This is a genomic window from Mesorhizobium sp. WSM4976 (genome assembly GCF_029625685.1).
In the GTDB taxonomy this organism is placed as follows: Bacteria; Pseudomonadota; Alphaproteobacteria; order Rhizobiales; family Rhizobiaceae; genus Mesorhizobium.
In genome coordinates, this window is record NZ_JARTVT010000041.1 from 1 (window position 1) to 41577 (window position 41577).

Consider the following 41577-nt stretch of genomic DNA (forward strand, 5'->3'; position numbering starts at 1 on the left):
TCGCTACAGCGCTGCTAACGGCGCGCTCGCGAGCGGCTTCATAACCCTCAGCTACACCACCTGATGGGACACGACCGGCCTGCGGCGCGCAAACGCGTCTGACATACGGGTTCAAGCTCGCCATCTTTGATGCGCACCTGCGACGCCACGGATGACGCTGAAAGACTTTCGCGACGAGTCGGCTTGAAGCCGGCAGGTGTCAGGAATAAATCCCTCATCGGTGCGGCGACCCTTTCAGCAACGAGGATCGTCATGGGCAAGGAATATCCGTTTTCAGAAGCCACGCTAGGTGGAAAACTGGCCGCGGGCACGGGCTTGTCGGTCCATTGCTTCGGTTGCCAGCGCCGCGCGGTTCTTGACGTCGCCGAGCTAGTCAAACGGTTCGGCCCGGACCAGCCATGCCTGCATTGGGATCTGCTGAAAATCATCTACTGCCACGAATGCCGTGCGGCCGGCCGAGACGACCGGAACCTTCAGTTCACGAACCACGCGATGACGCCGGAGCAGCGGAAGGGGTGGACACCTTGTCCATAAGCGGCCCGGCAGTCCTGCGCTCTGTTGGGATCGGCGCTAGGATGATTTGTCGCTTTCAGCTTTCTCGTGAGGGCCGAACTTCGCCTTGAACATCTCGGCCAGTTCCTCCGGCGTTTTCCCTGCCGCTCCGCGGCCAAGTATCTCCACGACCGCCTTCCGGGCGGCTTGTTTGGCCGCTTTCTGCCGAGGAGTTAAGTGCACTCTCTTCCGCATTAGTCCTTGGCCTCTGCCGGCGGTGACGATCGGAATCTCGGCTTACAACGGTGGATTGCGCACGCGGTCTTCCAGATCGCGCTGCTTTTCTTCGTTCGAGGCCAGCCGGTTGAAGGCGCGTTCGGCAAGTATGGAGCCGACGAATATGATCAGGAGCGGCGCGGCCCACGTCCAGAAGGAATGCAAGGCGAAAAAGGCCAGGCCGGCGAGAGCGGCCGAAACCGCAAAGATCGTGAACCGGACCGTCTGGGCCATGTTATTCCCTGTCCAACGGCGCAAGCTACTCTACCTGCGAACGAAGGATAAGTGGCGCCGTGCCGTGACTTGCCGATAAGCCGCGACTTATGCATCATCCGCGCGTCGCCATCAGGAGTCCGCGGGCATGACGGAGATCGAGGTCGAAGGCGTCGGCACCTATCGCCTGCCAAACGACTGGCAATATGGGCGGCTCGGCCGCATGAGGGGCGAGAAGCGGCATATCGCGGTCCTGGCCTTCGGCTGTGGCATGACGGTGCGCCAGTTCGCCAAGCTCCCCCTGGACAGGCAGCAGGCGGTGCACAGGGCCTATCTGGCGCTGATGTCGCCACCGGAGCCCGAGCCGGCCGACAACGACGCTATGGCGCTTCCTGGCGGCCGCTGGTCGACCGAGCTCAAGGTCAAGGTCGGGTGCTGGCTCATGCACATGAAATCGACGCTACCGCGCGGACATTTCGGGCCGTGGGTCGAGAGGCAGCCCGGGCTGTCGCGGTCGATGGCGATGCAATGCATGGCGCTGGCCCGGGCCTACCAGGATCGTCTGCAGGCGGCATAGAGCACGCCTAGAAACTGACGAAAATCAAAGCCGGCACACTAACAGGGCGCATAATCGCTCAATGTGGGAAGAGATCCTAACCGCGCCCTTTTTGCGGAGGCTGGAACTCGCCGTTCTGGACGAGGAAGGCATGCACCCGCTGGTTTTCCCTTGTGAAAGGACTTTGAAGGGGTGGAAGCACGCCATTACGGGAATGATTGTGGATGTCGACCCTACGCACTGGCGTGACTGGATCGAGCCAGAGCAGACCGACCCATGATGACGCCAGCGCAGCAGGCCACAAGATTGCGCCAGAGCGTTCCGGGCACCTCGGCGGTGCAGGACAGCGGCGGGCTGTTGATCCCGCGGCAGCATCACGCAGGGCTTAATCTGCCGGCGCCGACCTTCTGATCCCGGTTCCTTCGCAAGAGGTGCACCTGATCGTGCGCCCCCGGCAACTTTTCTGGTGAGTGCCGGACGGGCAACAGGTGCCACCCGTGACTTTCCAGCGGCTGCATGCAAACACCTTCCCGCCACCCTGGCACGCCGGGCATGTCAATTTCCTGAAGTCCGCCAATTTCCGCCCCACCCCAACGACGGTTTAGATCCGGTTTCCCTAGAGGCCGGTTACGTAAATGGATATGCTGGCGGCGATGGTAGCGAGGCCGATCATGAAAATCATGAACGCCTCAAATCCAGTGCCGCCGTTGCCGATCCTGTCCATCGAACTCTCTCCCCTTCAGCGCTCAGCCGGCTTTTAACGTGCATCGCGTCAGAAGGTTGCGCGGGTGACATCGCCTGCATGGCGCTGGCAAGGGAAGCCCGCCAGAGGGCGATCGAGGCAAGGGCGGCGTAGGACAGCGGCGGAGGCAAACGCGCGCTGGCGGAGCTTTTCAGTCGGTGCGGCCGGATGCTTTGCCGAAATAGAAGCCAAGGATCAGAAGCCATCCACTGGTGATATACTCTGGAACGGGGATCAGTGTCGCCGTCCGATACGACACGATGAAATTTGCCACGATAAACAAGGTGACGATCAGCGCGATTATACCGGAAACCACATCGCTGTTAGCGAAGACGTCATAGGCGCTTCTCGAATGCCTAGCACCAACGATCTGGAGAAGAGCTTCGTCGTGCCCGTACGTTTCGATAGCGTTTCTGGTTACGTAGACACGATTGGTGAAGGTGGGACGATTGCCAGCAGGATCCGGCACCCCTTCGAAGAGCACGGTGTAGAGAATGCCCTCTAGGAAGTGTTGCTGAACATTGACTATTCGATGATTTGCCGAGTCCGGCGTTCTGCGAACTACGGCAGCAATAACCTGCTCATCGAGATTGGTCGCTTTACGAAGGTCAGCCATGGTTTCTCCCCCGCCTTTATCGTGGAGCAACATGCGTTTTAGCGCAAGCAGGCTCCCTTTCGGGAGCGGCTTTGACGATTTCAGCGAATGAGAGCGTCAACCTGATCGCCGGATAGTGTCCGATGCTCCACCAGCGCCGCAGCAACGCGTTGAATCGCTGCCCGGTGTTGGATGACTGCCACGCGCGCCTTTGCCCTCAGGCGAGCCTCGTTGCGGTCAAAGACCTCGTCACCGACATAAGAGGCACCGGGCAATCCCAGCCAAGCGAGGCAATTCGTCGCCCTATCGCAGTCGACCCCGTCGCCGATGTCGACGCTGCCAAGGAAAAACTTCTCGGCTTCTGCGCCAGCGAAGAGGGCCATGCAGAAGGCCTCAACGATCGGCCGCTTTGGCCCGTCGCCTCGCTGCCAGGAGAAGCGCGGATCATCCATGACCGAATATCCGAGGTGATCGTCGCCGTCCGGCTCGATCGTCACCTTGTCGCACGGAACGCCGAGCGCTCGGCCTATTACGGCATGTCCGGCCTCATGCACTGCAGTTTGCCAGTCGCGGCCCCTGCTCATGGCTTCCTCAGTCTCACCCCGGCGCCGCCGCCGTTCTGGGGGATGAACTCGACGCCGGCCGCTTCGAGAGCGGTCTGCATCCGGTTGATCGCGTCTTCGGACACTTTAGCCCCGGTTCCCGTCTCGTGGCGCTTTACGGTTGGGAGCGACAGAGAAGCCGCCTCGGCCAGTCTCGTCTGCGACCAGCCGATAAGCCCGCGAGCGGCTCTGCTTTGTGCCGGAGAAATCATTCTTGACCAATTTTGGATCATTCGTGTATGATCCATTTTGTATCACACTCTGCGCTGCAAGCAAGCATGTGGATATCGGGCACGACCAAGGTTGTGATTTTGCCCGCTCTCCCGAGTGAGTGAAGATTTCCATTGGCGGGGGCCTGGGCGCCAAGGGGGTAAGCCGGCGAGACCGGCAATCAACATATCAGGCAATGAGGAAAGTGAAATGCCGAACAATACCGTTCCGGCCGCCGGCGAAGCTATGCCCGCAGCCAAGATGAACCGCCGGCTGATCCTTGCCGGCATAGCCTCTATTCCGGCCATAGGAGGCGCTGTAGCGGCGCCGACCGCTCTGGACACAGTATCGCCTGTCGACCGGTTCCAGGCGGCGCTGGCGGAACTGAAAGCAGCGGCGGTAGCGCTGGATAATAACATCTACAATTGGACGGTGGAATCCAACGGGGGCCGGCACTGCGGCTTGCTCATTAGGGCTTGGCGCAAGACCACCGAGTATGAAGGCGATGGCTGGTATGCAACCGTTTATGACGGCGACCCCGACGAGGAGCGAGTCTTCGTACAGTTTGATCCCGAAAAGACCGATGGCGGGGAGCGCTGGTTTCGCCTCACATCCTACTATCGGGGGCGAAAGGCCACTGCCTGGACGCCAGAGAGCGATTTTGAGACCAACTACGGTAGGAAGTTCTAATGATCAGGCTCATCCCCACAGGTCGCGGCAGCTACGTGCGCACTGGCTCGATCGCCCTTGCCGAACTGCTGCGCCGCTATGACTTGGCGAAACAGGCAGGCCCCGAATTTGTGTCGATGTCTAGGAATGCCCTGATCCTCAGCTATGTATCGGAAAGAGGGGATGAGGCATGAAAACATTGGGCGAGTTGGACCGTCCGCCGCTGGGCTGGCATGTGGTCGACGTCATGCGTGTGAAGTCGCGCAGTTGGGATTGGACCGCGCTTATGAGCGAAGTGCATCCCGACGATGACGACGTTCATGCGAGGATCTTCGCCCGCAATTGCTGGGTGCGCATTCCGGGCAAGCATCGGAACCGGGATGCAGCTTGGGATATGCTGGACGCGATGTCGGCCACGCGGCACTGATCATTCCGCACGCGAAACGATGGCCCGGCTGCGAGTGGCCGGGCCTTTCATTCGGTGCTTATGACAGGTTCAATACCACCCCCGACAGGTCGATTTTCCGATCGGCAGTGTCCTTCTTTTTGTTTTCGTCGTTGGTGCCCTGACGAAACGAGGGGGTATAAGGCTGGTACGCGTACTCCGGCATAGGCGCCGCGGTCAGGGGCTGGCTGAGGCCAGCAACCTTCTTCGGTTCATGCGCCATGGTTAGTCTCCACGTTTAGCCCCATAGGATAGTAATGCTTTCGAGAAATCCAACGAAAACCTTCGAACTTTGTGACCGTAGCGACGTCGAGGTCGCCGCCGACCGTATTCGCACCAGGTAGAAAACGAACGAACGAGACAGTGGTTTCCGCTAGAAACCGGGCCAGGTCAATTGCATCCTGAACCGGCATAGATGGTTCCAGCAACTGCGCTTGAGACGCCTGTGCGATCTGTTGCGTCAAGGCGGCCGCATCCTGGGCACTGATTCCTGCTTGCGTCAGTATGGCTGTAGTTTGCGGCGAAATTCCTAAGACAAGACGAACGCAGGCGTCCGGTTGACCATCCCACTCGATTCTGCAGTCCTGCTCGCCAGCAATCAATTGCGGAGCGATCACCGTGGCACCGGTCAGTTGCATCTTCCAAAGTTCGCTACCGGCGGCCCCGGCAGAGTACCCGCCAACGAAGAATGTAAATGACGAGGCGTTTCGAACGGGGTCAGGAAGCGCAGCAAAAAGCGCGCTGAACCTCCCAAACGCGTAGTCGGCGACTTGTTTGATCGTATAGACCTGCAGATCGATGCCGGCTGCACCAGAAGCAATCTCGTGGCGTATCTCCTTGGCGATGGTAGAGATCGATGAATTGCCAAAGTTTCCAAGCCCGCAAGTCATCGCGGCGACGGGCTTCCCTCGGATTAGGTTGAACAACTTGTGTCCGTTGTCATAGACCCGCATCACGATTTGGTTGCCAGCTGCATCTGTGGTGACCATAGAAGACGCGCTGTCCGCGACGAAAACCAAGCAGTCGTGAACTTTAACTGCGATGCAGATAGTCATTTTGCCCCTCACCCCTGGCCGGCAGAAAGCTCCCGATTCCGGTCCGTTGTCAACAGAAAGTGCCAGTTTTCCGGCCTTTTCCTGGCGGTGCGGCTACCCGTTCGGCTACCCACCGCAAATTTCTCTGGGTAGCCAAAAACAATTGTAGAAACAGAATAGTTTAATGATTTCAACGTGGTGCGGACGACGGGAATCGAACCCGTACGATCAGAGATCGAGGGATTTTAAGTCCCTTGCGTCTACCAATTCCGCCACGTCCGCAGGCGTGCCCTTTTCAGACGCCTGATATGAGCCGTCAAGCGATGTTTCCGATCGTCCGCAGTTCGCGCGGGCGATCCGTCGCGCAGATTTAATATTAGTAATGTTTAAAATGCCAGCTTCCGCAAACCGATCTCATTAGCCTTTGTGTGCGAGCATGGGGTCGGTTTTGATGGTGGAACCATGCGTGGGGCAGGCTGGATCAGGGGGCTGCGGGAGGAGGAGGCGCGGCAGCTGCGTAGCGAGATCGATCGGCTCGAGCGGGGCCTGATCGATGCCGCCAACTCGAAGGCCAAATGGAACCTGCACGAGGTCGCGCACACGCTGCGCTGGCAAAAGGCTCGCCTTCGGCGGCTTGAGGAGTGTCTGGCCGCGATGCCGGCTGGAAAGACAGGTTCGGGCCGATCCTGACCGCCGGTTGGAAACCTTTCAGCCAAATGTATCCGCCTGTTCGGCCCTCATGAGGTAAAGCATTTGGGTTGGTTAGCGCGACTGAAAAGTGGCGCGATCGCGGAATTACGGTCCGCCGTCGGATCGCTAGGGTTCTCACGCAGCGGGTTGACCCGCCGAGGCCGGCGTCTTTCAGGCCCCTACCCATTCCCCCGCCCCCTGCGGGCGCCGGCCACCTGACTCCCAAGAGCACCTGATTTCAAGAGACAATGAGAAACGGAGCCGCCACCATGGCGGCAAGCCTCAGAATTTATAGCTGAAATTCACGCCCAGCGTCTGCAGCTTCACGTCCTGGTCGCGCTCGGTGAAGGTGTTCGAAGCGTCGAAATGCTCCTTGCCGAAATCATAATAGCGGTATTGCGCGCCGACGACGACATTGTTGGTCAAGGCATAGTCGACGCCGGCGCCGAGCGTCCAGCCGGTGCCGGTACGGGTCCGGGCAAAGCTTGTGCCGGCCGTCTGCGAGGTTTCGATGCCGGCGAACGCGATGCCGCCAATGCCATAGATCAGCAGCCGATCCATGGCGTAGCCGGCTGTGGCATTGACCGATCCGAACCACTTGACGTCGGTCCCGAATGTGTTGGCCGGGCCTGCACCGGCGGTGCCGTTGATCGAGGCGTAGTTGAGGTCGGCCTCGGCGCCGAGCACTGCCTGATCGAACTGCCAGAGCCCCGCGACGTGGCCGCCAACGAAACCGCCATCGATGTCGGGCTTAACCGAACCGCCATCGACGGTGATGTCGGACCGGCCCCAGCCATAGCCGGCCTGCATGCCGGCATAATAACCGGTCCAGTCGAAGCCAGGCGCGGTCATCGGCAGATCAGCGCCAAGATCCGCTGCCCAGGCAGACCCGGACAGCAGGGCAAGAAAGCCGGCACTGGCGAGCGTCAGTCGACGCATCGAGCACTCCGAAATGGCGGTTCCGAAAGACTCCTTCGGAGAGACTAGCCGCTTTTGCCGCTGAACGGAATTGCATCTCTGCAACAGTGGTTTACGACCTGATCCTCTGGCTCCAAGCGCCTACATTTGCCAAAGTGCCACATGCAGAGGACTCACCAATGACGAACGCCAAGCCGACAAGCGCCGTAAAACCGAAGCCGTGGACGGAGGCGGCGACACATCTGGTCGATGTCGCGATGGGCCGAAAGCCCGCGGATCTGGTCATCCGCAACGGCCGCTGGGTGAATGTCCACTCGGGCGAGATCATCCCACATACCGATATCGCGATCGCTGCCGGCCGCTTCGCCTATTGCGGGGCGAATGTCGGCCATGCCATTGGGCCGGGGACCAAGGTCGTCGATGCCGGCGGGCGCTATCTGGTGCCCGGCCTTTGCGACGCGCATATGCATGTCGAAAGCGGCATGGTGACAGTGACGGAGTTCTGCCGCGCGGTCATCCCGTATGGCACAACCTCGATGTTCATCGATCCGCACGAGATCGCCAACGTGCTCGGACTGCCGGGCGTCAGGCTGATGCATGATGAGGCGGTCGCGATGCCGATCAATGTGCATGTGCAGATGCCGTCCTGCGTGCCGTCCGCGCCGGGGCTGGAGCACGCCGGCGCCGAATTGACGGTCGCCGACGTGGCCGAGGCCATGACCTGGGAGAACATCATCGGGCTCGGCGAGGTGATGAATTTTCCCGGCGTCGCCGCCAACGATCCGGTTATGTCGGGCGAGATCGCAGAGACGGTCAAGGCCGGCAAGACGGTCGGCGGCCATTATGCGTCGCCCGATCTGGGCCTGCCGTTCCATGGATATGTCGCGGGCGGGGCCGAGGACGACCACGAAGGCACGCGCGCCGAGGATGCGATCGCGCGGGTGCGCCAGGGTATGAAGGCCATGCTGCGGCTGGGGTCGGCCTGGTATGATGTCGCGGCGCAGATCAAGGCGGTGACCGAAGGCGGCATCGACCCGCGCAACTTCATCCTGTGCACCGACGACAGCCACTCCGGCACGCTGGTGCATGAAGGCCATATGGACCGCGTGGTGCGGCATGCCATCCAACAGGGCCTGAAGCCGGTGACGGCGATCCAGATGGCCACGCTTAACACCGCACAGCATTTCCGGCTGGAGCGCGAGATCGGCTCTATAGCGCCGGGGCGACTGGCCGACCTGCTGATCGTTTCGGATCTCGCCCAGATGACCATCGACGAGGTCTATGGCCGCGGCGTCAGGTTGGCCAGGGCCGGCAAGCTGGAGGTCGACATCCCCGCCTATGACTATCCGCAATCCGCGAAGAACACGGTCAAGCTCGGCAAGAAGCTCGCGGCGAAGGATTTCGACATTGCGGCGCCGCAGGGCGCCAACGAGGTACGGGCGCGGGTGATCGGCGTGATCGAGAACCAGGCGCCGACGCGGGCGCTGGAGGCCGATCTGCCCGTCGAGGACGGGCTGGTCGCCATGGATCGGCGCAATGACATCTGCCAGATCGCCCTGGTCGAGCGCCATCGCGGCACGGGCGGCGTCACCAACGCTTTCGTTTCCGGTTTCGGCTATGTGGAAGACTGCGCGATGGCGTCGAGCGTGGCGCATGACGCGCACCACATAATCGTCGTGGGCACCAACAAGCAAGACATGGCGCTTGCGGTCAACCGGCTGGGCGAGGTGGGCGGCGGCGTCGTGCTCTATTCCAAAGGCAAGGAATTGGCGCTTGTCGAGATGCCGATAGCCGGCCTGATGTCGGACGAGCGCGCCGAGATCGTCGCGGCGAAGGCCGAGCAACTGACCGAGGCCATGCGCAAGGTCGGCTGTTCGCTCAACAACGCCTACATGCAGCACTCGCTGCTGGCGCTGGTGGTCATCCCGGAGCTCAGGATCTCGGATGTGGGCTTGGTCGATGTGACGACGTTCCAGAAAGTGGATCTTTTTATCTGAGGCGTTCGCCGCCTAGCCACCGGTAGCGATAGTCAGCACCTTGAACGGGGTGGTGATGACGACCTCGGCGACCGAGCCGACCGCCTTGCCCAGGCCCTGGCCGATATTGTTGAGCTGCGTCGGGTCGGGCTCATCCGAAGCAAGGCCGGCCGGCGTGCGCAGCCGGTTGCCCAGCAGTTGCACCAGGATCGGGTTGTCCGCGAATTTGGCGTGGTTCAGGCCGCCGTCACCGCCCTTGGTCCGGGTTAGGTCAACGACCGTCACGCCGTAATTCGCGAGATCCGCAGCGTTGCCGTAGTCGCCGACGCGCGGCTTGTCGCCGGAAATGAAGCTCGACAGCTTCAGCGCCCTGTCGTCGCCCGAAAGCAGGATGGCGAAGGGCTTATCGGGCTTGCCGTAGCGGATCATCTGCTTCTTGAAGACGTCGACGTCGATGTCGGGCGAGGCGAGGATGACGTAGCCGAGCTTGCCGTTGAGATCGCGGTCGCCGGTGATGGCGAGCTGGCGCAGCGCTTCCATAGTCAGCCAGGTGCCCATCGAATGGGCAATGATGTCGATGCTCTTGACCCGTGTCTTGGCGAGCATCCTCAGCGTCGCCTCGAGATCGTCGCGTGCGGCGGTTGAGCTGTCTTTGTCATAGATATAGCCGGTCGTCTTGGCGCTCGATGCCCATGAGAACAGCACCGGCGTGCCCGGATAGTTCATATCATGCGCGATCTGGGTCAGCCGGTAGACGCCGTCGTCGAAACCATTGTTGAAGCCGTGAACGAACACCAAAGCGCGGTCGCCGCGCATGGAGATGTCGGTGCCGACGGCCTTGGCGAATTGCTGCGCGTCGCCATAGTGGACGATGTCGGTAGCCGTGAACTGCTTGGCGGGGTTGGAGTCGGCGGAGCCCTTGACGCGCTCGATCGCGCCGACCTGGTGGATCTTCGGCACGGTGACGTCGACGCGGGCGTAGCTGGTGGTCAGCGAACGGTCGCCGTCGAACACCTGGCGTGGGTCCTTGATCGCCTGCTGGCGGGTGGTGGCGACGAAGATCTCATGCCTGGCGGCAATATCGGAGGCCGGCGCGGGGACAGGTTTGCGGTTGAGCAGATCGTGCGTGGGGCCGGCACAGCCGGCGAGGGCGAGCGCGAAGGCAAGGCCGACAACAATCTTCACATGCACAGTCACCCGGGGTCCCCCAAGGGTGGCAAACCTCTCCATTACTCCGATAAAGGCGGGGAGCGGTCGGGTCCAGTTCAAAATCAAGGCGACGCGGAAACCGGCGAATGCTGTTACTGCGCAGCCAGCTGGCGGATGCGGTCGGTCACGTCGCGGTCGCTGGCGAAGCCGTCATCCTCGCGCAGCCGCTGTCCGATCATCTGCACCATCATCGGGTTGTCGGCGAATTTGGTGTGGTTGAAACTGTCTGCGCCCTTGACCTTGGAAAGGTCGACCACCGTGACGCCATAGGAGGCGAGGTCGGCGGCGTCCCGATAGTCGCCGACGCGCGGCCGCGAGCCGGCGATCAGCCCGGAGAGCCGCAGCGCCCGGTCGTCATCCGACAAGAGCAGGATGAAGGGCTTGTCCGGCTTGCCGTAACGGCGCATCTGGCTCTTGAAGACGTCAACATCGATATCGGGCGAGGCGAGCACCACGTCGCCCAGCTTGCCGCTCAGATCGCGGTCGCCGGTGATGGCGAGCTGGCGCAGTGTCTCCATCGTCACCCAGGTTCCCATCGAATGGGCGACAATGTCGATGCGCCGCGCGCCGGTCTGCGCCAGCATCCTGAGCGTCACTTCCAACTGATCGCGGGCGGCGGCGGCACTTTCCTTGTCATAGACATAGTCGGTTGTCTTGGCGCCGGAAGCCCATGAAAACAGCACCGGCGTGCCCGGATAGCCGGAGTCGTGGACGATCTGGGTGAGCCGGTAGACGGCATCGTCGAAGCCGGTGTTGTAGCCATGGACGAAGACCATCACACGTCCGCCGCGGGCGTCGATGTCTGCGTTGAGGGCGCTGGTGAATTTCGGCTGCGTGTCGTAGCCGACGACTTCCGAGGCCATGAAATACTTCGTCGGGTCGTCCGATTTGCCGCGCGAGCGGCGCTCGATCTGGCCGGTCTGGTGGATCGGCGGCACGGTGACGTTGACGCGGGCGTAATTGAGTGTCGCCGAACGCTCGCCGTCGAAGACCTTGTTCGGGTCGTCGGACCGCTTGCGCGTGGTGGCGATGAAGATCGAGTGGTTGCCGGCGATCTCGGTAGCCTGGGTCGGCACGACCACGCTACCCAGGATTTCCTGCGCCGGGTGGCTCGCACAGCCTGCCGTCAGCAGGGCAAGGGCAATGATGAGAATTGTCTTCAACCGCACGTCGACACTTCCACTGCAATTCCACTTCCGGCCGCGATTGGCCGTCCACCTCCGCGGAAATCTCCCGGACAGCCGAAGTGCGGCTAAAGTAAGTCGTGTCCAGGGGAAATTGGCTCAGCGCCGGGCGAGGACCGTCATGGTGTTGCGCGAAAGCCAAAAGGACGGCAGGAAGGTTAGCGGCATCGGCTGCGTGTTGGCACGTGCTGGCGAGACCGAAAATGAGGAGATTGTGGTGAACACCTTTTCGGTTCGCGTTGCCGTGGCCGCCGAAGCGATCCGCGGGATCTTTCCGGAAACGCCGCTGCAGGAGAACGACTATCTGTCGAAGAAGACCGGCGCCCGCGTGCTTTTGAAGCGCGAAGACCTGACGCCGGTGCGTTCCTATAAGATCAGGGGCGCTTTCAACTTCTTCCGCAAGGCGCTCGGCGCAGGCAACAATGCCGAGCTGTTCGTCTGCGCCTCCGCCGGCAACCACGCGCAAGGCTTTGCCTTCGTCTGCCGCCATTTCGGCAAAAGGGGCATCGTGTTCATGCCGGTGACGACGCCGCAGCAGAAGATCGACAAGACGCGGCTGTTCGGCGGCGATTTCGTCGAGATCAGGCTGGTCGGCGACTTCTTCGACGATTGCTACCGCGCCGCCTTCGAGTTCACCGAAAGCGCCGGCGCGCATATGGTGCCGCCCTTCGACCACAAGGACATCATCGAGGGCCAAGCCACCGTGGCCTACGAGATCGCGGCGCAGATGCCGGGCGGGCGCATGCCCGACATTGTCATGCTGCCGGTGGGCGGCGGCGGCCTTGCCGCCGGCGTGACCCATTATTTCGCCGACCAGCATCGCGACCCGCGCTTCGTGTTCTGCGAGCCGGCGGGCGCGCCGAGCCTGCGTGAGAGCCTGGCCAGCGGCAAGCGGGTGAAGCTCGCCACGGTCGACAATTTCGTCGACGGCGCCGCGGTGGCCGAGATCGGCCGCGAGCCGCTGCGCCACCTCAAGGACTTCACCGCCGATGCCGTCCGGCTGGTTCCGGAGAACCGGCTCTGCGCCACGATGATCGAGATGCTCAATGTCGAGGGCGTCGTGCTGGAGCCGGCCGGCGCGCTGGCGATCGACGCGCTCAAGGATTTTTCGCGCAAGGAGATCAGGGGCAAGACCATCGTCGCGGTCGTCTCCGGCGGCAATTTCGATTTCGAGCGACTGCCGGACGTGAAGGAGCGAGCGTTGCGCTTCGAGGGGCTGAAGAAGTATTTCATCATACGCTTTCCGCAGCGGCCGGGCGCGCTGCGCGATTTCCTCGAAATGCTCGGTCCTGACGACGATATCGCCCGCTTCGAGTACCTGAAGAAGTCCGCGCGCAATTTCGGTTCGGTGCTGATCGGCATCGAAACCAAGGACCGGCGCAATTTCGATCTGCTGAAGGCCAATTTCGATGCCGAGGGCGTGCAATATCAGGACATCACCGACAACGAGACGCTGGCGGGATTCATCATATGAGCGCAAGACAAAGCATGGTCTTCGTCGCGTTGTTTTCCGGCATCAATGTCGGCGGCAACCGCATCGTCAAGATGGCGGAGCTCAAAGCCTTCTTCGAGGAACTCGGCTTTAGCGATGTGGCGACCTATGTGCAGAGCGGCAACGTCGTGTTCGGGGCGATGAAGGGGGACGCGGCGGCGCTGACCAAGGAACTCGAAGCGGCCTTCGAGAAGAAGTGGGGTTTCAATTCGCGCATCATGGTGCGCGATGCCGGCTGGTTTGAGCAACTGGTGAAGGACAATCCCTATCCCGAGGTCGCCGGCGAGCCGACCAAGCTGCACGCCTATGCGCTGGAGCGGGAACCGACAGCCGAGGAGGCGAAGCGGCTCGCCGACAAGTGCACAGGTCCGGAACGCTTTGAGATCAAAGGTGACGTGCTCTATCTTCACGCCCCGGACGGGCTCGGCAAATCGGTTTTCGCCAATTTGATCCCGCGTACGTTGAAGGTGCCGGGCACGGCGCGCAACTGGCGCAGCATCCTGGCGTTGCTCAGTATGGCCGGAAAAGCCGGCGCCTGATCGCCGATTGTCAGGCGGCCTTCTGCCAATCGAAGGTCAATTCCTCGCGGAAGGCGAAGCGCTTGATATGGTCTGCGACCGCTGCCTCCAACCGGTCCAGCGAAGCTTCATCGTCGGCGGCCAAAGCGATATGCAGCGCCTGATCATCGGCGTCCATCACGGTGCGGCCGATCGAAAGCTGGATGGCGCCGTGCCGTGGGTCGAACTCGACCGGGAATTTGTGTGACCAGTGCTTGCAAAGCTGCTGCAGATAGCGGCTGGCATGTTCGGTAGCGACATCGGCGCGGCTGGTCGGCATGAAATTCTCCTGGCGAATGAAGAAACGCCAGCCTGGATAAGGCTGGCGCCAACTCCTGGTAGATAGGCGGCATCTGGGGGAACGCCAGCGGCTGCCGGTCAAATCGGCGCGGGATCGCCGGCCTTTACCAGACGCCCGTGTTCGGCATCGAGGCCCACGGTTCGGCCTTTGCCTTGGCCGGACCTTTCTGCAGGAGCTCGATCGAGATGCCGTCCGGTGAGCGGATGAAGGCCATGTTGCCGTCGCGCGGCGGGCGGTTGATGGTCACGCCGCTGTCCATCAGCTTCTGGCAGGTGGCGTAGATGTCGTCGACTTCATAGGCGAGGTGGCCGAAATTGCGGCCGCCCTTGTAATCTTCCGGGTCCCAGTTGTAGGTCAGCTCGACCAGCGGCGCCTTCTCATTGATGCCGCTCTGCTCGTCTTCCGGAGCTGCGAGGAAGATCAGCGTGTAGCGGCCCTGCTCGTTCTCGTAGCGGCGCACCTCCTTCAGGCCGAGCTTGTTGCAGTAGAAATCGAGCGATTGGTCGATATCGGCGACGCGGACCATTGTGTGCAGATAGCGCATGGCGGCTTCCTCGGGCTGTTGGGGTTGCAGGCACCATAGGAGCCGCCCGGCAAAAGGGCAATCGTTCGACAATTGCAGCGGCAGGGTCGGTTTTGGGGCCTCGCCGTTCGCTTCGGGATGCGCCGCCAAACCACATTTCAGCCTTTCCGGTGGTGAACGGTGAAAAAAGGCACGTCAGCCCTTGCACACCCCGGAAGCCGCAGTGTTAATCTCTTGGCAAGAATCAGTTGCAGTTCAGTTTGAAAAAGGGGGCATTCTTATGGGGGAAAAGGCCTCTTTTACGAGGCGGGACGGAAGCCTTGACGACGCCTTGAGACGGGACAATGGCGGCGACTCCGCCGAGCTTGTCGAAATCGCCGGCGCTATCAAATGGTTCGACGTAGCCAAGGGCTACGGCTTTATCCTTCCGGACGACGGCGTCTCGGGTGACATCCTCCTCCATGTGACTTGTCTTCGAAAGGACGGCTTCCAGACCGCACTCGAAGGCGCGCGGGTCGTCTGCCTGGTGAAGCAGGGCGAGCGCGGGCTGCAGGCTTTCCGCGTCCTATCGATGGATGCCTCGACGGCGGTGCACCCGGCAGAGCAGGAACAGCGCACCCACGTTACCGTCAGCCCGGAGAGCGGCCTCGAGCGGGCACTGGTCAAGTGGTTCAACCGCACCAAGGGTTTCGGCTTCCTGACGCGGGGCGAGGGAACCGAAGATATCTTCGTCCATATGGAAACCTTGCGACGCTACGGCATAACCGAGCTCCGGCCCGGACAGGTTGTTCTCGTCCGCTTCGGACGCGGCGACAAAGGCCTTATGGCCGCCGAAATCCACCCCGATATGGGAACCTTGTCGGTCTCGCATTAAGGGCTTCTCGACGCGGTCGAGAAGCGCTTTGCGGCGACGTGACCATCTTGTCCGAAACCGGTTCCACTTCCGCGGATCATGGTTTAGGACGAGCTTCTGGACGAGGTACCCCATGGCTCATCGCAATTGGCTGACTGCGGGCGCGCTCTGCGCCGCGATCGTTTTCGCCGCCTGTTTCATGGCCGCGAAGCCGAGTTCGGCGGATGCGATGCTGCTGCCCATCGACCGGACGCCGCTGGTGGTGGCGACCGGCTCGGGCGAGCGTTCCTTCTCCATCGAGATCGCCGACACCTCCGCGGAGCGGGAGGCGGGCCTGATGTTCCGCCGGACAATGGCCGACGATCACGGCATGTTGTTCGTCTTCGAAAGAACGGACGAGGTCGATTTCTGGATGAAGAACACGCCGATGGCGCTCGACCTCATCTTCATCGGTGAGGATGGCAGGATCAAAGCAATCAAGCACGGCGAGCCCGAATCCGAAGCGATCATCTCGCCCGGGCAGCCCGTGCGCTTCGTGCTTGAATTGAAGGCAGGCACCGCCGCCAAGGACGGCATCAAGGAAGGCGACCTCTTGCGCCATCCGGTTATCGGCTCCAGTTCCAACTGAGACACGGTTCCGCCGATGGATTTCTTTTCGCATGACGGTTTCGAGCTCGCTTATCTCGATCGCCAGCCGGCCTCGGGGCAGGGCGACCCGGTGCTGATGATCCACGGCTTTGCTTCCAGCCACTATGTCAACTGGGTCTCGCCGGGCTGGTTCAAGACGCTGAACGACGCCGGCTACCGGGCGATCGCTTTCGATCATCGCGGCCATGGCTCATCGTCGAAGAGCTATGACGAGGCCGATTACACGCCGGAAAAGATGGCGTCGGACGCGGCCTCGCTGCTCGATCATCTCGGCATCGAGCGCGCGCATGTAATGGGCTATTCGATGGGCGCGCGCGTTTCGGCTTTCCTTGCGCTCTCCGATCCGGAGAAGGTCGCCACGCTGGTGTTCGGCGGCCTGGGCATCGGCATGGTCGATGGCGTTGGCGACTGGGATCCGATCGCGGCCGCCCTGCTGGCGGAAGATCCTTCCCGGACCACGCATCCGCGCGGCCGTTCCTTCCGCGCTTTCGCCGATCAGACGCGCAGCGACCGCCGCGCGCTCGCGGCGTGTATCGTAAAGTCGCGCGAGCTGCTCAGCGAGGACGACATGGCCCGCATCGCCCAGCCAACGCTGATCGCCGTCGGCACGAAGGACGATATTGGCGGCTCGCCGGACGAGCTCGCCGCGTTGATGCCCAATGCAAAGGCATTCCACATCGAAGGCCGCGACCACATGCTCGCCGTCGGCGACAAGAGCTTCAAACAGCGGGTGCTCGAATTCTACGCCGAAAACCCGCTCTGAGCGCGACGCGCTCCTCGGCACAAATGGTCGATCTTCTCGTCACCTATATGTGATGCTGGCGTGGCTGCAGGGCGCGCCGCTTGCGCTGCCTCTCCTCGGCGCAGTCGTGGCACGCGAAAGGCTCGATCCATCCGACTATATCGATCTCTACCGCGCGGTCGGCGGACCGGTGCAATGGGATCAGCGCGTCTGCGCGTGCCGGGGTGGAACTCGAAGCGGTGCTCGCCGACGCCGCGACGCATATCCATGTGCTGCGCGTCGATGGCGAGGCCAGGGGCTTCTGCGCATTCAACGGCGTCGGGAAGGCAGCCATCGAGCTCGTTCATTTCGGCTTGGTTCCGGCTTTTCAAGGCAAGCGGCTGGGGCCGTTCATGCTCGACCGGGTTGCGCGGCGTGGTCGCATCGGCCGCAAAGGCTTTGGCTTCACACCGATGGTTATGATCAACCGGCCGCTCAACCGGTCTATGAACGCGCCGGATTCAGGGCTTATGCGCGGCGGATGGTGACTTTTCCGGATTAGCCACGCGCTCTTTTGTCGGCGAGAGACCTCGCCATGACGCACAGCAGCTCGAACATCATCGTCGCGCCGGCCAGTGCTGTCATGCCGCCAACGTCAAAGGGAGGCGCGACCTCCACGACATCGGCGCCGGCGAAGTTCAATCCGTCCAGCAATCGAAGCATCTCCTGCGCCTCGCGCGTCGTGAAGCCGCCGAGCTCGGGCGTGCCGGTGCCGGGGGCCATGGATGGATCGATGCAATCGATGTCGAACGTTACATAGGTCGGGCTGTCACCAACCAGATCGCGCGCTTCCTGCATGACGGAAGCGGCGCCACGCCGGATGAATTCTTCCATATAGATGACGCGCACGCCCTGGGCCGTCGCCCAATCGTGCTCGCCTGGTTCATAAATCGAGCCTCTGATCCCGATCTGGACCACACGCCTGGGGTCGAGCAGCCCTTCCTCGATCGCGCGCCGGAAGGGCGTTCCGTGGGTGTAGGGGTTGTCGCCGAAATAGCGATCGTTGGTATCGGAATGCGCATCGAAGTGAACCATGCCGACCGGCGCCTTGCTGGCCACGGCGCGCAGCACCGGCAGCGTGGTCAGATGATCGCCGCCGGCGGCCAGCGGCACGGCGCCTTCGGCAACGATCGCGGCGATGCCGTCCTCGATGCGCTTCAACCCGTCGAGCAGGTTGATCGGGTTGACCGACAGATCGCCGACATCGGCAATATTGGCAATGCTGAACGGCTCGGTTCCCGAGACATGGTGGACGCGGCGCATGAGGCTCGACTGGTTCCTGATTTCGCGGGGACCGTGGCGGGCGCCGGCCCGGTTGGTCGTGCCGCCGTCCCAGGGAATGCCGACAAGGGCGATGTCCAGCCTCTTCGCGCTCGGCACTGCCGGAAGGCGCATGAAGGTGGAAAGCCCGGCAAAGCGCGGCACTTGCGCCGCGTCGACGGGTTGGTGGAAGCTGTTTTCCATGCTGGGGCCATCCCGGAGTGGTTCACGTTCGACAGTGATCGCAGGGCCTTGCATTTGGACATAGAGGCAAAGCCCGGCGGAGTATGGGCCTATCAGGATTGGTCTTGCAGGCCTTGCAGGGAACGGCCGAGATTTTCCCTGGCCTGGGCCTCGAACCGATCCCGGAACTTTGTCGTATAGAAAATGTGCGCCCGGGCGAGGAAGCTTTTCAGGACGTCCGCGCGGCCGGCGCGCCACATCGGCTCCTCTACCCAGCCATATTCCAACCGGACCGCTTTCTCGTAGGCATCGAACACCGCCGGTTCGGCGCCGAGGATCGCCAGATCCATGTCGAGCAGAAGAGCGGCATCGTTGAGTGTCTCCTCGTCGCGCAAAGGCAACTGGTGGGTGGCGGTGGCGTTGATCATTGCCGCTATGCGGGCGAGGCGACGTGGATCAACGCGCCCGGCGAGCTTTTTCTCCGCCAGTTGGGCGCTTTTTGCCTCATTGTCCTTGGCGCGGCTGTCATAGATTGCATCGTGGAACCAGATCGCGGCTTCGACAGCCTCCGGATCATCGAGAAGTTGCCGGTATTCGGTTGCCAGCGCCAGCATCGCCTTGATGTGAGCCAAGCCGTGGTAGTGGCGATCCGCAGCTTGGTAGAGCGCCTCAAGCTCGCTTTTCAGCGTCTCGTCGATCAAGGGTTCGTTTTCCATCGTCGCTTGAATCTGCGTGAACCAGGTCCATTTGACAAAGCACTAAGGAAAATTGAGTTCAACCGTGCTATGATTTGACCTATATGTGCCGCCGGAGAATGAGCAAGGCCGGAGAGCGTCGATGAACAGCATTACGATTGCCCGCCCCAGCATGGTGCAGCCGGTCGACCCGATCTGGCGGTCGATCCGCGACGAAGCGATGGAGGCGGTGAACCGCGATCCGTTGCTTGCAGCCTTCCTCTATTCCACCATCCTCAACCAGGAGAGCCTGGAAGAAGCGGTGATCCACCGGCTGGCCGAGCGCCTGGCGCATCAGGACATCGGGTCCGATCTCATCCGCCAGACCTTCAAGGCGATGCTGGACGACGACCCGGAGTGGAGCACCACGGTTCGCGTCGACATCCAGGCCTATTATGATCGCGACCCGGCTTGCGACCGCTTCATCATGCCGGTTCTCTATTTCAAGGGTTTTCACGCCATCCAGACGCATCGGCTGGCGCATTGGCTGTGGAACCAGGGCCGCAGGGATTTCGCGCTCTATCTGCAGAGCCGCTCGTCCTCCGTGTTCCAGACCGACATCAATCCGGCCGCCCGCATCGGCAAGGGCATCTTCCTCGACCACGCCACGGGCCTAGTCGTCGGCCAGACGGCCGTCATCGAGGATGACGTGTCGATCCTGCATGGGGTGACGCTGGGCGGTACCGGCAAGGCCAATGGCGACCGCCACCCGAAGATCCGCCGCGGCGTGCTGATCGGCGCCGGCGCCAAGATCCTCGGCAATATCGAGATCGGCCATTGTTCGAAAATCGCGGCCGGCTCGGTGGTGCTTTCGCCCGTGCCGCACAATAAGACGGTCGCCGGCGTGCCGGCGCGCGTCGTCGGCGAGACCGGCTGCGACCAGCCTTCGCGGCAGATGGACCAGCTCCTGCCGTCGCAGAGCATGGACCACGTGGTCAGCTTCGATATTTGACCGACGCTTGCCGGAGGCGGCCGAACGGGTCGCCGTTCTGCTCGGCTTCTTCCATGTTATCCTGCCGGCTTGCCTTTACATGGCCATTGTTGGCGTGTCAGAAGCGCGTTCCCACGAACAAAGCCGACATTTCGGAGATGACTTTTGAAGCCTGACGAGATCAGAAAGCTGGACGCCTATTTCAAGCGCGTCTTCCAGAACCCCAAGCTGCAGGTCAAGGCGCGGCCGCGCAAGGAAGACTCGGCCGAGGTCTATGTCGGCGACGAGTTCCTCGGCATCGTCTTTAAGGACGAGGACGATGGCGACTATAATTTCTCGATGGCCATTCTCGACATCGATCTGGGCTAAGCCAGCAATAGGCACGGTCGGTACGCGGCTACGCGGCCCGGCCGACTGCAACCCGCAGGCGAGTACCGCCTAATTCTGGCAATGCCGCGGGATATGCACCCGCCGCCAGCTGGTAGAACCATCCCGCACCACCACCCGACGCGCCACTGTCCCGTATGAAGGCGGGATTTCCCGGATGCGGACTTGCTGCGGCCGCACCAGCACTTCATGCGCAACCGCTTCATATTCCGCCGGCTGAACGACGCGCCGGACGCGCTCCGGCTGGATTAGGACCGTTTCGGCCACACGCGCATAGCGGGCCTTGCGCCATACCTTGCACAGCACCTTGCGGCCATGGATGACGCGCCACTCCCAGGCATAGCCGCCATTATCGACCTTGACCGTATGGTAGAGCGTGCGCGTGACAGCCGGCGCGGTCTCATAGGTGACGCGCGCCGGCCCGATCTGGTCCACGCTTTGATAGGTGCCGAAGATCGGCGCGTCGTAATCGACCACCTGTCCGCCGGGGCTTAGCATCACATCTTCGTAGACGGTGTCGTAAAGTGCCGGCCTATGGATCGGCTCATAGCATTCGAGCGCGCGGCCGCCGGCGGCGGTTCCTGAGACGCTGGCAAGCATCGCGACCGCTGCCAGCGATGCGGAGTGTTTGCGGATCATGACATTCCCCGTTGGAAAGGACGCCTTCACAACGCAGGACTGTAGCGGAAGGTCCGGGAGCCGGCAGTGATTTCGAGGCTTTTCGTTAAGCGGCGCGGTTAAGAAATTGCTACCTCACGGATGCCTTCATGCGGCCAACCACGACCGAAGCCGTCGCGCCGATCAAATCGGCCGTGTTTCCTGAGGCTGCCGCGCTTTACTCGACTTAACCAGATGGCTAGGAGAGGCGGCCTTGCGCTAGGGTGAGCCGGCATCCTATTTAGGTCATAACCGATCCAGAACGATTCCGCGCCGTTGCTCGTATATCAAGGTGCCGGAAATCTATCTCCAACAAGGGTAGTCCATGAAGAACCCCGTTGAAACCTACATGAACCTCGTTCCGATGGTGGTCGAGCAGACCAATCGCGGCGAGCGCGCCTATGACATTTTCTCGCGCCTGTTGAAGGAACGCATCATCTTCATCACCGGCCCGGTCGAGGACGGGATGGCGACGCTGGTTTGTGCACAGCTTTTGTTCCTCGAGGCGGAGAACCCCAAGAAGGAAATCAACCTCTACATCAATTCGCCTGGCGGCGTCGTCACCTCGGGCATGGCGATTTACGACACCATGCAGTTCATCAAGCCGGCAGTGTCGACGCTTTGCATTGGCCAGGCAGCCTCGATGGGGTCGCTGCTTCTAACCGCCGGCCACAAGGACATGCGTTTCGCCACGCCCAACGCCCGTATCATGGTCCATCAGCCGTCAGGCGGCTTCCAGGGTCAGGCGTCGGACATCGAACGTCATGCGCAAGACATCATCAAGCTGAAGCGCCGCTTGAACGAGGTCTATGTCAAGCATACCGGCAAGAGCTACGAGGAGATCGAGCGGACGCTCGACCGCGACCATTTCATGACCGCGGACGAAGCCCGGGATTTCGGTCTGATCGACAAGGTCATATCGAGCCGCGAGGCCGCCGAGACAGCCACGGCTTCAGCCTGACAATCGACGGCAAATGGCAGCATAACGCGCTTTTGGCGCGGCTTGCGGCATTTCGGCCACATTTGGCTGTTCCCTGAGGCGTTGGGATTGCCTACGTTAAGGCTATGTTGATTTTCGACGGCTTAGCTTTGCATGGGGTTGCTGCGAATCATTGCCGCGTTTTCTGATTTCGTGTTTCGTACGGAATGCGCTGTGTGAGCAGGGACACTGGCGGTGGCGGATTCCCGCGATAGATTGGTGAGACGTCACTCAAGCCAGACCACCGGCGGGCGTTGGTGAAAGGACAGAAAAATGAGCAAGGTCAGCAACGGCGGTGGTGATTCAAAGAACACGCTTTACTGCTCGTTTTGCGGCAAGAGCCAGCACGAAGTCCGCAAGCTGATCGCCGGACCGACGGTCTTCATCTGCGACGAGTGCGTCGAGCTCTGCATGGACATCATCCGTGAGGAGAACAAGACCTCGATGGTGAAGTCGCGCGAGGGCGTGCCGACACCGCAGGAGATCCTCAAGGTCCTCGACGACTATGTCATCGGCCAGCCCTACGCCAAGCGCGTGCTGTCGGTGGCGGTGCACAACCATTACAAGCGCCTCGCGCATGCCGGCAAGAACAATGACGTCGAGTTGGCGAAGTCCAACATCCTGCTGATCGGCCCGACCGGCTGCGGCAAGACGCTGCTGGCGCAGACGCTTGCCCGCATCATCGACGTGCCCTTCACCATGGCCGACGCCACGACGCTCACCGAAGCCGGTTACGTCGGCGAGGACGTCGAAAACATCATTCTGAAGCTGCTGCAGTCGGCCGACTACAATGTCGAGCGCGCCCAGCGTGGCATCGTCTATATCGACGAAATCGACAAGATCTCGCGCAAGTCGGACAATCCGTCGATCACCCGAGACGTGTCGGGCGAGGGCGTGCAGCAGGCGCTCTTGAAGATCATGGAAGGCACGGTCGCTTCGGTGCCGCCACAGGGCGGCCGCAAGCATCCGCAGCAGGAATTCCTGCAGGTCGACACTGCCAACATCCTGTTCATCTGCGGCGGCGCCTTCGCGGGCCTCGACAAGATCATCTCGGATCGAGGCCGCAAGACCTCGATCGGCTTCGGCGCCACGGTGGCCTCGCCAGAGGATAGGCGCACGGGCGACCTGTTCCGCCAGGTCGAGCCGGAGGATCTGTTGAAATTCGGCCTGATCCCGGAATTCGTGGGCCGTTTGCCGGTTCTGGCGACGCTTGAAGACCTCGACGAGCCGGCGCTGATCCAGATCCTGACCGAGCCGAAGAACGCGCTGGTCAAGCAGTATCAGCGGCTGTTCGAGATGGAGAATGTCGACCTGACGTTCCATGAGAATGCGCTGTCGGCGATCGCCAAGCGCGCCATCGAGCGCAAGACCGGCGCACGTGGCCTGCGCTCCATCATGGAAGCGATCCTGCTCGACACGATGTTCGAGCTGCCAGCGCTGGAGGGCGTGCGCGAAGTGGTGATTTCGGAAGAGGTGGTGTCCGGTAACGCGCGACCGCTCTACATCTATTCCGAGCAGAAGGAAAAGAAGGGCAATGTCAGCGCCTGAAATGGCACTTGACCCGTCATTTTCATGGAACGGCGCCCGCGTGGCGCCGTTTTGCTGTCAACGGGGCAGGGATATGCGATGGAACGGGTCGAGCGACCGTGTTAACCCTTGATCTTTGCCCCGGCTGCATCCACCTAACAGCAGAAGGCCGAGGCGCCGAATTCTGTGCTGTAAAACTCCCGTCACAAACGGTGGTAGGCGGAACGACACTCGGTCGTTAATATGAGATTCGCGGTTGGCTAAAATAAGCGGCCGCGACATGAAAGGTTGGACAATGGCCAAGATATCCAAGGCTTCCGGCGACGGCGTTTTCGCAGTCCTCCCACTGCGCGATATCGTCGTGTTCCCGCATATGATCGTTCCGCTCTTCGTGGGCCGTGAAAAGTCGATCAAGGCGCTGGAAGAGGTGATGGGTCAGGAGAAGCAGATCCTGCTTGCCACCCAGATGAATGCAGCCGACGACGATCCTGAGCCCGATGCGATCTTCGACATCGGCACGCTCGCCAATGTGCTGCAGCTCTTGAAGCTTCCCGACGGAACCGTGAAGGTGCTGGTCGAGGGCGCCTCGCGCGCCAAGATCGTCTCGTTCACCGACCGCGCCGATTTCCATGAGGCCCGCGCCACCGCGCTCGCCGAGCCGGAAGAGGAAGAGGTCGAGATCGAGGCGCTTGCCCGCTCGGTCGTCACCGACTTCGAGAACTACGTCAAGCTGAACAAGAAGATCTCGCCCGAAGTGGTGGGTGCCGCCAGCCAGATCGACGACTATTCCAAGCTCGCCGACACGGTTGCCTCGCATCTCGCCATCAAGATCCCCGAGAAGCAGGAGATGCTCGCCACGCTCTCTGTGAAGGAGCGTCTGGAGAAGGCGATGGGCTTCATGGAAGCCGAAATCTCCGTGCTCCAGGTGGAGAAGCGCATCCGCTCGCGCGTCAAGCGCCAGATGGAGAAGACACAGCGCGAATACTACCTCAACGAGCAGATGAAGGCGATCCAGAAGGAGCTCGGCGAGGGTGAGGACGGCCGCGATGAGGCCGCCGAGATCGAGGCGCGCATCAAGAAGACCAAGCTCTCCAAGGAGGCCCGCGAGAAGGCGGAAGCCGAATTGAAGAAGCTGCGCTCGATGTCGCCGATGTCGGCTGAATCGACGGTGGTGCGCAACTATCTCGACTGGCTGCTGTCGATCCCGTGGGGCAAGAACTCCAAGGTCAAGCAGGACCTGAACTATGCGCAGGACGTGCTCGATGCCGACCATTTCGGCCTCGACAAAGTCAAGGAGCGCATCGTCGAGTATCTTGCAGTGCAGAGCCGGCAAAAGAAGCTGAAGGGGCCCATCCTGTGCCTCGTCGGACCGCCCGGCGTCGGCAAGACCTCGCTCGGCAAGTCGATCGCCAAGGCGACCGGCCGCGAGTTCATCCGCATGGCGCTCGGCGGCGTGCGTGACGAGGCCGAGATCCGCGGTCACAGGCGGACCTATATCGGCTCGATGCCCGGCAAGGTCATCCAGTCGATGAAGAAGGCCAAGAAGTCCAACCCGCTCTTCCTGCTCGACGAGATCGACAAGATGGGCCAGGACTTCCGCGGCGATCCGTCATCGGCCCTGCTCGAGGTGCTCGATCCGGAGCAGAACTCGACGTTCATGGACCATTACCTCGAGGTCGAATACGACCTGTCGAGCGTGATGTTCGTGACCACGGCGAACACGCTGAACATCCCTGCGCCCTTGATGGACCGCATGGAGATCATCCGTATCGCCGGTTACACCGAGGACGAGAAGATCGAGATCGCCAAGCGCCACCTGATGCCCAAGGTGATCCGTGACCATGCCCTGCAGCCGAACGAATTCTCGGTCGGCGAGGACGCGATCCGCGGCATCATCCAGACCTATACGCGGGAAGCCGGCGTGCGAAGCCTTGAGCGCGAGCTGATGAAGCTCGGGCGCAAGGCGGTGACCGAGATCCTGCGGACGAAGAAGAAGACGGTGAAGATCACGGCGGAAAACCTCGCCGATTATCTTGGCGTGCCGCGCTTCCGCTTCGGCCAGGTCGAGGCCGACGATCAGGTCGGCGTGGTCACGGGTCTTGCCTGGACGGAAGTCGGCGGCGAGCTGCTGACGATCGAAGGCGTCATGATGCCCGGCAAGGGCCGCATGACGGTGACCGGCAACTTGCGCGACGTGATGAAGGAATCGATCTCGGCGGCTGCTTCCTATGTCCGCTCGCGCGCCATCGATTTCGGCATCGAGCCGCCGCTGTTCGACAAGCGCGACATCCACGTCCACTTGCCGGAGGGCGCGACCCCGAAGGACGGCCCGTCCGCCGGTGCCGCTATGGCCACGGCCATCGTGTCGGTGCTGACGGGTATCCCGGTCCGGGCCGATGTGGCGATGACCGGCGAGATCACGCTGCGTGGCCGCATCCTGCCGATCGGGGGCCTGAAGGAGAAGCTGCTCGCGGCTTTGCGAGGCGGCATCAAGAAGGTCCTGATCCCGGAAGAGAACGTCAAGGATCTGGCGGACATTCCGGACAATGTGAAGAACGGCATGGAGATCGTTCCAGTCTCGCGGGTCGGCGAGGTGCTCGCGCACGCGCTCACCCGGATGCCGGAGCCGATCGAGTGGGTCGAGCCGGTCAATGCGCCGGCTCCGGTTGACAGCGGCGACGATGCCGGAAAGTCGCTGGCGCACTAACAAAAGTTGTTAGTGCAACGCACAATGAGAGAGCCGGGCCGTGAGCCCGGCTTTTTCATGTGAAAAAGCCATGAAAAAATGGAAAAAAGCCCGGAATTCCGCGGTTTTCGGCTTGGGTTCCTGAACGCTTCTTTCTAAAGTCCGTTTCCTGCCGGATGAGTCGTAAGTTCCGGTTTTCTCATGGAAGGGAATTTTGATGAACAAGAACGAACTGGTGTCCGCTGTCGCCGATGCCGCAAGCATTTCGAAGGCTGATGCGCAGTCCGCCGTCGATGCGGTGTTCTCCGTGATCACAGGCGAACTGAAGAAGGGCGGCGATGTCCGGCTTGTCGGCTTCGGAAATTTCACCGTGTCAAAACGCGCTGCTTCGACCGGCCGCAATCCGCAGACCGGCGCCGAAGTGAAGATTCCGGCGCGCACCGTGCCGAAATTCTCGGCCGGCAAGGGCCTCAAAGACGCGGTCAACTAAGACCTTTTTCTTTAAGTGCAGAAAAGCCGGGCTTGCCCGGCTTTTCTTTTTTCAGTCGATAGGCAGCCGGTTCAGGCCGTCGGCGCGTCGGCACGCATCAGGCCTTCCTGTTTCAAATCCGCCCACAGCGCCGCCGGTATTTTGGTGTCGAGCAGCGCCCGGTTGCTTTCAACTTCGGCAGGCCGCTGGCCGCCTGGGATCACCGACATCACCGAAGGGTGCTGCAGCGGGAATTGCAGCGCCGCTTCGATCAGGCGCACATTGTGGCGCTTGCAGACGGCCTCGATACGCGCCACGCGATCAAGGATCTCCTTCGGCGCCTCGCTATAATTGTAGAAGGCGCCAGGCTTCGGCCCGGTCGCAAGCACGCCGGAATTGTAGGGGCCGCCCAGCACGATGCCGATGCCGCGCTTCTGGCAAAGCGGCAGGAAGGACTGCAGCGCTTCCTGTTCGAGCAGCGTGTAGCGGCCGGCGAGCAGGAACAAATCGAAGTCGCCACGCTCGGCGAGCGTCTGGGCGACCTGCCACTCATTGATGCCGCCCCCGAAGGCCTTGATCACCCCTTGGTCGCGCAGCGAAAGCAGCCCGTAATAGCCGGACGACATGAACTCCTCGATGCGGGCATCCGAGGCTTCCTTGCTGCCATGGGTGAAGATGTCGACGTCGTGCACGAAGAGGATGTCGATGCGGTCGACGCCAAGGCGCTCCAGGGAGGCCTCGAAGGAGCGCATGACGCCGTCATAGGAGTAGTCGTAGACTTCCCTGCGCGACGGCGTCTCGAAGAACTTGCCGATGCCGGTGCGCTGGTCCGGCGGGGCGACGCGCATGAGGCGGCCGACCTTGCTCGACAGCACATAGTCGTCACGCTTCCTGCCGCGCAGGAAGGGGTTGAGGCGGGTTTCCGACAGGCCAAGGCCGTACAGCGGCGCGGTGTCGAAATAGCGGCATCCAGCCGCCCATGCCGCTTCCAGGGTGGCAGAGGCGTCCTCGTCAGAGATGGCGCGGTAGAGATTGCCGAGCGGCGCGGTGCCGAAGCCGAGCTCGGTGAAGGTGATGCCGCCATTGCCGATGCGGTCGAAGTGCCGTGTCTTCATGTTTGACCGTGTCCTGGAGTGATTTGTCTGACATGACACTATCACGCTGGTGGCCCAGCAAAAGTGCCGAGGCTCGTTGGACAGCGATTTTCGCAATGGTAGCATGAACAAAAACAAGCCTTTCGCGGGAGCGTGCCGCAAGCCGATAGGGACTCGCTATATCGCGCAGACAGGGTGAGCCGTCATGACCGAAGCCGGATCAGGCATGTTCGCGACCGCGCTGGACGAACTTGGCGCGGTGCTGGCGCGCACGGATGAAGCCAGGATCGACGCCGCCTGCCAAATGCTGGCCGGCGCGGGCAGGGTCGCCGTCTACGGCTGCGGCCGCGAGGCGCTGCAGGTGAAGGGCTTCGCCATGCGGCTCTACCATCTCGGCCTGCCGGTCTCGGTGGTCGGCGACATGACCACGCCGCCGCTGGGGCAGGGCGACGTGTTCCTGGCGAGTTCGGGGCCGGGCGAGACCACCACGGTGCTGACCTTGATGCGGGTTGCGCGCGATGCCGGCGCGACGGTGCTGCTCTTGACGGCCGAACCGGCAGGCAGCGCGGCGAAACTCGCCGATTTCATCCTGGTCGTTCCCGCCCAGACCATGGCGAGTGACCAGGGCGCGGCAAGAAGCTCGGTCCTGCCCATGGGCTCGCTGTTCGAAGGCGCGCTGTTCCTTTTGTTCGAGATCATGGTGCTGAAGCTCCAGGCGCTGACCAATGCGACGCCGGAAGCGATGCGCGCCAGGCACACCAATATGGAGTAGGGAATGCGCTACGAGTTGATGCTGCCTCACCAGATCCGCAAGGCGATCGAGGAGAACTGGCCGGTCGTGCTGCCGCTCGGCGTGGTCGAATATCATGGCGAGCACATGGCGGTCGGCATGGATACGCTGGCGGTCATCAAGACGGTGGAACTGATCGAGAAGGAGGGGGACCTCGTCATCCTGCCTCCCTTCTATTACGGCGCGGCAAGCTATGCGGTGGCTCCGCCGGAAGGCAGCGGCTCGGTGCAGGTCGGCGGTCGGGTGCTTTCGCCTTTCGCCGAGGAATTGTTCTACGGCCTGCTGCGCATCGGCTTCCGCAACATCCACGCCATCATCCACCACCAGACCGAGAATTTCGTGGCCGGCATGCCGACCGACCTCGCCTTCAAGACCGCCGGCCGCCAGGCGATCTTCCGCTTTCTGGAAATGGAACGTGGCGAGGGTTGGTGGGGGTCGAACAGCATGGCCGATTACTATGCCGGCCATGCACAGGGCGAGAATGTCTTCAACTGGGTGCAGGTGCATCCGCTGATGCCGGCCGCGATGAACGGCAAATATCCGTTCGATCACGCCGGCAAAGGCGAAACCTCGCTGATGCTGGCGCTATGTCCCGAGGCTGTGGACGAGAAGCATTTCGCCGACAACACCGGCTGGTACACGAAAGACGCAGCCGAGGCATCGGCGGGCCTCGGCAAGATCGGTGTTGCGATGATCCTTGATCATCTGCGATCGATCCTGATGCGATAGGCGCGGTTCCTTCCCCCACAAGGGGGAAGGAGAGGTCCAGCTACTTCACCGAGCCGGCCGTCATGCCCATGATCAGGTACCGCTCGAGCGCGATGCCGATGATGGCGAGGGGCGCGATCGCGGCGGTGGCCAGGGCTGCCATCGACCACCAGTTGATGCCTTGCGAGCCGGTCTGGCTCGCGACCATGACGGGGATTGTCTTGGCGTCGGTCGACGTCAGAAGCGCGGCGAAGAAATACTCGTTCCAGCACAGCACCATCGCCAGGATGAAAGCGGCGACCATGCCGGGCAGGGCTATCGGCATGACGATGCGGAAGAAGGCTCCCCAGATCGACAGCCCGTCGACCAACGCCGCTTCCTCCAATTCGACGGGAATGGAGTTGAACTGGTCGCGCATGATCCAGATCACGATCGGCAGCACCATCAGCGTGTAGAGGAGCACCAGCCCGATGCGGGTGTCGAGGAGCGCAACCTCACGGTAGAGCACCAGGAAGGGGAGCGCCAGCACGACCGGCGGCAGGATCAACTGCGACAGGAAGAAGAATGAGATGTCCTCGTTCCTGAACCAGGCGAATTTGTAGCGGTAACGGACAAGGCCATAGGCGGCGAGGCTGCCGATGATGATGGCGAGAGCCGATGCGCCTACCGAGGTGATAACCGAGTTCATGAAGCGCTTGAGGAACTCGTCGCGGACGGTCGAGGTCTGGAAGATCGAATCCGGCGATAGGCCGAGCGAGCGCCAGCCCTTCCAGTCCGGTGTGAAGTCGACGAAGGGAATGAGATGGCCCTGCGTGACGTCGACCGCCGATTTGAACGAGGTGGTGATCGTCCAGTAGATCGGAAACAGGCACACGAATGCCCAGAAGGCAAGCGCGCCATAGATGAAGACGCGGCTGGTGATGAAAGCCGCCGGCGAGCGGATTTCGGAAACGGTGTAGTCGGTGGTCTGGACGCTCATGATGCCGCTCAGTTGACGTTGCGCACGAAGCGACTGGCGACTTTCAGCAGCCAGGTCACAAAGACGACGATGATGATCAGATAGGCCATGGCCAGCATGGTGCCGTAGCCGACATTCGAGCGGTCACGATATTCGCGATAGATGAAGCTCGACACGGAATCGGTGGCGCCGCCGGGGCCGCCGGAGGTGAGCGTGATGATGATGTCGGCGAGCTTCAGCTTGAAGATGATGCGCAGGATCACCGCCGTCACGGACACCGGCAGCATCAGAGGAAAGGTGACCTGCCAGAAGGTTTGCCATGCGTTCGCGCCGTCGACACGGGCGGCCTCCAGCACCTCGCGCGACATCGCCTGCAGGCCGGCAAGCAGCATGATCATCATGAACGGGATGAAGGTCCAGGCGTCGAGCATCATGATCGAGATGCGGGCGGTGATGGGATCGGAGAAAAAGGCGGGATTGTCCCAGCCGAGATAGCGCGCCAGCGTCGCGGCCGGTCCGAACCGGTACTCCATCAGCGATTTGCCGACCATCCAGGACACGGCGACCGGCGACAGCATGAGCGGCAGCAGGAAGACGACGCGGAAGAATTTGCGGGCCCGTATCTGCGCGTTGAGCAGCAGCGCCAGACCGAAGGCGATGACGTATTCGACCAGCACCGCAAGCACATAGAGCACCATGTTGAACAGCGCGTTGCGGTAGTAGGGGTCGGCCAGCATCTGCCAGAAATTGTCGAGGCCGTTGAACCTGCGGCCTGTAAACGAACTGAGGTTCCAGTCGGTGAGCGCGATGTAAAAGCCGAACAGTGTCGGGAAGATCACCATGGCGATGGTGAAGAGCAGCGCCGGCAAAAGGAACAGCGCGCGCTGCCCGTCCTCGCCGCGCGTTAGCACCTGCCAGGCGCCGAGTGCCGCGCCCCACAGGATGTAGGCGTAGACCACGGGGCGCCAGGTGTCGAAACCGACCGTGGACATCTCAGTCTTGTAGAGGATCTGAACGACGATGATCGCCAGCAGGAAAAGCGTTGCAATGGCCAGCAGGCCCCATCCGAGGCGCTTTCGTCCTTGCGGGATCAGGTCGGCCGGATTCGCCGGCCACGCGTTCGCGGTCGAAGTCTGCTCAGCCACTCTTGCCTCTTAGCGCATCAAACCGGCTGGGCCGGTAAAGATGCGGCCCGATGACGATGTGCCATCGGGCCGCGGACGTCTCATAGGTCAGCCTACATGCCGAGCGAGGCTTTGTAGAGCTTGATCTGGTTTTCGCGGCCGATCTGGTCCGTCAGCTTTTCCCAGGCCGCCGCGATTGCGTCAGCACCTTCCTGCGCCTTCATCTTGCCGGCGAAGGTGTTGGCCAGGATGTCCTCGGCGGCGGAGTAGTACTGGAAGATGCCGGGGATGCGCGGCTCAATTGCACCATTCGGATGGTTGTAGGAGTTGAACTGGGAGTCAAGGTAGTTCGTGATGAATGCCTTGTCGTACCCGGCCGCCACCCATTCGTCGATGTTGTGCTGGCTGTTGCGGTAGCACTGGAAGCCAGACGGATACATGGCCGTCCAGATTGCCAGATCCTTGCCACCAAGATGCGCCGCGGCGCTCCAGGCGGCTTTCTGTTTTTTCGGATCGCTATCGACGCGGGCCATGACATAGATGCCCCAGCCGAGATAGGCGAGGTTGGGTGCAAAATTAGGACCGCTCGGCAGCTTTTCCCATTTCCCGGTCTTGGAATTGTAAACGTCGTCCGAGCCCGGCAGGATGTCAAAGCCGCAAAGGTCGCCAATCACAGAGGAATCGTTGGTTTTGGCGTTGGAGCCGATGTCACCCCACCAGGGGATCATTGAACCTGTTCCGGCCAGGAACTGCTGGAAACCAGTGGTGTTCGGATCCGCGTTGATCTGGTCGGCGGGCTCGGAGGGCAGGGCGTCGATGACGTCCTGGATTGCACGCACCCAGGCCGGATTGTTGATGCGCGGCTTCATCGTGTCGGCGTCGAACAGCCAGGCCTTGTCGTCCGGGTGCTTGGCATACGCGGTCGCGCGGCTGCCAAGGAAGTAGAAGCCGAAACCGCCCCATGGCTTGGGCGCATCGAGATAGCCGTAGACGTCCTGGCCCTTGAACTTCTTGCCCTTGAGGAACTTGGTCACGGCCTGGACCTGCTGCCAGGTCTTCGGCACGCCCCATTCGCCGGCGCCACCGCTGTCCTTCCACTGCTTGGCGAGGTCGGCATCGGCGAACACGTCGGTGCGATAGTTGAAGTTATGCGTATCGCCATCGATCGTCACGCGATACTGCTTGCCGTTCCAGGTGCCAACCGGCGGCTTCAGGTAGTTGACCAGGTCGTCTATGTCGATCTGCTTCTTGACCCAGTCCGGCATTTCCGAAGTGAGCCCCTTGCCGCAGACATCGCCCTCGAAAGGCGCGCCCATCTCAGCGATGTCGAAGTCGACGGTACCGGTGGCGATCGATTGTTGCAGGCGGGCGTTGTAATCGGCCTGCGCAAGGTCGATCCAGCTGATCTTGGCGCCGGTATAAGCCTCCCACGGCTTCAGGAAGCCGCGGAACAGCACGTTGTGCAGGTTCTGGTTGTTGAGGCCCATGAATTTGAGCTCGACACCGGCGAACTCACCTTCCTTGACGTTGGACTTGGTTCCGCCAAGGCAAAGCTCGCCGACCTTCTGGAAGTCGGCATCAGTCGGCTGGCCTTTGCCGACGCCCGGAATCTGCAGGATCTTCGCGCGCAGACCATCGTCGGCTGCGGCCGGTTTCGTCAGCGCGCCGAGCCCGGCGCCGGACGCGGCCGCGACTGCCGCCATACTGGCGGCACCCTTCAGCACATCGCGGCGGCTCGCGCCGGCGCGCATCAGTTTTTCATACAGATCGACTCTCATCTTCAGGTTCCTCCCAGAACTTCAGTCGTGAATTGATTTTGCCAATCTCTCGGACGTCGAAACGTCTGCGGTTCTCCTATACCATAGGGGGACGTGGGGCCCCACCCTGCGTCGCCTGGAGTTCCGATTTCCGGGATAAAGACCGGCTGTCGGATTGGCACTCGCCACTATTCGCGTAATCGATTACCTTGTCAACAAGATTGGCTTTTTATCTATAAGATACCGACTTGCCGTTGCCGTTGGCAATGGCTAGCTTCACCACAAAAGATAAAGGGGAGACGATGGCTCAAGTCGCGATCAGCAGTGTGGCCAAGGCGTTCGGAACCGTCAAGGTCCTGCATGAGGTCAGCGTCGATATTGCCGACGGGCAGTTCGTCGTTCTGGTCGGCCCTTCAGGATGCGGCAAGTCCACGCTGCTCAGGATGGTGGCCGGGCTGGAGACGGTTTCCGGCGGCACGATCTCGATCGGCGACCGCGTCGTGAACAACCTGCCGCCGGCGAAGCGCGACATCGCCATGGTGTTCCAGAATTACGCGCTCTATCCGCATAAGACGGTGGAGCAGAACATGGCCTTCGCGCTGAAGCTGCGGGGCACCGATCCAGCCGTCGTCGCCGAGCGCGTCAAGCGCGCCGCCGACATCCTCGACCTCGCTCCCTATCTCAAGCGCTACCCGCGTCAGCTTTCCGGCGGGCAGCGCCAGCGCGTCGCCATGGGCCGCGCCATCGTGCGCAATCCGCAGGTTTTTCTGTTCGACGAGCCGCTTTCTAACCTCGACGCCAAGCTGCGCGTGCAGATGCGCACCGAGATCAAGGAATTGCACCAGCGGCTGAAGACCACCACGATCTACGTCACCCACGACCAGATCGAGGCCATGACCATGGCCGACAAGATCGTGGTGATGCGCGACGGCCGCATCGAGCAGGTAGGCGCGCCGCTGGAACTGTTCGACCGGCCCGCCAATCTGTTTGTCGCCGGCTTTATCGGCTCGCCGGCGATGAACCTGCTCAAGGGCACCGTGAGGAAGGGCGAAAAGCCGCTCGTTGAGATCGCCGGCACAGCGTTCCCGATGCCGGCAGGGACCGTTGCTGAGGATGGCCAGGCCGTCGTCTACGGGGTGAGGCCGGAACATCTGGAAATCCACCCGGACGGCGTCGCATCCACTGTCTCGGTGGTCGAGCCGACCGGCTCGGAAACCTTGGTGTTCGTGCGCTTCGGCGAGGGCGAGATGGTGGCGCTGTTTCGCGAGCGCCACGACTTCAAGCCGGGCGACGCGCTCAAGCTCAAGCCGCGGCTCGACCAGGTCCATCTCTTCGACGCCGAAACCGGCAGGCGTCTCTGATCGCATCAACCCTTCAAGAGGAAACCATGCTCAAAGGGATCAATCCGCTGCTCAACGCCGATGTGCTCCAGGCGCTGCGGGCGATGGGTCATGGCGACGACCTGATCATCGCCGACACAAACTTTCCGTCGGATTCGGTGGCGCGGCAGACCGTGCTCGGCAAGCTCTTGCGCATCGATGCGCCGGCGGCCGACGTGGTGAAGGCGGTGCTGTCACTCTATCCGCTAGATACGTTCGTCAACGATGCGGCGGCGCGCATGGAGATCGTCGGCAAGCCGAACGAGATACCGCCTGTGCAGAAGGAGGTGCAGAAGGAGATCGACGCCGCCGAGGGTAAGCCCTGGCCGATGATCTCGATCGAGCGCTACGCTTTCTATGAGCGCTCCAAGAAGGCCTATTGCGTGATCCAGACCGGGGAGCGCCGCTTCTATGGCTGCTTTGCCTTCCGCAAGGGTGTCGTGCCGCCGGATGCGGAGTAAGGACATGGCTGCCGCCAAGCCTGTTGTGATCCTGGGGGTGTTCGTCGCCGACACAGCCTATCGCGCCGACCGCCAGCCGCGCATGGGCGAGACGATCCTCGGCAACTCCTTCAAGCTAGGCCCGGGCGGCAAAGGCTCGAATCAAGCGGTGGCGGCAGGCAAGCTTGGCGCGGACATCACTTTCCTGACCCGCCTCGGCGTCGATGCGTTCGCCGATATGGCCAAGCAGACCTGGAAGGGCGCAGGCGTGAAAAGCGCCGTTATCGACACGCCTGACAGTTATACCGGCGCGGCCTATATCTTCGTCGAGGAAGGCACCGGCAACAACGCCATCATCGTCAGTCCGGGCGCGGCGATGCTGATCTCGCCAGAAGACATTAAGGCGCATGCCGAGCTCATCCTTTCCGCCGGAGTCTTCGTCACTCAGCTCGAACAGCCGATCGATGCAGCCTTGAAGGCACTTGAGATCGCGCGCGGGGCAGGGGTGACGACCATTCTCAACCCAGCGCCGGCCGCCAGCCTGCCGGACCGCATTTACGCGCTCTGCGACTATGTCACGCCCAACGAGACCGAGGCGGAAGGTCTGACCGGCATCAAGGTGTCGTCGGTCGACGACGCCCGCCGCGCCGCCGACGCGCTGCTGGCCAAGGGTGTCGGCGCCGTCATCGTGACGCTGGGAGAAAAGGGCGCGCTTCTGCACACCAAAGACCGCTCCGAACATGTCGGCGCGGTCAATGCCGGTCCGGTGGTCGAGACGACGGGCGCGGGCGATGCTTTCAATGGCGGCTTGGCTGCCGCTTTGGCAAAGGGCGTCGAGCCGCTGGAGGCCGTGCGCTTCGCCTGCGCGGTCGCCGGCATTTCAGTGACTCGCCACGGCACCGCGCCGTCCATGCCGACCCTCAAGGAGGTCGAGGCGCTGCTCGCGAAGGCATGAGCTCGTAGTTCACGCGGTTTATCAAGCGGCGCCTTGACCCGGAACGCTCCTCAAACGAGCGCGTTCATCCTCCTGCTTTGCAACGCTGGAACGGCAGGATGAAGAAACCTTACGAAAAACCCACGCTCGTGAAGCGCCAGAGGCTCACCGAGCGGACGGCCCAGATTATCGCATCCGGGGTGGTCCTGGGCGAATGATAAAAAGGGGATAGCGCTACAGAATCCTGCTGGTCAGTTCCAGAATCGTCGTTGCGCCTTGCTCGCTGCCGGGCATATGCACGACGCGGAGCACCCGGAGGTCCCTGTTCGCTCCCTCGACCGGTATCGACACGCTTTCGCCGCCCCGCGGCAATTCCTGGAAGGCAAGCTCGTCGACATTCCTCTCGTCGTCGATGGAAATGCGACATCTCACAGCCATCTGATCTCTCCCGTTTTTCGTCCGAGGGCGGAACGGGACAAGGTTGGAATGGTTCCGAGAAAGGCCCTCCATTGGCAAACCTGCCGCGACATTCGCGCGGGTGGAGAATGCCGAAACGGCAAGCTGATGCCAATGGGCGGACTGGTTAGTTCGAACTTGTGACTCCGAGGAGCCAACGATAGGCAGATCTCGCCGTTCGCATTAGCTTGTTCGGCGGACTGGTGGGCGATGACGGGCTCGAACCGCCGACATCTTCGGTGTAAACGAAGCGCTCTACCAACTGAGCTAATCGCCCGCTTGAGCGCGGACCTTTAAGCAGTTAGGGCCGCATTCGCAAGGGCAAATGAACGGCCTGAGGCGCCCGCCATAGGGCGGATTTCCCCCGCCCCAGCGCCGTTGTCAAAAAACCTTCTCCTGTTTGTTGTTATGCTTGAATGCCGCGCTTGACACCTGCAGACGAACCCCTTATCCAGCGCCCCAACGACGACACGCCTGACACGTGCTCGTCAGTGCGCGGGTGTAGCTCAGTCGGTTAGAGTGCCGGCCTGTCACGCCGGAGGTCGCGGGTTCGAGCCCCGTCACTCGCGCCATTTTCTTAAGGGAATCAAGCGCAAGAATTCTACTTGCACGACCGCTTTGACGCGTGTTCTGGCCGTATAAGCAGGGTGGAGGCCCTTTCAAGGCCGCCACCTTGTCGAGGCTTTATTCAGGCCTACTGCCTGATGTAGCAGCGTTTGTGAGCACCCGGGGCGGGATCGTCGCCAAAGGCCTCGTTGCTGCAGTCGACGCCGTTCCTGAAGACGTCTTGCGTATACCGGCCACGTGCGCCGTATCTGACCATCGCGCGGCCACGGAAATCGCAGAAATCACCCTCCCTGGCGCAGGCGACCCATTCGCCGCTGTCCGGGCGCGAGCCATAATCGCCCCCGTAATTGTCGTCACCGCCATAGTCGCCGCCGCGCGCCACGAAATAGCAGGCCTTCTCGCGTCCCGGGGCCGGGTCACCAAAAACGCGATTTGAGCAAGGCACGGCTCGGCGATCGAAAAAACGCGAGGTCATTCGACCGCGCGCGCCGTAGACCACTTCCGTGGAATAGGGCAGGCGGCATATTCCGCCTTCATTGGCGCATCGCCGCAGTTGCTGGGCCGAAGCGGAGGTGGGGAAAAGGGCTGTGGCGGTTGCGGCCAAGCCGACGAGGCAGATCACTGCCAATGCCATTCGAATCAAGAAGCTTGGGGTTTTTGACACGATTTGTCCTCCGTGCGATTCAAGCTCACTATGCTACAACAGGCCGGTTGAATAGGCGATGAACGAGCCGGTCGTTCAAGAGCGGCGTCGCCGTCGCACCCGCGATGGAAGGGCGGTGATCGAAGCCGCGACGAATCACGGCGGCGTCAGGCGGAAATCCTGCCCTTCCGGCAGGAGCTGGCCGCCATCGACGACAATCGTGGTCCCGGTGATGTAGCTGGCGTCATCGGAGGCCAGGAACAGGAAGGCATTGGCGACGTCGCGCGGCGTGCCGAGGCGTCCAAGCGGCACGGCGTCTTCCATGCTCTTGATGAAAGCTGCGTCGCGATGCAGCTTCATGCCTTCGGTCAGGATATTGCCTGGCTCGACGCCGTTGACGGTGATGCCGTAGCCGGAAAACTCCAGGGCCGCGGCGCGGATGAAGCCGTTGATGCCGGCCTTGCTGGCGGAATAGTGACCGTGACCGGGGCTGCTCACCTGTGGACCGGTGATCGAGGATGTGAAGAGCATGCGGCCGCCCTGCTGCGCTTTCATCGGTCGGAGTGCAGCGCGCGCGGTGTTGAAGGCGCCGCGCAGATTGACCGCCATGACCCGGTCCCAGTCTTCCGGGCTGGTGTTCTCGATCAGTTGCCAAGGGTAGATGCCGGCGTTTTGGACGATGATGTCGAGGCGGCCATGGCGTTCCAGCGCCAATGCAACAACGGCGTCCGCGTCGGCCATCTTCGAAATGTCGGTGTGAATGAAGGCCGCGCCGAGCTCATCGGCGCTCGCGTGGCCGGCCTCGGCTTCGCTGTCGGCGAGCACCAGCCTTGCGCCTTCCTCGGCAAAGCGCTGGGCGATGCCCTTGCCGATGCCTCGCGCGGCTCCGACGACTACCGCCACCTTGCCTTCGATGCGTCCTGTCATGCGAGTCGTCCTGTCATGCGAGTTTTTGACGTATGGTTTGCTTGAAAGCGTCGAGCAGCACCGCCGCCAGCACCAGCAGACCATGGATGACCTGGGTGAAATTGGCCGGCAGGCCCATCAGGTTGATGGCCGTGTTGATCGCCGACAGCAGCAACACGCCGGCATAAACCCCTGGCAGCGTGCCGACGCCGCCCTTCAGGCTGACGCCGCCGATGACGACGGCGGCGAACGCGTTGAACAGGAGGCCGACGCCGAGATTGGCGGTGGCGCCGGACGTGCGGATGGCAAGTAGCCAACCGGCAAGCCCGGCAATGGCGCCGGCGAGCACGAAGGCGACGATCAGGTTGCGGTTGACGCGGATGCCGGCGCGGAAGGTCGCCGTCTCGTTGCCGCCGATCATCACCAGATGCCGGCCGAACGGTGTCTTGGCCAAAATAAGCGAGAAGACCACGAAGCAACCGATTGCGATCCATGCGGTGAGAGGCAGTCCGGCGAGGCGCTGGATGCCGAACCAGCGGATTGCCGGTGCCAAGTCTTGCGCAGAGCGGCCGCCGGAGATGACCAGCACGAGGCCGCGCACCCAGATGTAGGAAGCGAGCGTGATGATGAAGGCGCTCATCTTCAATCTGACGATGAGGAGCCCGTTGATGACACCGATGGTCGCGCCCGCCGCCAGCGCGATGGCGAGCGATACCGGCACCATCAGCCAATCCGGATGGAGTTGCACGCCGAGGCCGATGCCGGACGAGCAGAACATGATGCCGACCGCCATGGCGCTGAGGGCGGCTACTGATTCGACCGAAAGATCCATGTGGCCGGCAATGATGACCAGCGCCAGGCCGATCGACATGACGCCCAGCACGCTCGAAGCCTCGACGATGTTGGCGAAGATGCCGAGCTGGAAGAAGTTCGGAATGAAGAGTGAGAAAACCGCCAGCACGAAGACCAGCATGAACCAGACGAGATTGTCGAGCACGAGCTCGAGACTATGGCGAGTGCGCGGATTCATTGGGCGATCCGGTTGGCGTCGGGACGGGAGGCGCGACCGCTTCTGTGCGGACGCGCTGCGGGCCCCGGGCCGCGGCGGCCCGGAGCTCTGCTGGAAAAGCCTATTCGACGGATTTGACCGTATCCGTCGGCGGCTTCTGGTTGCCCCAGAAGGCGGGATTGTCGACGTTTGCTTTGGTGATCGCGGCGCCGGGGATCTTGATGTTGGGTCCCCAGGCTTCCTTGGTCACGACGGACTTCAGGCCGAGCACGTCGTAGTCGCCCGGCTTGATCTCCTGCTTGTTGGCGACCTTATCCATGAACATGGCGACGGCGGCGGCCTGGGCGTAGAGCGGCTGCTCGACCTCGACGTTCAGCCAGCCCTTGCGGATAAGATCGAGGCCGACCGGCGCACCGTTCGAGCTCATCAGCATGACATCGCCCGGCTTCTTGCCGGCGGCCTCCAGCGAGGCGACCGCGGCGACCGAGAGGTGAGCGGCATGGCTGAAGATCAGGTCGATGTCTGGATTGGCCAGCATCTGGTCGGCGACGATGGTGCCAGCATTGCTGGCTTCCCACTGCATTGCCGGCAGCGAGATGATCTTGACGTCCGGAAACGCCTTCATCTTCTCCTCGAAACCCTTCTGGATATCGAGCGTGTAGGGATCGCCCGGATCGCCGAGCACCTGGAGGATCTTGCCCTTGACGGAGCCGTTCTTGGCTTTCAGCAGGGCCTCGGCTTGGTCGGCCGCGATGTGACCGATCTCTACCGTGCCTGCGACCGAGGTGAAGTCGGACGGCGTCGCGGTAATCTGGCGGTCGAACTCGACCACCGGGATGCCGGCAGCGCGGGCGGCTTCGACGGACGGCTTCAACGCGTTGAAATCGACCGCGGCAAGGATGATCGCCTTGGGCTTCAGCGCGATAACGTCATTCATCTGCGATTGCTGAGCGTCGGTCTTGTTGTCCGCGTTCAGTGTTTTCATCTCATAGCCGACCTGTTTCAGGAACAGCTCCAGCGCGCTCACCGAGCCGGTCTGGAATTCGTCAAGCAATGTCGGGACCAGGTAATAGACGGTACCCTTGGACTGGGCGAATGCCGGCGTTAGCGTGGCAATGGCCAGTGCCAGGATACCGAAGACAGAAAGTAGCAGTCGCTTCATGTCGTTCGCTCCTCTTGCGCCGGACCCCTCATTGTTTCTCAGCCCGCCGGTCCGGCACCGGCGAGCGTCTCCCCGGTAATCATGTTGATCACCGCGTCGGGACTTGTCTTGTTGCGGGCAACGTCGCCGGCCACGACGCCCTGGCGGATCACCACGATCCGGTCGGCGACCTGGAAGGCCTGCTGCATGATGTGGGTGATGATGACGACGCCGATACCTTGGCTCGCCACCTGACGGATCATGTCGAGGCCGCGACGGGTCTGTTCGACACCGAGCGCGGCGAAGGGTTCGTCGAGCAGCACCAGCTTACCGCCCCAATGGACGAAGCGATTGAGCTCGATCGCCTGCCGCTGGCCGCCAGAGAGATGCTCGACTTTCGTACGCAGCGACGGAATACGCGTGCCGGCATTGGCCAGCGCCCTGCCGACCACCGCTTCCATGGCGCGCTCGTCGAGCACGGGTACACCCAGCACCTTGCGGGTGATCTCACGTCCCATGAAGAAGTTCGCGACCACATCGACATTGGTGCAGAGCGAGAGGTCCTGGTAGACGGTCTCGATGCCGGCGGCCTTGGCCTCGGCCGGAGATTTTGCGAGGAATTCCTTGCCTTCGAAAAGCATGCGGCCCGAGGTCGGCTCCAGCCCGCCCGCAATGATCTTGACCAGCGTCGACTTGCCGGCGCCGTTGTCGCCGAGCAGGGCCACAACCTCGCCGCGTCCGATCGAAAAGCTGATGCCGCGGAGCGCCTGAATGGCGCCGTAGTTCTTGGTGACATTGTCGAGGACCAGCAGGGGTTCGCTCATCAGGCAACCTCACGATTGCGTTGAATCAGTTTAAGAGCTGATTGGGCGTTGGTCCCGCGCCACCGTGA

The 41577-nt window shown here is 62.0% G+C and carries 49 protein-coding genes and 3 tRNA genes; 26 read left to right on the forward strand and 26 right to left on the reverse strand.

Going from position 1 to position 41577, the window contains the following annotated elements:
* Positions 1 to 252: 252 nt before the first annotated feature.
* Positions 253 to 534, forward strand: a complete 282-nt coding sequence (locus tag P9272_RS32695; RefSeq protein WP_278164150.1) for a hypothetical protein — start codon at positions 253 to 255, stop codon at positions 532 to 534.
* A 255-nt stretch (positions 535 to 789) separates the two neighbouring features.
* Here P9272_RS32695 and P9272_RS32700 read toward each other — a convergent pair whose 3' ends face one another.
* Entirely contained in the window at positions 790 to 1002 is a 213-nt protein-coding gene (locus P9272_RS32700; RefSeq protein ID WP_278164152.1) for a hypothetical protein, read from the reverse strand.
* 127 nt (positions 1003 to 1129) lie between these two features.
* On the opposite strand from P9272_RS32700, the gene P9272_RS32705 reads away from it, so the two are divergent.
* Both P9272_RS32705 and P9272_RS32715 read left to right on the forward strand, forming a co-directional pair.
* Positions 1130 to 1558 carry a hypothetical protein gene (locus P9272_RS32705; protein ID WP_278164154.1) on the forward strand — a complete coding sequence of 143 codons (429 nt, stop codon included), beginning with the start codon at positions 1130 to 1132 and terminating at the stop codon, positions 1556 to 1558.
* A gap of 255 nt (positions 1559 to 1813) precedes the next feature.
* Positions 1814 to 1948, forward strand: a complete 135-nt coding sequence (locus tag P9272_RS32715) for a hypothetical protein (protein WP_278164158.1) — start codon at positions 1814 to 1816, stop codon at positions 1946 to 1948.
* Positions 1949 to 2430: 482 nt separating this feature from the next.
* On the opposite strand, the gene P9272_RS32720 is transcribed toward P9272_RS32715, so the two are convergent.
* The 3 genes from P9272_RS32720 to P9272_RS32730 form a co-directional block, all read right to left on the reverse strand.
* The gene (locus P9272_RS32720) at positions 2431 to 2895 is read right to left on the reverse strand and encodes a hypothetical protein (protein WP_278164160.1); all 465 of its coding nucleotides are present in this window, start codon (positions 2893 to 2895) and stop codon (positions 2431 to 2433) included.
* A gap of 80 nt (positions 2896 to 2975) precedes the next feature.
* A complete protein-coding gene (locus P9272_RS32725; RefSeq protein WP_278164163.1) occupies positions 2976 to 3371 on the reverse strand; it encodes a hypothetical protein in 396 nt (131 codons plus the stop codon).
* Positions 3372 to 3454: 83 nt separating this feature from the next.
* Positions 3455 to 3724 carry a helix-turn-helix transcriptional regulator gene (locus P9272_RS32730; RefSeq protein ID WP_347404083.1) on the reverse strand — a complete coding sequence of 90 codons (270 nt, stop codon included), beginning with the start codon at positions 3722 to 3724 and terminating at the stop codon, positions 3455 to 3457.
* 172 nt (positions 3725 to 3896) lie between these two features.
* On the opposite strand from P9272_RS32730, the gene P9272_RS32735 reads away from it, so the two are divergent.
* The 3 genes from P9272_RS32735 to P9272_RS32745 are packed head-to-tail and all read left to right on the forward strand — an operon-like array spanning position 3897 to position 4782.
* Positions 3897 to 4376 carry a hypothetical protein gene (locus tag P9272_RS32735; RefSeq protein WP_278164165.1) on the forward strand — a complete coding sequence of 160 codons (480 nt, stop codon included), beginning with the start codon at positions 3897 to 3899 and terminating at the stop codon, positions 4374 to 4376.
* Positions 4376 to 4549 (forward strand): hypothetical protein, encoded by a 174-nt coding sequence (locus P9272_RS32740; RefSeq protein ID WP_278164167.1) that lies wholly within the window; start codon positions 4376 to 4378, stop codon positions 4547 to 4549. Before P9272_RS32735 ends, P9272_RS32740 begins: the two co-directional genes overlap by 1 nt.
* Positions 4546 to 4782 carry a hypothetical protein gene (locus tag P9272_RS32745; protein WP_278164169.1) on the forward strand — a complete coding sequence of 79 codons (237 nt, stop codon included), beginning with the start codon at positions 4546 to 4548 and terminating at the stop codon, positions 4780 to 4782. Before P9272_RS32740 ends, P9272_RS32745 begins: the two co-directional genes overlap by 4 nt.
* A gap of 58 nt (positions 4783 to 4840) precedes the next feature.
* On the opposite strand, the gene P9272_RS32750 is transcribed toward P9272_RS32745, so the two are convergent.
* From P9272_RS32750 to P9272_RS32760, 3 genes are all read right to left on the reverse strand, one after another.
* Positions 4841 to 5023, reverse strand: coding sequence for a hypothetical protein (locus P9272_RS32750; protein WP_278164171.1), 183 nt, complete (start codon positions 5021 to 5023; stop codon positions 4841 to 4843).
* Entirely contained in the window at positions 5013 to 5855 is an 843-nt protein-coding gene (locus P9272_RS32755) for a hypothetical protein (RefSeq protein ID WP_278164173.1), read from the reverse strand. The genes P9272_RS32750 and P9272_RS32755 overlap by 11 nt, the downstream gene beginning before the upstream one ends.
* Before the next feature lie 175 nt (positions 5856 to 6030).
* Positions 6031 to 6116: transfer RNA gene (locus P9272_RS32760), tRNA-Leu, on the reverse strand.
* A 180-nt stretch (positions 6117 to 6296) separates the two neighbouring features.
* On the opposite strand from P9272_RS32760, the gene P9272_RS32765 reads away from it, so the two are divergent.
* On the forward strand, positions 6297 to 6524 hold the full coding sequence (locus P9272_RS32765) for a hypothetical protein (protein WP_128257316.1): 228 nt from the start codon (positions 6297 to 6299) through the stop codon (positions 6522 to 6524).
* 282 nt (positions 6525 to 6806) lie between these two features.
* On the opposite strand, the gene P9272_RS32770 is transcribed toward P9272_RS32765, so the two are convergent.
* Positions 6807 to 7463, reverse strand: a complete 657-nt coding sequence (locus tag P9272_RS32770; protein ID WP_278164176.1) for an outer membrane protein — start codon at positions 7461 to 7463, stop codon at positions 6807 to 6809.
* A 158-nt stretch (positions 7464 to 7621) separates the two neighbouring features.
* Here P9272_RS32770 and ade point away from each other — a divergent pair, with 158 nt between their 5' ends.
* A complete protein-coding gene (ade, locus tag P9272_RS32775) occupies positions 7622 to 9439 on the forward strand; it encodes an adenine deaminase (RefSeq protein WP_278164178.1) in 1818 nt (605 codons plus the stop codon).
* A 12-nt stretch (positions 9440 to 9451) separates the two neighbouring features.
* On the opposite strand, the gene P9272_RS32780 is transcribed toward ade, so the two are convergent.
* Both P9272_RS32780 and P9272_RS32785 read right to left on the reverse strand, forming a co-directional pair.
* The gene (locus P9272_RS32780) at positions 9452 to 10615 is read right to left on the reverse strand and encodes an alpha/beta hydrolase (RefSeq protein WP_278164180.1); all 1164 of its coding nucleotides are present in this window, start codon (positions 10613 to 10615) and stop codon (positions 9452 to 9454) included.
* A 104-nt stretch (positions 10616 to 10719) separates the two neighbouring features.
* A complete protein-coding gene (locus P9272_RS32785; protein ID WP_128257312.1) occupies positions 10720 to 11796 on the reverse strand; it encodes an alpha/beta hydrolase in 1077 nt (358 codons plus the stop codon).
* Positions 11797 to 12028: 232 nt separating this feature from the next.
* Between P9272_RS32785 and ilvA the strand changes: the two genes are divergently transcribed.
* Both ilvA and P9272_RS32795 read left to right on the forward strand, forming a co-directional pair.
* Positions 12029 to 13285 carry a threonine ammonia-lyase IlvA gene (gene ilvA, locus P9272_RS32790; protein ID WP_278164182.1) on the forward strand — a complete coding sequence of 419 codons (1257 nt, stop codon included), beginning with the start codon at positions 12029 to 12031 and terminating at the stop codon, positions 13283 to 13285.
* Complete coding sequence (locus P9272_RS32795; RefSeq protein ID WP_278164185.1) at positions 13282 to 13842, forward strand: DUF1697 domain-containing protein; 561 nt, start codon at positions 13282 to 13284, stop codon at positions 13840 to 13842. The genes ilvA and P9272_RS32795 overlap by 4 nt, the downstream gene beginning before the upstream one ends.
* A gap of 10 nt (positions 13843 to 13852) precedes the next feature.
* On the opposite strand, the gene P9272_RS32800 is transcribed toward P9272_RS32795, so the two are convergent.
* Both P9272_RS32800 and gloA read right to left on the reverse strand, forming a co-directional pair.
* Positions 13853 to 14140, reverse strand: coding sequence for a DUF2218 domain-containing protein (locus P9272_RS32800; RefSeq protein ID WP_128257309.1), 288 nt, complete (start codon positions 14138 to 14140; stop codon positions 13853 to 13855).
* Positions 14141 to 14264: 124 nt separating this feature from the next.
* On the reverse strand, positions 14265 to 14705 hold the full coding sequence (gene gloA, locus P9272_RS32805) for a lactoylglutathione lyase (protein WP_128257308.1): 441 nt from the start codon (positions 14703 to 14705) through the stop codon (positions 14265 to 14267).
* Between the two features lie 259 nt (positions 14706 to 14964).
* On the opposite strand from gloA, the gene P9272_RS32810 reads away from it, so the two are divergent.
* From P9272_RS32810 to P9272_RS32825, 4 genes are all read left to right on the forward strand, one after another.
* A complete protein-coding gene (locus P9272_RS32810; RefSeq protein WP_278164226.1) occupies positions 14965 to 15558 on the forward strand; it encodes a cold-shock protein in 594 nt (197 codons plus the stop codon).
* A 112-nt stretch (positions 15559 to 15670) separates the two neighbouring features.
* On the forward strand, positions 15671 to 16165 hold the full coding sequence (locus tag P9272_RS32815; protein ID WP_278164188.1) for a DUF192 domain-containing protein: 495 nt from the start codon (positions 15671 to 15673) through the stop codon (positions 16163 to 16165).
* 15 nt (positions 16166 to 16180) lie between these two features.
* A complete protein-coding gene (locus tag P9272_RS32820; RefSeq protein ID WP_278164190.1) occupies positions 16181 to 16948 on the forward strand; it encodes an alpha/beta hydrolase in 768 nt (255 codons plus the stop codon).
* A gap of 203 nt (positions 16949 to 17151) precedes the next feature.
* Positions 17152 to 17454, forward strand: coding sequence for a hypothetical protein (locus tag P9272_RS32825; protein WP_278164192.1), 303 nt, complete (start codon positions 17152 to 17154; stop codon positions 17452 to 17454).
* A 10-nt stretch (positions 17455 to 17464) separates the two neighbouring features.
* On the opposite strand, the gene speB is transcribed toward P9272_RS32825, so the two are convergent.
* Complete coding sequence (speB, locus tag P9272_RS32830; protein ID WP_278164194.1) at positions 17465 to 18430, reverse strand: agmatinase; 966 nt, start codon at positions 18428 to 18430, stop codon at positions 17465 to 17467.
* Positions 18431 to 18522: 92 nt separating this feature from the next.
* Entirely contained in the window at positions 18523 to 19125 is a 603-nt protein-coding gene (locus P9272_RS32835) for a hypothetical protein (protein ID WP_278164196.1), read from the reverse strand.
* A 121-nt stretch (positions 19126 to 19246) separates the two neighbouring features.
* Here P9272_RS32835 and cysE point away from each other — a divergent pair, with 121 nt between their 5' ends.
* Both cysE and P9272_RS32845 read left to right on the forward strand, forming a co-directional pair.
* A complete protein-coding gene (cysE, locus tag P9272_RS32840; protein WP_112127681.1) occupies positions 19247 to 20095 on the forward strand; it encodes a serine O-acetyltransferase in 849 nt (282 codons plus the stop codon).
* 144 nt (positions 20096 to 20239) lie between these two features.
* Complete coding sequence (locus tag P9272_RS32845; protein WP_042644432.1) at positions 20240 to 20443, forward strand: DUF3126 family protein; 204 nt, start codon at positions 20240 to 20242, stop codon at positions 20441 to 20443.
* 69 nt (positions 20444 to 20512) lie between these two features.
* On the opposite strand, the gene P9272_RS32850 is transcribed toward P9272_RS32845, so the two are convergent.
* The gene (locus P9272_RS32850; RefSeq protein WP_278164203.1) at positions 20513 to 21100 is read right to left on the reverse strand and encodes a hypothetical protein; all 588 of its coding nucleotides are present in this window, start codon (positions 21098 to 21100) and stop codon (positions 20513 to 20515) included.
* A 343-nt stretch (positions 21101 to 21443) separates the two neighbouring features.
* Between P9272_RS32850 and clpP the strand changes: the two genes are divergently transcribed.
* From clpP to hupB, 4 genes are all read left to right on the forward strand, one after another.
* Positions 21444 to 22079, forward strand: a complete 636-nt coding sequence (gene clpP, locus P9272_RS32855) for an ATP-dependent Clp endopeptidase proteolytic subunit ClpP (RefSeq protein WP_126082438.1) — start codon at positions 21444 to 21446, stop codon at positions 22077 to 22079.
* A gap of 291 nt (positions 22080 to 22370) precedes the next feature.
* Complete coding sequence (gene clpX, locus P9272_RS32860; protein ID WP_040981372.1) at positions 22371 to 23645, forward strand: ATP-dependent Clp protease ATP-binding subunit ClpX; 1275 nt, start codon at positions 22371 to 22373, stop codon at positions 23643 to 23645.
* Between the two features lie 274 nt (positions 23646 to 23919).
* Positions 23920 to 26331: an endopeptidase La gene (gene lon / locus P9272_RS32865; RefSeq protein ID WP_278164207.1), complete on the forward strand. Its 2412-nt coding sequence runs from the start codon at positions 23920 to 23922 to the stop codon at positions 26329 to 26331.
* A gap of 196 nt (positions 26332 to 26527) precedes the next feature.
* Positions 26528 to 26800 carry a DNA-binding protein HupB gene (hupB, locus tag P9272_RS32870; RefSeq protein ID WP_040969493.1) on the forward strand — a complete coding sequence of 91 codons (273 nt, stop codon included), beginning with the start codon at positions 26528 to 26530 and terminating at the stop codon, positions 26798 to 26800.
* A gap of 71 nt (positions 26801 to 26871) precedes the next feature.
* Here the strand turns inward: hupB and P9272_RS32875 are convergent, their stop codons facing one another.
* Positions 26872 to 27894, reverse strand: a complete 1023-nt coding sequence (locus P9272_RS32875) for an aldo/keto reductase (protein ID WP_128257301.1) — start codon at positions 27892 to 27894, stop codon at positions 26872 to 26874.
* A gap of 184 nt (positions 27895 to 28078) precedes the next feature.
* Between P9272_RS32875 and P9272_RS32880 the strand changes: the two genes are divergently transcribed.
* Both P9272_RS32880 and P9272_RS32885 read left to right on the forward strand, forming a co-directional pair.
* Positions 28079 to 28645, forward strand: coding sequence for an SIS domain-containing protein (locus tag P9272_RS32880; protein ID WP_278164209.1), 567 nt, complete (start codon positions 28079 to 28081; stop codon positions 28643 to 28645).
* A 3-nt stretch (positions 28646 to 28648) separates the two neighbouring features.
* A complete protein-coding gene (locus tag P9272_RS32885; RefSeq protein WP_278164211.1) occupies positions 28649 to 29392 on the forward strand; it encodes a creatininase family protein in 744 nt (247 codons plus the stop codon).
* Positions 29393 to 29432: 40 nt separating this feature from the next.
* Here P9272_RS32885 and P9272_RS32890 read toward each other — a convergent pair whose 3' ends face one another.
* From P9272_RS32890 to P9272_RS32900, 3 genes are all read right to left on the reverse strand, one after another.
* Positions 29433 to 30350, reverse strand: a complete 918-nt coding sequence (locus tag P9272_RS32890; RefSeq protein WP_128257298.1) for a carbohydrate ABC transporter permease — start codon at positions 30348 to 30350, stop codon at positions 29433 to 29435.
* A gap of 8 nt (positions 30351 to 30358) precedes the next feature.
* Positions 30359 to 31474, reverse strand: a complete 1116-nt coding sequence (locus tag P9272_RS32895) for a sugar ABC transporter permease (RefSeq protein WP_128257297.1) — start codon at positions 31472 to 31474, stop codon at positions 30359 to 30361.
* A gap of 92 nt (positions 31475 to 31566) precedes the next feature.
* A complete protein-coding gene (locus tag P9272_RS32900; protein ID WP_128257296.1) occupies positions 31567 to 33231 on the reverse strand; it encodes a sugar ABC transporter substrate-binding protein in 1665 nt (554 codons plus the stop codon).
* 281 nt (positions 33232 to 33512) lie between these two features.
* Here P9272_RS32900 and ugpC point away from each other — a divergent pair, with 281 nt between their 5' ends.
* Genes ugpC through rbsK form a run of 3 tightly spaced genes read left to right on the forward strand, consistent with a single transcriptional unit; the run spans position 33513 to position 35984 of the window.
* Entirely contained in the window at positions 33513 to 34571 is a 1059-nt protein-coding gene (ugpC, locus tag P9272_RS32905) for a sn-glycerol-3-phosphate ABC transporter ATP-binding protein UgpC (protein WP_278164215.1), read from the forward strand.
* Between the two features lie 26 nt (positions 34572 to 34597).
* On the forward strand, positions 34598 to 35050 hold the full coding sequence (locus P9272_RS32910) for an RbsD/FucU family protein (protein WP_095818505.1): 453 nt from the start codon (positions 34598 to 34600) through the stop codon (positions 35048 to 35050).
* A gap of 4 nt (positions 35051 to 35054) precedes the next feature.
* Positions 35055 to 35984, forward strand: coding sequence for a ribokinase (gene rbsK, locus P9272_RS32915; RefSeq protein ID WP_128257294.1), 930 nt, complete (start codon positions 35055 to 35057; stop codon positions 35982 to 35984).
* A gap of 213 nt (positions 35985 to 36197) precedes the next feature.
* On the opposite strand, the gene P9272_RS32920 is transcribed toward rbsK, so the two are convergent.
* Entirely contained in the window at positions 36198 to 36401 is a 204-nt protein-coding gene (locus P9272_RS32920) for a hypothetical protein (RefSeq protein ID WP_278164218.1), read from the reverse strand.
* A 219-nt stretch (positions 36402 to 36620) separates the two neighbouring features.
* A tRNA-Val gene (locus tag P9272_RS32925) sits at positions 36621 to 36696 on the reverse strand.
* Positions 36697 to 36914: 218 nt separating this feature from the next.
* Here P9272_RS32925 and P9272_RS32930 point away from each other — a divergent pair.
* A tRNA-Asp gene (locus P9272_RS32930) sits at positions 36915 to 36991 on the forward strand.
* Between the two features lie 122 nt (positions 36992 to 37113).
* Here P9272_RS32930 and P9272_RS32935 read toward each other — a convergent pair.
* The 5 genes from P9272_RS32935 to P9272_RS32955 form a co-directional block, all read right to left on the reverse strand.
* On the reverse strand, positions 37114 to 37620 hold the full coding sequence (locus tag P9272_RS32935) for a hypothetical protein (protein WP_278164220.1): 507 nt from the start codon (positions 37618 to 37620) through the stop codon (positions 37114 to 37116).
* A gap of 165 nt (positions 37621 to 37785) precedes the next feature.
* Complete coding sequence (locus tag P9272_RS32940; RefSeq protein ID WP_128257292.1) at positions 37786 to 38556, reverse strand: SDR family oxidoreductase; 771 nt, start codon at positions 38554 to 38556, stop codon at positions 37786 to 37788.
* A 13-nt stretch (positions 38557 to 38569) separates the two neighbouring features.
* Positions 38570 to 39565 (reverse strand): ABC transporter permease, encoded by a 996-nt coding sequence (locus P9272_RS32945; protein WP_278164223.1) that lies wholly within the window; start codon positions 39563 to 39565, stop codon positions 38570 to 38572.
* Between the two features lie 100 nt (positions 39566 to 39665).
* Positions 39666 to 40706: a sugar ABC transporter substrate-binding protein gene (locus tag P9272_RS32950; RefSeq protein WP_128257290.1), complete on the reverse strand. Its 1041-nt coding sequence runs from the start codon at positions 40704 to 40706 to the stop codon at positions 39666 to 39668.
* Positions 40707 to 40744: 38 nt separating this feature from the next.
* Positions 40745 to 41509 carry an ATP-binding cassette domain-containing protein gene (locus P9272_RS32955; protein ID WP_128257289.1) on the reverse strand — a complete coding sequence of 255 codons (765 nt, stop codon included), beginning with the start codon at positions 41507 to 41509 and terminating at the stop codon, positions 40745 to 40747.
* Between the last annotated feature and the right edge of the window lie 68 nt (positions 41510 to 41577).

What these genes read in the sequence shown, in the direction of transcription:
- P9272_RS32755 (WP_278164173.1), bottom strand. Translation starts at nt 5,855, where the DNA reads ATGACTATCTGCATCGCAGTTAAAGTTCACGACTGCTTGGTTTTCGTC.
- ade (WP_278164178.1), top strand. Translation starts at nt 7,622, where the DNA reads ATGACGAACGCCAAGCCGACAAGCGCCGTAAAACCGAAGCCGTGGACG.
- P9272_RS32765 (WP_128257316.1), top strand. Translation starts at nt 6,297, where the DNA reads ATGCGTGGGGCAGGCTGGATCAGGGGGCTGCGGGAGGAGGAGGCGCGG.
- P9272_RS32735 (WP_278164165.1), top strand. Translation starts at nt 3,897, where the DNA reads ATGCCGAACAATACCGTTCCGGCCGCCGGCGAAGCTATGCCCGCAGCC.
- P9272_RS32920 (WP_278164218.1), bottom strand. Translation starts at nt 36,401, where the DNA reads ATGGCTGTGAGATGTCGCATTTCCATCGACGACGAGAGGAATGTCGAC.
- P9272_RS32770 (WP_278164176.1), bottom strand. Translation starts at nt 7,463, where the DNA reads ATGCGTCGACTGACGCTCGCCAGTGCCGGCTTTCTTGCCCTGCTGTCC.
- P9272_RS32715 (WP_278164158.1), top strand. Translation starts at nt 1,814, where the DNA reads ATGATGACGCCAGCGCAGCAGGCCACAAGATTGCGCCAGAGCGTTCCG.
- clpX (WP_040981372.1), top strand. Translation starts at nt 22,371, where the DNA reads ATGAGCAAGGTCAGCAACGGCGGTGGTGATTCAAAGAACACGCTTTAC.
- P9272_RS32945 (WP_278164223.1), bottom strand. Translation starts at nt 39,565, where the DNA reads ATGAATCCGCGCACTCGCCATAGTCTCGAGCTCGTGCTCGACAATCTC.
- P9272_RS32730 (WP_347404083.1), bottom strand. Translation starts at nt 3,724, where the DNA reads ATGGATCATACACGAATGATCCAAAATTGGTCAAGAATGATTTCTCCG.
- P9272_RS32795 (WP_278164185.1), top strand. Translation starts at nt 13,282, where the DNA reads ATGAGCGCAAGACAAAGCATGGTCTTCGTCGCGTTGTTTTCCGGCATC.
- P9272_RS32885 (WP_278164211.1), top strand. Translation starts at nt 28,649, where the DNA reads ATGCGCTACGAGTTGATGCTGCCTCACCAGATCCGCAAGGCGATCGAG.
- gloA (WP_128257308.1), bottom strand. Translation starts at nt 14,705, where the DNA reads ATGCGCTATCTGCACACAATGGTCCGCGTCGCCGATATCGACCAATCG.
- P9272_RS32820 (WP_278164190.1), top strand. Translation starts at nt 16,181, where the DNA reads ATGGATTTCTTTTCGCATGACGGTTTCGAGCTCGCTTATCTCGATCGC.
- hupB (WP_040969493.1), top strand. Translation starts at nt 26,528, where the DNA reads ATGAACAAGAACGAACTGGTGTCCGCTGTCGCCGATGCCGCAAGCATT.
- P9272_RS32910 (WP_095818505.1), top strand. Translation starts at nt 34,598, where the DNA reads ATGCTCAAAGGGATCAATCCGCTGCTCAACGCCGATGTGCTCCAGGCG.
- P9272_RS32955 (WP_128257289.1), bottom strand. Translation starts at nt 41,509, where the DNA reads ATGAGCGAACCCCTGCTGGTCCTCGACAATGTCACCAAGAACTACGGC.
- P9272_RS32890 (WP_128257298.1), bottom strand. Translation starts at nt 30,350, where the DNA reads ATGAGCGTCCAGACCACCGACTACACCGTTTCCGAAATCCGCTCGCCG.
- lon (WP_278164207.1), top strand. Translation starts at nt 23,920, where the DNA reads ATGGCCAAGATATCCAAGGCTTCCGGCGACGGCGTTTTCGCAGTCCTC.
- P9272_RS32705 (WP_278164154.1), top strand. Translation starts at nt 1,130, where the DNA reads ATGACGGAGATCGAGGTCGAAGGCGTCGGCACCTATCGCCTGCCAAAC.
- P9272_RS32880 (WP_278164209.1), top strand. Translation starts at nt 28,079, where the DNA reads ATGACCGAAGCCGGATCAGGCATGTTCGCGACCGCGCTGGACGAACTT.
- P9272_RS32950 (WP_128257290.1), bottom strand. Translation starts at nt 40,706, where the DNA reads ATGAAGCGACTGCTACTTTCTGTCTTCGGTATCCTGGCACTGGCCATT.
- P9272_RS32745 (WP_278164169.1), top strand. Translation starts at nt 4,546, where the DNA reads ATGAAAACATTGGGCGAGTTGGACCGTCCGCCGCTGGGCTGGCATGTG.
- speB (WP_278164194.1), bottom strand. Translation starts at nt 18,430, where the DNA reads ATGGAAAACAGCTTCCACCAACCCGTCGACGCGGCGCAAGTGCCGCGC.
- P9272_RS32700 (WP_278164152.1), bottom strand. Translation starts at nt 1,002, where the DNA reads ATGGCCCAGACGGTCCGGTTCACGATCTTTGCGGTTTCGGCCGCTCTC.
- P9272_RS32835 (WP_278164196.1), bottom strand. Translation starts at nt 19,125, where the DNA reads ATGGAAAACGAACCCTTGATCGACGAGACGCTGAAAAGCGAGCTTGAG.
- P9272_RS32695 (WP_278164150.1), top strand. Translation starts at nt 253, where the DNA reads ATGGGCAAGGAATATCCGTTTTCAGAAGCCACGCTAGGTGGAAAACTG.
- P9272_RS32750 (WP_278164171.1), bottom strand. Translation starts at nt 5,023, where the DNA reads ATGGCGCATGAACCGAAGAAGGTTGCTGGCCTCAGCCAGCCCCTGACC.
- P9272_RS32815 (WP_278164188.1), top strand. Translation starts at nt 15,671, where the DNA reads ATGGCTCATCGCAATTGGCTGACTGCGGGCGCGCTCTGCGCCGCGATC.
- P9272_RS32800 (WP_128257309.1), bottom strand. Translation starts at nt 14,140, where the DNA reads ATGCCGACCAGCCGCGCCGATGTCGCTACCGAACATGCCAGCCGCTAT.
- P9272_RS32935 (WP_278164220.1), bottom strand. Translation starts at nt 37,620, where the DNA reads ATGGCATTGGCAGTGATCTGCCTCGTCGGCTTGGCCGCAACCGCCACA.
- P9272_RS32850 (WP_278164203.1), bottom strand. Translation starts at nt 21,100, where the DNA reads ATGATCCGCAAACACTCCGCATCGCTGGCAGCGGTCGCGATGCTTGCC.
- P9272_RS32740 (WP_278164167.1), top strand. Translation starts at nt 4,376, where the DNA reads ATGATCAGGCTCATCCCCACAGGTCGCGGCAGCTACGTGCGCACTGGC.
- ugpC (WP_278164215.1), top strand. Translation starts at nt 33,513, where the DNA reads ATGGCTCAAGTCGCGATCAGCAGTGTGGCCAAGGCGTTCGGAACCGTC.
- rbsK (WP_128257294.1), top strand. Translation starts at nt 35,055, where the DNA reads ATGGCTGCCGCCAAGCCTGTTGTGATCCTGGGGGTGTTCGTCGCCGAC.
- P9272_RS32720 (WP_278164160.1), bottom strand. Translation starts at nt 2,895, where the DNA reads ATGGCTGACCTTCGTAAAGCGACCAATCTCGATGAGCAGGTTATTGCT.
- P9272_RS32875 (WP_128257301.1), bottom strand. Translation starts at nt 27,894, where the DNA reads ATGAAGACACGGCACTTCGACCGCATCGGCAATGGCGGCATCACCTTC.
- P9272_RS32900 (WP_128257296.1), bottom strand. Translation starts at nt 33,231, where the DNA reads ATGAGAGTCGATCTGTATGAAAAACTGATGCGCGCCGGCGCGAGCCGC.
- P9272_RS32940 (WP_128257292.1), bottom strand. Translation starts at nt 38,556, where the DNA reads ATGACAGGACGCATCGAAGGCAAGGTGGCGGTAGTCGTCGGAGCCGCG.
- cysE (WP_112127681.1), top strand. Translation starts at nt 19,247, where the DNA reads ATGAACAGCATTACGATTGCCCGCCCCAGCATGGTGCAGCCGGTCGAC.
- P9272_RS32810 (WP_278164226.1), top strand. Translation starts at nt 14,965, where the DNA reads ATGGGGGAAAAGGCCTCTTTTACGAGGCGGGACGGAAGCCTTGACGAC.
- clpP (WP_126082438.1), top strand. Translation starts at nt 21,444, where the DNA reads ATGAAGAACCCCGTTGAAACCTACATGAACCTCGTTCCGATGGTGGTC.